This window comes from Acinetobacter sp. V116_7, assembly GCF_056735735.1.
In genome coordinates this window covers 57,672-115,342 of record NZ_JBWZIF010000027.1, presented here as the reverse complement: position 1 = coordinate 115,342, position 57,671 = coordinate 57,672, and the positions used below count along the sequence as shown (strand labels likewise).

The window sequence follows — 57,671 nt, the reverse complement described above, 5'->3', positions numbered from 1 at the left end:
GGTAGATTCATTAAATGCCGCGTGGTCGTTATAGGACTGTCCAAATGCCAGCGCACGTAAAGCCACACCATGATGCCCCTTAATCGCATAGCGTTTTATAAGACTGGCTTCGTAATCTAACCCCGTTGCTGACTCAGCTTTAGGCGTCCCACGAGTAACTTGCTCAATTGGGATAATATTACCTTTACTATCTTTGCCATAAAGCGTCCATGTTTTGCTTTGTTCAGAAGAACTATTTAAATTACTTACATAGGTATAACCCGCTGAAACCGAGCCTTGCCAAGAGTCTCGTTTTTTTAGTGCTTGAACAAAGGTATTTACTGTTGTTAAAACCCCAGAAGGAATGACAGCAGGATCACTTTGTTTCAGTTGGTCTTGAATGGAAATAAAAAGGCGTGCTGCTTCCTTATTCTTCTGTTGTTCAAACAGCACGCGCGCTAACTCAAGTTCACAAATTAAATTATGAGGTTGTTGTTTTAGGCTGCTTTGAAATTTTTGTTCAGCCAATTTCAGTTGACCCTGAGAACGTGCAACTGCCCCTTCGGCAAAGTCGGTTAAAGCCCGATCATAGCCAACATATTTCTTATAATGTTCTAAATAAACCGTGGTTTTGAGCCACTGTTTTTGCATGACAGCCAAATATAACGCCTTGGCAAGATCATTCGGGTTTTGCTCAACACTGTATTCTTGTCCATTAATTTGAAGTTTAGGTAATTGCTCGGTACTACGAATGGTTCCCTGCTCGTGAAACTGGCGCTGTTCTTGTAAAAGCGTTTGATCCAAGCTTTGATTGAGACGAAGCTGTGTGTCTTCGTCGGCATATAAAAATGGACAACTCAACAATGTCAGACAGCACAAAAGCGTTCGTTTCATAAAACAATAAACCTGAAGCAACCAAGCAAAAGCTCAAAAAACAAAAGGAATCTACGTGTGTAGATTCCTTTTGTATTCATTAATTTTTAGCACCGCCAAAAGCAGTGTTGTAAGACACGTTATCAAACTGCGCAATACCCGCTAAAGCCGACGCATTTGCACCAAAGAATTGACCTTGAACCACACCAGAGTTGTCGACACCAGCCGTACCGTTAGCCGTTGCCAAACCTGCAAACGCAGCAGTACCCGGGTTAAATGCCACACCATCTAGGCTTAATGATGAAACAGCCGTACCTGTTCCGGTAAGCGTTCCTTCAAGTGTACCCGCGCCATAATTTGCCGTGAACGTACCACTTAACAGATTGCTTCCAGAACCATTAATCCCTGCAACGGTATAAGTTGCAGTACCCGCGGTTGGAACCGTGGTATTGGTGTTATCACCCGCGTAGTAAACGGTATGGCTCGCGCTTGCAGGTGTGTCGCCCGCTTTCCACCATTCACCAAAATAGACTTCCTGTGTGCCCACCTGACCAAAGTTAAAATTACCTAATGCACTGTGTGACGGTGGCATTGCAGACACTGGAATATGCGAAATATTAAAGGTTTTGCTGCCAACCGGTACATTGGTATTACTCGTTCCCTGAGCAGCAAAAGCCTGAGCCAAACCTTTTAACGAACTAAAACCTGTAAAAGCGTTATATGGTGCACCCGCAGCTTGAACCGACACCGCTGCTACACCACCCGGATGGCTTGCATTGGCAGCAGCACCGATTTTGATGTTACTTTCATTACTCGAAATACCATCAATACCTGCATAAGCAAATGCAGTTGAACAAGCAACGAGACCCAAGAACAATTGAGAGATTTTCATTTGTTGTTACTCCATCTTTTTTAAAACTAAGTTATTGTTTAATTTAAAATAACGATTTCGCTATTTTTAGTTTATTGAGTAGGCCCAGCTGCAAACCTACTCAGTTTTTTTTGTAAATAATAATCATTCAATATTATTATTTACCGTTACCTGACTCCCCTTTTATGTATGTGTAGAGGGAATCAAATTCTGTTTAAAATTTAGTGGTCCAACTAATTTTCATCGTTCGGCCGGGTGCGGCCATGGCACTACGAGTTAAAGGATCGATATAAAACTGGTTAGAAAGATTACTGCCGACAAATTCAACCGTGTTGTAGTTATCGACCTGATAACGCGCATAGGCATCAAAAATCCACGTGTCATCCCAAGCCAAAGGCACATTGAGGTAATAGCCTTTATTGACGCTAGCATCATTGTTTTTGCGTAGCGGGCTTTCATAAGCTTTATAGAATGTTGCACGTGCACCGAGCTCTAACTTTTCATCAAAAAAGCGTGCGCCAAGCAAACCGTGGAAACTCAGTTCAGGAGTGGCCATAGTCACCAAGTAGCCATTTGGGAAACCGTCATCGACGCAGCGCTGATACGGTTCGCGGAACTCCAGGCCCTGCTCGGTTTGAACCGTACCGCCTAAAATCATTTTGTTAATGGCACTATTGGTGTCACACACTTCATTTTTTAAGTTATAAGCCACGCTCAAGTCTGTGAAGAAACCACCATTATCAAAACGGCTTTGTAACTCTAGACCTGATAATTTTTGCTCATCCATATTGGTAAAAATAAGGTTCTGGTCACGCTCAATCACATTTTTGGTTTTGTTGTAGTAATAGGCGAGCTTAATGTCAGCATTGCGTACTGTGCTGAACCAATCACGCATGTCATAGACATAACCCACTTCGTAGTTAAAAGCGTGTTCAGGTTTGATTGCTTGATATGGCAACATCGCAGAAAAACCGACAGTGCTTTCAAACAAACTTGGTAAGCGATATTCCTCTGCATAGCGTGCATAGATTCTACTGTTTGGTGTGAGATGAATTGAGGCGCCTAACTGCGGTGCCCAGCCGCTATCTTTAACTTTATCGGCAGACTCAACCGGAACTTGGTCTACCACCGACATAAAGTTCCCACCAGTTACGACGTACTTTTGTCCAGAGGCATTGAGCTGATTTAAAGGATTATCGGTAAGCGACAATTGCCCATTCGCATCTGCTTTCCAGCTCAGTATATTTTTCTGCGACCAGATCATGTTATACAACGTGCTCTCTGATGCAGGCACAGTGTCGAGCTGCCCATCCCACTCAGGATTTTTTGTGGCATAGCGCTGTTTTAAAACATTGATTAAACGCTGCTGAGTCGAGGTGTAACTCTCAGGCATGGTCTGATATTCAAAGGTATATTCTTTAAGCCTACTTTTTTTGGTAAACAGCGGATTTAAACTCGGGTCAATCTCGCTCTGCAAAGACTTATTTAAAAAGTCATCAACTGCCCAATACGAGCGATAACGCATACCCGCATCAAAACTTAGCCAAGACAGCGGTCTATAATTAAAGTTAAAGTCGAACGTTTTTTCCTCACGGCGCCCTGCTCGTGGCAGTGCCTGATAGAGCGAATAACTTGGGCCAAATTCGCCATATATATCGTCGGACGTTAGTTTTTCTTTTAAAAAACTTCCACCGAGCGTCAAATCAAGCTGGTCTAACAAACGGGTTTTATTACTGACCGTAATGCCTTTACGCGTATTGTCAGAATGGCTTATCGCCGTGTTAATAATCGTGTTATCTCGAAAATCGATTGTGGTTGGCCACCCACCACGTGTGTATGTCTGGCTTTCGGTGTCGGTTTGCCAAATGTTGGCATAAAAATCAATCCAACGATTATTCTCAGGCTTAAATTTATATTCGAGGCTATAGGCTGTAGAGTGAATATTACTTAAAGGCCACTGCGGAACACCCAAGTCAGGCGTAATGCCCCAAACAATCCGAGACGGCATAATTTCACCAAAAATATTTTTGGTATCTCGGTAAGTCAGTTTAAGAGTCTGGCTATCAGTTGGGCGATAGGTCCCTTTTAATAACCATGACTCCATATGACTTGAAGTGTTGGGAACTTCATCGCCCGGTTGATAGGCATAGGCAAAGTAAGGAATAAAATCGAGGCTGCTGTCCGGTGTCGCTCGTTTATAGTAGCCCGCGCCATGTGTGCCAGAAAAATAATTGCCGCGCTCACGTACTGCATACACTGCCAGTAAATCGAATTTGTCTTGCTTGGTGGCAATTGCCAGCCGGCCCGCCAAGTCATCGCCCGAAAAATTAGAATTATCACTTCTGGTCCGGTTCTTTTTATAAATATCGGGGTCATATTTTGACCCGTTCATGTCGATCCAAGGCGTTGTGTCATCGTAGTTTTGGCCTACTTTACTCATGTCTGGCAAAGACGGATCAATTGAGTTGGTTGAGCCTTCTACTTTTAACTCGGCACCAAAAGACTTACCCGGACGAACAATGTCATCGACCTCTAGCGTTTTAACGACTACACCGCCGCCAACAGAAGTTGTGGTATTACGCTCTAAAGATGGGCCTTTAATGACTTCAATGCCCGCAATAAGATTGGGGTCGATATAGTTGCGGTTATTTACCCCGTTGTAACCACGCCACACGGCAATCGACTGTTCGGTGCCATCAATGGTTAAAGGCACACGACCAACGCCCTGCACACCACGCACACTTGGATCGAGTGCGCCACTGTTGCGGGCATCGCCACTATAGACGCCCACCATACCTTGTAAAACATCGGCTGGGTTGGTTCCTTTAAAGCGTTCGACATAGTCTTTGCCTGCATAAACCGAAGAGCGGTTTGCGTCATAAACTTTGTTATAGCCTTCGGTGTCACGGTCTTCTTTGCCGTACACCACAATTGGCGTGAGTCGTACCGATGCGTCTTCTTCAATTACGGCACTACTTGGCGGCAGGCTAGCGGCCTGAACCTTAGCGGGAGTGACGCGTGGTGTAGATTTTTTGCTGAGTGTGTAGCCCTGCCCAACTTTTACAGCATTAAATTCAGTTGATTTTAAAAGCTGCTCAAAACCTTGCTCGACAGCAAAATTGCCTTTTAAGCCCAGACTGTGTAACCCTTGGAGTTGCTGGGCATCCATTGCAATTGAAGTACCCGATTGTTCGGCAAACTGGTTGAGTACGTTAGCGAGGCGACCCGCAGGAATGTTATAGCTTTTCACTCCGGCTGTTTCTGCATAGGCCTGCTGCATAGGAAGCACAACAAGCCCACCCATCGACACAGCATGTATGGCAAACGCCAGTGTTGAAAATCGAAAAATCGATCGATTCTGCTTTTGCCCCGTTCCCGCTTTTTTCATTTGCCCCGCCCCAGTAAATCGTAATAAGAATCATTCAATACAACTAATTAAAATGATCCATATTTATTGCTTCTACTTACTATGACGAACGACTTTCAAAAAAGTGGAACCTAAAATCGAAAATAAATTTAATTTTTTATTATTTTAAAGAAACCATGACCACAAACGGCGTGATTTGCTTAATTTTCAGGTCTGGAAAAACCGTAGCCAAAAGCTTAAGCGATTCTGTTGTTTGGTCTAAAGGCAATACCGCATTGACCCGTACATGTTGCAACGCCGCATCATTAAAAATAATTTTGCCTTTGTAGTTGCGGTCTAGCTCTTGTAGCACTTGATTCAGCGGCAGGTTTTCGACCATAAGCTGATGCTTTTGCCATTTTTGTTGTTCGTTATAAACATTCAGTGCAGGCAGTTTTTGTACGCCATTTTGGTCTATTTTAATAGCTTGCCCTGCTTCAACAATGGCTTGACGAGTCGCATGCAATTGGGTGATTTTAACCTGTGTTGCTTCTACTTTTACCTTTGAGTGCAACATGTTGAGTTCGGTTGCTGAGGGGTCATAACTGACACTAAAAGCTGTGCCGAGTGCCTGAATTTGCCCATGACTGGTTTTGACTAAAAACGGTCTGGTCTTATCTTTAACAACATCGACATAAATTTGACCTTGCACCAACTCAACCACTCGCTGGTTAGTTTTAAAATCAAGATTGACTGCGCTTTTACCACGTAAAATTAAACGTGAACCATCTGGTAAGGTTTGCGTGGTCCACTGCCCCGATTGCCCTTGAATATCGGCAGTCACATAGGCCACTGTGGTGTCAGTTAAATAAAATAACGCCCCACTCATGGCAACAAACACAACGGCAAAAGCTGTTCCTGCACGTAAATGTTTATAGGCTTTGCCTGAGTTTAGGCCAGCTTTAAGGGCAACTTTAGTGACTTTTTTATGTCCGCTCGTTTGGGAAAGTTTTTGAATTGATCCAATACACTGTTCAATATCGGCAGCCACTTGGCGGTGTTGCTCACTAGTTTTTTTCCACTCTTCAAATTTTTGCTTGGCGGTTTTTCGTGAGCTTTCATCATCCGAACTCAGTTGAACAATCCAATGCGCGGCTTCTTCAACCAGTTGGTGATGTTTGCTTTTATCCATGGCCATTTAAATGCAAGCGTCCATGTCTTGTCGGTTTTGGTAGCACTGAATTAAACAGCTCGCCAAATATTTTTGAATCATTTTGGTCGACACATTTAAACGCTCGGCAATTTCTTTATGGGTATAGCCTTCGAGGTAATGCAAAATAAAAGCTTGCTGTGCTTTTTCAGAAACCCCTTCGAGTGCTTTGCAAAGCTGGTTAATCGCTTGAATAATTTGCATCTGATCTTCGGGTGAAGCCACCGCATCAAGCATATATTCCATTTGACTCAAGCCATCTAAATAGGCCTGTTCAATGCGTTTACGGCGCACTTGATCAATCAGCAGGTTTTTAGCAATCGAGGTTAAATAAGCACGCGGTTCCTTAATGCCGAATAGCTCGTCACGCGTTTGTAGCAGTTTAATAAATGTGTCCTGAACCAGATCTGCGGCCTGATCAGTATTACCTAATTTTTGTCTCAACCATTGGTGAAGCCAGCTTTGGTGACTTCTATATAACTGATCTACAAGCAAAGAAGTTTTGTTCACAGCAATTGGACTCAAAACAAGGAACCTATAAATGATAATAATTATCATTTAAACAAGTCAAGCAATAATTCAAGTAAAACTTAAATCACTGTTTAATAAATTGAATTAATTACCCGCTTGCTTTGCTGCACTTCTCTTAAAGCAAATCGGCAAGATTTCTAATTTCTTCCATCACCGCCTTACACGCAGGCGTTAAATAGCCATGTTTAGAAATAGACAAAGAAATATAGCGCTTGAGTGCGGGGTTAATAATTTTTGCGGCTTGAATTGAGGTGTATTGGCTGGCCTTTTTTAAAGCTTGCGGCCCCAGCATGGTATACATGCGAGATTCGGAAACCAAATGGGTTTGCAAACTAATCGAGTCGGCTTCAAAAACAATATTCAGCTCTACCCCATTTTCATAAGCCATGTGGTCTAAAAAATTGCGCCAGTTACTTGGCCTGCAAAAGGTGACCAGTGGTAACTGACTTACCTCTTTAAAGTCGACTTCATTTGCCTGAGTGAGCGCGTCTCCTTCACAGCCCACCAAGTAAGTATCGGCTTCGATAAGGTAAACATCGCCTTGTTTCGGTGTTGGGTTAAACCGATAAAGTATGGCTAAATCGACACTGCCATCTTCAAGCCATTTTTCTAAATGTACCCCTTGCCCTTCACGCACCGACAGTTTAATTAAGGGATATTTCTCTTGAAGCACTTTGTACAAAGTCGATAACAACGGATGTGCAGTAGACGGCAAACTGGCAATACGAACTGTACCAATTGGGGTATCGGTCGAGTGCAAAATTTCATTATTGAGCTGATCGGTTACGTTTAGCCATGAACGAATTTTAGGAAGTAAATGCTGACCTAAATCGGTGAGTTCGACGCCGCGTCCGGTTCGGTTAAACAAACGACCACCACATTGCACTTCAAGCTCGTTCATTTGCCGACTGATTTGCGGTTGGTTGGTGTTATGCAGCATGGCGACTTTGCTTAAGCTACCAAGTTCCACCGCGTCTAAAAATATTTTCCATAATTCATAATTCATCGATTCTTCCTAAATCGTCATAGGCAACATTTTGAGCTATACATTTTCAGTATAACTGAAATTCAAGAATTGGTAATTCCTACATAGCTCACCTATTTCTATACTCCAATCATGTTCTCTACAACACGATTTAAGTCAGATTAAGAACCAGAGAATATTTAATTACACTGTATAGGAAGTACGATTATGAGTTTAGATTTACGTGGATTAACCCCAGCACCTGTGACTCCTTTTACCCGTGACGGACAAGTAGACCATGATGCAATTCAACGTTTAGGTTCATGGTTAGGCAGTATTGATGGTGTGAAAGGCTTAGTTGTTCTTGGGCATGCAGGTGAAGGAACATTCTTGTCGCAAAAAGAACAAATGCAGGTCATCGAAAGCTTTGTTAAATCGGTAGATGACAAAATTCCGGTAATCGCAGGGATTACGCTCGAAGGTACTTCGGTTGCAGCAGAAGAAGCAAAACGTGCAGTCAGCGCAGGTGCTTCGGCAGGTTTGATTTATCCTTCACATGGCTGGTTGCGTTTTGGCTATCAAAAAGGCGCACCACAAGACCGCTATAAAGCAATTTATGAAGAAAGTGGTTTGCCATCTATTTTATTCCAATATCCAGATGCAACGAAGGCCACTTACGACCTAGAGACTCTACTCGATATTTCTGCACAGCCAGGTGTATTTGCCATGAAAAATGGTGTGCGTAATATGCGTCGCTGGGATGTCGAAATTCCGATTATTCGCCGTGAACGCCCAGACTTACAGGTGTTGACTTGCCACGATGAATATTTGCTTCACACCATGTTTGATGTAGACGGCGCTTTGGTTGGCTATGGCAACATTGCCCCTGAACTGTTAATTGAAATGATTAAAGCAGGTAAAGCCAAAGATTACGCTAAAGCACGTGCTATTCACGACCAATTATTACCAGTGACTCGCAATGTTTATCACCGCGGTTCACACATGGAAGGTACGGTCGCGCTTAAACATGCATTGGTTGCTCGCGGAATTTTGGACCATGCCACTGTGCGTTCGCCTCTGCTTCCACTGGCAGATGGTGCTGAGCAAGAAATTCATGATGCAATGCGTCAAGCCGGAATTGGCAAGGTCGATTTAACCCAAGCCGTTGCTTAAATTCTATTCGGGCTAGCATGTACGCTAGCCTTTTTTTCCTGTACGCTGCCTGAGGCCAAACATCGGGCATGTCTCTTAAAAACAATAATAAAAAGCATGCAAACTGTGGTGAACAGGTAGTGCGAAATAGAACAAAAAAACTACGAGGAATGTAGTAATAAGGAGATAGAAGATGACAAATCTAGCGGATGTAGAACAAATTAGTCATCATCAAAAAAATGCGGAAATTATTGCAAGACTCGAACGGCTACCCGTCACTGGTCGATTGCAATTTATGCGAATTACCATCGGTATCGCGACCTTTTTTGACGCCTATACTGTTCTTGCGATTGCCTTTGCTTTACCCCAACTCATTACCGAATGGCATCTCACCCCTGCCTATGTCGGTGCGATCATTGCTGCGGGCTATGTCGGGCAACTGGTCGGTGCCATCTTTTTTGGTTCTCTTGCCGAAAAAGTCGGTCGTTTAAAAGTACTGTCTTTTACCATTTTACTGTTTGTGGCAATGGACATTTCTTGTCTGTTTGCGTGGAGCGGAATGTCACTGTTAATTTTCCGTTTCTTACAAGGTATTGGAACAGGTGGCGAAGTACCTGTTGCAAGTGCCTATATTAACGAGTTTATTGGTGCAGAAAAGCGCGGTAAGTTTTTCTTGCTCTATGAAGTTTTATTCCCGATGGGCCTTATGTTTGCAGGCATGGCAGCGTTTTTCCTGATGCCAATTTATGGCTGGAAAGTCATGTTTATTGTGGGCCTCGTTCCATCTTTACTGGTGATTCCTTTACGGTTTTTCTTGCCTGAGTCACCACGTTGGCTTGCCTCAAAAGGCCGTTTTAAAGAAGCCGATCAAGTGGTTAAAAGTTTTGAAGACGGTGCCATCAAAAGCGGTAAAACTTTGCCTGAACCTGTGGTTAAAGACATTAACCCGCAAGGTATGGCAAAAACCGACTGGCGTGAGCTGTTCCAAGGCATTTACCGCAAACGTACCTTTACCCTGTGGGGCATGTGGTTCTGCGTCTATATGATTAACAATGCCATGGTGACTTGGCTGCCATCTCTTTACAAACAACACTTTGGTCTGTCGCTTCAAACCAGTTTAGGTTATGGCTGGATTACCTCGGGCGTGGGTGTGATTGCTTCTATTATCTGTGCGTTAATGATTGATAAAGTCGGCCGCCGTCCTTGGTACAGTGCAGCGTTTTTCTTAGCGATCATTCCACTCATGAGCCTATCGATTTTAGGTGCAAAATCGGCGATGGAAGTTGTGATTTTAGCTACGCTGAGCTATGCCATTTTGCAGACCATTTCATTCTCTTTGTACCTTTACGCTGCCGAACTTTACCCTACTCGCCTACGTGCGATGGGCATTGGTTTTAGTACTGCTTGGCTCCGTGCCGGCTCTGCGATTGGCCCTGTGATGGTCGGTCTGGTGGTTGGTGGCTACGGCATTCAATATGTGTTTAGTGTGCTGGCGGTTGTGGCGCTCATTGGTGGCCTAGTGACCTTCTTGTTTGCCATTGAAACCAAAGGCCAAGTGCTCGAAAAACTTTCTCCTTAATTCATCTATTTCATAAAAAGCTTGCCTAACCTCAGCGTTAGGCAAAGGGCTTATTCATGCTTAAAAAAGGAATTTAAAATGAATAAATATTTGCTATGGGGCTGTATTGGTTTAGGTAGTGTGAGCAACGCTTATGCAGAACTTCCTCAAGAATTTGGCAAGTTAGAATTAAAACTTAACACCCGTTACTGGAACGATGAAGGCACTGCCCACCCCACGCTTGCCAACCCTTCGCCTTCGTCGAGTGAATATGAACAAAGTGCCTTAGGGCTTGAGTTAAATTATCAGTCACCTTACTTGTGGGACTGGCTTGGGGTAGATGGCTCACTCTATGCAGTCACCAAATTGTTTGACTCTGGCAAGCCTAGCGCTCAGCTTTTAGAGGTTGAAAATAACGGCAAGCTCGATCAAAACTTTGCAACTTTAGGACAGCTCTACATTAAGGCAAAACTCGGCGACAAAGGCGAAATTAAATTAGGCCGTCAGTTGCAAGATTCGCTGTTGCTTAAAAGCACCAATAACCGCGCAGTGCCAGACACTTTTTCGGGTGCAAGTAGTCAGTTTCAATTGAATGATCAGCTACAGACTTACATTGCTTACTATGACCGCTGGAAACCGCGCAGCATGGACTCTTTTGAAAAACTGGTCACTGAAAATGACGAGCGCATTGACTATGTCGCTTTGCTTGGAGCCAAATATCAGTACAAAAACTGGAGCGTGAATGCCGAATATTTAAATAGCAAAGATTATTTAAAAAAGTACGGAGCGATTGCTCAATATAAATTGCCCTTGCATGGCCTTGTATGGACATTTAACACAGGTGCTTTTTTCTCGCGTGATGATGGCAAGCTATTTAAATGCGGTGCCGAGACCGAGCTGGACTGTGTCAAAGGCCAAGACGTTAACAACCGTGGGAATGGTTATTTTGTCGATGTAAATGTAGCCAAGAATAATATTGAAGGTGGCATTGCCGTTTCAAAATTTGATGGTTTTTGGATAGAAGATAACTTTGCTGTGCACTCGGCCCGCAACTCTGTTTTAACGCAAGACCACGGCACCAACCCGTTTCCGACCTCTGCGACCATTGGCCCCGACTTTACCAATAACGATGAAACCGCCGTTGCCCTTCGCTTGAAATATAACTGGAAAGACTACGTGAAAGGCTTAAAAACTGAAGCGAAGTATATTTATGGTTTTGGCGCGCACCAAAGTAACATCAGCAGTGATATTGAAGGTAAAGAGCGTTACTTTGATTTTACGGTGAGTTATGCCTTGCCGTGGGTGAAAAACTTAGATGTGCGCTATTCATTTTTACATTATGAGTCAAAGTTTGAAAATGCAAACCTAGGTGAAAAAATAAATGGAATGACACGTAAAGATTGGGACCAGCACCGAGTATTTATTAATTACCGTTATACATTTTAAGAACAAGTTAAACGTTTAGTTTAGCTTTATTATCCTTATTAATTAACCGATTTAAATAGACAAACTTTTGAGTTTAATTAAAATATAAATTTATATTTTAATTTTTTATAATATTTTATTTAAATTGAATTGACCTGTTAAAAACTTATGATTATTATGGTCTCGCTGGCCTACATTGCCAGTCGGTTTTGACAGACCGAGTATACAGCGTATCAGGTAAATACTCCCTGAGTATGAGACTTGTGCGCAACTTGCACCTCCCCCTTACCGTTGCGGTAGGACGGGAGGGGGACGCGCTTGCGCGTGCTGGCTTGTATGCCCAGTCTGTCAACCCCTTCTCGTTCTACCACCCAAATCAATTGACGGTGATCTTTGGTGGTAGAGCTCCATAAATTCTAGGAGTTGACCATGACCTTTTTTATATTAATCCCCTATCCTCTCTCGTAATTTTATTTATTTAAAATTTAGGCTTTCTCTCACCTAAAATATTTTAAATTTATAAATAATTTTATTTTAAAATTTTAATCATTTTATTTTCCTGTATTTCAGGCGGGTTAACTATTCCCTTTTTAAATGATTTTAATACTTTAAATATATGCGGCTTATTTTTTATTAATAACTTAGTGAAAATTATCACGAGAATAATATGAAACTTTATAAACCTATTTTGGCTTTAAGCCTTTTAATAGGCGATTACGGTGTTTCTGGTTGCGACATTCACACTCAGCAGGATTTTGAAGAAATTTGCCTGTCTGGTGGGCACACCCAAGCCAGTTGCGACTGTATTTACCAACGGCTTGAACAAGTGTATTCGCATAAGCTCATGCAACGTCTAGAACATGTCAGTTTGCAAAGTCCTGCTCTCCCACAGGACTTTGCTCCTACTTTTTTTAGTGTGATGCGGCGATGCGATAAAGAAGACATGGGCTAAGCGTTTGGCTTAGCTCCCTTATCTCTGTGTCGCAATGGTAGATGACTTTAAATCAGCGCAAAAAATTAAAGTTCTGTTGTGGCATGGGGGCCTGAGCCAATATACCTAATCTATTTCAATCGTATAATTTCTATATAACCTACAAAAGTTTTTTGGTACCCGTAAATAACTTTTGATAAGAATAAACTTATATTTTTAAAATATAATCCCCACTCTCCTTAGCATTACTATGCACAAAACGACTTCTCTCCCAAAATGCCTCTTTATCAACAGAATGTAATGTACAAAAAAATTTATAATGCCAATATGCCCAAGGTTTTGATTTAAGAGTTCTTTCATTTACAACTCTTGTACGGCGTAAAATATGCTGCTGAAAATCATTAAAGTCTACAGGATCAATTTCATTTTCGATAATCTGCTCTAAATTACGAAACTCACCTTCAACTCTATTTTTTATTTCGTAAATATCATCCCAAGTATCTAATTTATTAATCAAACTACTATCTCTAGTATTCCAGCGCACCTTAACAATAGGGCTAGGATCTCTTAAATTTTCAATTTCTAATGATACATAGCTATAAGCTTCTTCTATAAAAGGGTAGAAACTGTATCTAAGACTTTCATCTTCCGCTACAAATAGGTTTTTTGCTTTTTTTGCATCTTGATTACATACATCACATAGCGGGATTAAATTGTCTGGATGAACAGCGAATAATGGATATTTGGATTTACATAACTGGTGGTCGTAATCTGATCGCCATTGATTTTCTACACCAATATTTGCTCTAAATGGTGCAAGCTTTTCCATACCACAGGCCTTACAAATATTGCCGTTTAAAGTATCTGTACGAAAAGTGTCAAAATGTCTATGTATATTTACTCCACCAGCTGCATCAATTATTGGCTGTAGATCTTTAGTTGATCCATATAAATGCGCAGCCAGCACCTTAAACGCTTCAAAAGTCTTCGGAAGAAGAAAGTCTAACAAAGCGGGATTAGGTTTTAGAAAAAATGGTGATAAATCTTGATTATCAACTGCTATCTGATGCAATTGTCCACGAGCAGCCTCTGTTTCATTTTTTAAATTTTCAAATAGCTTTTGAAATTTATCTCGAGTTAAATCATTTTTTTCTGGAGAACTTTTAACATTGCTCCAACAGGCAAGACCTACAGGCTTACGACTAAATAATCCTTTACCAAAAGTCTTTTGCTTAATAGATTTGTGTAAGAAATAAATTAATTCATGATTTAGAAGTACAAAAACCTGAAATTTAGGGGTTCGTGAATGTAATTTAAAAAGCATTAATCACTCAACTTTTTAATCAAATATGCACGTTCAGCTGAAAGACCTAAATTATCTTTAATCCACTGTTTTGCATGAGCATCACCATGTTCCAATTGCTCACGTATTGCATCAATAACGCTATGAGAAATCAAAGATCTTAGTCCAAAGTATCTTTTAATAATCACATCAAAAGAAGCCCCATAAGTTTCTTCATTAACTGGTTTTAAATCAATCAAATCATCATGGTTTCGTTCAAATAAAAAGACATTCTCTTTTTTAAGTGAAGAAATCATAAAAGGTGAATGTGTTGATAAAAATATTTGGGAATCTTCCGCTCCCCCATCATTTACATTCAATGCTTTTTCAAGATAGGTATTAAAGTAAGTTCGCCATGACGGATTAAGGTGTGTTTCTGGTTCATCAAACAAAAAAAGAGATTGTCCAGCACCAAAGATGCTTGATGCTGCCAATATCTGCATAAGCTGAGCTTCACCATCAGAGAGATCATCGAAACACACTTCTTGATATTTATTATTTAGAAAACTGAGCTCTATCACACTTAAAGGTAGTTGAGTTTTTAACGGTGTTTTAACTGTTCCAATAAAATTATCTTTGGCTAATTTTCTTCTATTAGTCATAGGCCACTTTTTGTTTCCTAATTGCTGTAGCTTCAACAGCCTTAAGAAAAATGATCTTGGATCATAATAATTAACTTCGCGTAAACTATTTAGGATATTTGGATTACTAAAATCAAGTTCAATTATTCCAGCTAAATAATCAAGTTCAAACTGTTCATCATTATTTATATTGCCAATTGGAGTAAAATTATCTTTCTCAATAAAACGCCTTAACATTTGAATATCACGAATCGAATCACTATCAATTACACCCGACCTCAAATCATAATAAATCTTAGCTTTAATAGGATGTTTGAATCCTAAATCACCTAATATTTGTTCAACTTTTTCTGTTGGTAATATCACTAAGCTGAGTAACAAAAGCCCTGCACTGTCATAATCAATGTAAATATGATTACTTGGCTTAGGATTAACTTCTCGAAGACTTAAATAATTATTCTCATCATATTCATCAGAATACATATTCTTAAATATATGAGGATATTTTTTAAGATATTGTTGATTAATTTCAGCAATTTTTTCTTCATCAACATCTTTAGTCAACAACTTTTGACGCTGTGCACTGATTCTTTTAATCTCAAAGTACTGCAAGGAGTTTTTCATGAAAGCGCGCTGAAGATTCTCATTCAGCCCAGAAGCATATCCTACAATAAAACTAGGTAATGGAATTTCATCAAGCAATAAATTTCTTTGGCCATCATGTGTAATTTGATATGACTTAAAATTCCCCTGCCTATCAATTTTAACCATAATTAAATATTCATTTTCATTATGGTATTTAATTGAATATTCCACAGTAACTTCAAATGATAACGGAGTACGAGTGATGAAATCTTCACGTTGCTTTCGTTCTAAATAAGCAAAAGTTTCTGCAATTAGTTCAAGAAGCTGTGATTTTCCAGAACCATTCAGACCAATCAAAGCAAGAATATTCCCCTCAGTATTTCGAAAATCAAAATACTGATCTTTTAAGCCCTTATATTGCCCAATAAGCTCTAAAGAAAGTAAACGCATTATGCCTTACCTCGACCACGCTTTATAGCCGATTTAGCTGATTCACGCTGTGCATTTATTCGTTTTAATAACGCTTCAGCACTGTTCTCACCACTGATTAAATCTGGATTTTCTTTACGCCATTCAGCAGTGAGCTCACCTCGAAATGCTTTAGCTAAGATGGATTGAGTAAGGTTATTGATACGCTCTAAAGCATTACAAACAACGTCTTCGATGTATTCAACCTGTTCAAGCTTCTGCTTTATCTGCTTAATGATTTCTGTTTGTTCTTCATCAGTTGGCACTTTGATTTCAAACTTCAATACGTCTTTAACATTCAAATGTTTGATTAATGTCCCTGTATCAAGGGTATCAACATATTCCCTAAATTCAGGTGATTTAAAAAAGTAATACAAGTATGGCGTTATATCATTTTCTGTTTTACTCACCAATGAGCAAATACGCTGATTCAACATAACGCGCTCTTCACTCTCATAGATACAGACACGACCTAGAAAATCATCCTTTAGAGACTGAGCTGTCAAGTTCATTAACAACGCCCATTTCTCAATAATCAACTCAGGTCTTTTTTCTATCCAATCACTTGGAATATAAGTGGTATTTTTAGTATTCCAAATGACACTACCTGAAACATTGAGATTTCCTGGCCTAAGCAGCTTTACGCCACTATCAGTATAATCAGAGCTTGGAAATGCTTTTCCATTTACAACTGAAACTAAATTACCAATTTTCTGCTTTTTCCAATCATCAATAGAAACTCCATTATTTCGCCGCCACTCTTGCGTCAACTTCCCACTTACAGCCGCAGCGAGCACAGACTGTCGGAATTGTTTAAGTATTTCAGGGATACGTTCTAAACGAGCTTTAATGCTTTCTACTTGAGCCAGTAAGATATCAAGCTTATCTGCAATGATTTGTTGTTCAGCTAATGGAGGCCAATTGATTGAAAGCTGCTCAATATCACCCTTTCTAACTGAAGGAACTGTCGTTGACCTTGATACATCTGTTAGATCTACAGTTTTCAAAAAATAGTAAATAAACCTTTTACTCTGCTCAATAACTGAAACAACTGACATCACGTTATTATCAGCCAAACCCTCAACTTCTACATAAGCACGTCTATTTAGCTTTACTGCCTCTCCAATTTTTGCAAATAATGTACTACCTCTCGGAAACACTTCTCCCTTCAATTGAGGAATCTCATCAGCATTCACATAATTTCCTGCACGATATAGATAGCCATCGTTTTCTAAAACAGCCTTGGACAAATCACCTACTTTATAAACAGGAAAGTCACCAGTTAACTTCCCTTGAAATTTATGAGGAAATCCTACTCCACTCTTAACAGTTACAGCCTGCTCCAAAAGCCCCTTAACCCAATCTTCAGGTAATTCAAATCGACTCATGAGTAACACCTTCTAATGCTGCTAACAGCGAATCCAGCTCAGCTAAGGCCGCTACAAGTTCTCCTTTAGCCTCACGTGCTAAAACCTCAGGGTCAGGTAAATTTGCAGCATCAACACTATCTTTATCTTTTAGCCAACTAATATCTAATGAATCCCCTTTTTTGTCAGCAATCCATTCACGGCTAAAACAACGCCAACGGCTATGGGCTAACTCTTTATCTACATTTCGGTTTGCATCATCATTTGTCAACTCTACTGATAAAGCATCAAAACTGTACTCACCTTCTTGTCGTGAGCTAGTACCTTTAGGGTCATCGCCATATACCACTTCAAATGGCTTTAAATGTTGCTCTGTAAATGGAGTACGTTTACCAAAACTTGGCATATTTGTGCGCAAATCATAAACCCAAACTTGCTTAGTACAATTCTCTTCTTGGTGTTTATCTTCAACACTACCCTTAGTAAAAAACAGCACATTCGTTTTCACACCTTGTGCGTAAAAAATTCCTGTTGGTAACCGCAAAATCGTATGAAGATTACACTTATTCATTAAATCACGACGAATATCAGTGCCTGCACCAGACTCAAACAATACATTATCAGGCAATACAACAGCCGCACGCCCACCTGGCCTCAAGCCACGATAAATATGCTGTAAGAATGCTAATTGTTTATTACTGGTTGGGTAGGTTAAATCACCACGGGTAATGCTTGCCTCACCACCTTTAGATGTACCAAATGGTGGATTTGCCAAAATCACATCTACTGGTTTTAAATTTTCTCCAACTTGACCTAATGAATTACCAAGATGAATTACACCTTCATTATCACCTTCCATGCCGTGTAATAAGCAGTTCATGAGTGCTAAGCGACGAGTACTTGGAACAAGCTCAACACCAATAAAAGCTTTATTCTTTTGGAATGTTTGTTGCTCTGCTGTTAGATCATATAGATCATCTGTCTGTTCTTTAATATATTGGTCAGCAGCAATTAAGAATCCAGCAGTACCCGCAGCAGGGTCCTGAATTACTTCTCCAGCTTGTGGTTTTAAACAACGTACCATGCTGTTAATTAAGGGACGTGGTGTAAAATATTGGCCTGCGCCAGATTTTGTTTCAGATGCATTCTTTTCTAACAAACCTTCGTATAAATCACCTAGACCATCTTTCGTAGCACTAAACCAATCAATCTGATCTAGTGTCTTAATCATTTGTTCTAAATGTCGTGGCTCTCGCAAACGTGTCTGCGCATCTGCATAGATTGCAGAAATTAGAGGGTCTTCATGAATCTGTTTTCCATCGTGGTCTTTACCAGTTGATAGGCTCAATAGAATGCGCTTGTAGTCATTCAGTAGATTTAAACCAGATTTACCTTTTAAATCTTCCCAACGGCATCCTTCAGGTAAAGGATGACTCTTTAAAGTGCCAGCTTCAGTATTTTCATGAACCATTTTAATAAATAATAATAAAACCAGTTCAGTCACATAATCTGAGTAATTAATGCCGTCATCGCGCAATACATCACACAGATTCCAAAGTTTTTGAACAATATCATTATTTGTCATGGTCTTTCCAATTCACTTACGCACTTTGTTGAAGCCAAATAGCTTCACTCAATTCTATTAATACGGTATCAAGCTGATTACCTAATACCTTGTCTAATTGCTTAGCTCCACCAGTATCAGCAAAGCGATTATTCACAAATTCATGATCAATAATCACTTCATGAACCAACTGTTTTGCTAAACGATCCAACCATCTACGCTGAGCTGGTGTCCAAGTATGTTTTGTATAGATTGATTGCATTGCTTTCGATACACGCTCATCAAATGGTATCAATGCTTCTCCAATAGCAGCTCGTCTAATATGACCAACAATACTCGCTGCAATGTCCTGATTAGTTTGGTTACGCACAGCACTTTGCAACTTGGCCTCATTATACCCATTGCCATCTAACAATAACTTAACTTCTTTTAACTGTTCTCTAGTTAAATCTTTAGGTCTATTTACCACTACACCTAAAGCAACAGACTGGTTCAACTGTTCTTTAATAAAGTGATTAAATTGATCTAGATAATCTTCAGGTTTTTGATTTGCACCATAAGTCTGCTCTCGATTAACCAACTCATCTTTATGCTCTGAAATAATTGGCTTTCTCTCAGAACCAAGAAGTTCATCAACTTTAGCTAACTGATTGACTAAGCCTGAATGCTGTATCATAAATTCAGCAGCCTTTTTAGGGCCTAGATCATGTAAATGTTTATGAAGTGTCTTAGGCTCAACACCCCACTGTTCGTGCAATTCATTTAACTTTTGCTTTAATAACGGCTTATTTTCTGCTTTTTTCTCAGCTTTACGCAAAACTCTCATTAATTTTTGGCTTAGCTGACTAAGGACAACATGCGCATGTGTTTCCCCTAATTGCTCACCAGGGCAGTTTAATGCTCTGTCCAACATTTCAGGATCTGTTAACTCTTCAACGAGTTGTTCTAGAGTTACATTCGGGTCTTTTACTAACGGCTTCATGGTATTTACATCTTGCAAAGCAGCATAAATATCCACAGGGTCATAGATACGAAAAACAGTTTTGCCAATCTCATCACAACGACGGGTCGCACGGCCAATCATTTGTTCATATAAAATACGAGACTTCACTCGGCGCATGAACACAAGATTACAAATCTTAGGAACATCAATCCCTGTAGTAAGTAAGTCAACAGTAACCGCAATACTCGGGTATCTCTCATTTTTGTATTGACGAATTAGTTGATCAACCTTGTCACTTTTACCTGTAATCTTGGCGACCGCGGCCTGATTATACCCACCATTGTAAATATCTTTAAAAGCATCTCCCAACAGACGCACTACCATATCAGCATGAGCATCGGTCGCACAGAAGATCATGGTCTTCTCATCACCAAATGGATCAATTTCTTGAGCTAATTGTTCACAGATCACTCTATTAAAATCTTTAGTAATTACTTGACGGTTAAAAGCATCAACTTCGAAATTAAGCTCATCATCTAGTTCAGCACTTTCGATTGAGCCTGTTTGTGTATTGATCGCATTAACCTTTTCCCCTTTGGAAAATTTAATCCCATTTTGAGAAAGTAAAGTTTCATAACGAATCGGTGGCTCATGATCTATAAGCCAATCATCTGCGACTGCTTCTCGGTAAGAATAGGTATAGACGGGTTTAGCAAATATATCACTTGTATGCTTTGCAGGAGTTGCTGTTAAACCTACTTTGACTGCGTCAAAATAGTCTAATACTTTCCGATAACTAGATAGATATTGCCCTACATCACGAGTTGCTATTTCCCCTTCTGTCATTTCCTGATCAAGTGTATAACCCCGATGGGCTTCGTCCACAATAATACAATCGAATTGGTCAACTGAAGGTGGGTTATCACTCATAAATATGCGCTTTACCATTGCCTGTACTGTTGCCACTTGCACACGTGTCTCTGCCTCAGCAGTCATATCGCCAAGATCTGCAATGTTATATATTCTAGTTAATGGAAGATTCTGCTCTAAAATAACTTCATTAAATGAATCTGTAGCCTGTTCCCCTAAAGCTCTTCGATCTACTAAAAATAAGATACGTTTAAATCTTTCTGTTTTTAAAAAGCGGTACATTAAACCAATAATTGTTCTTGTTTTACCAGTTCCTGTTGCCATTGCTAACAGCGCAGAACGAACACCTTGAGACAAAGCATTTTCAACTGCAATAATTGCTTTTTGTTGATAATCACGAACTTTTAGATATCCAAATGGCTCATCTTTTAATTTTTGCTGTGCCTCTTCTTTACTTCGTTTAAGAATATCTAATAAACCTTCTGGACTATGGAAGGATTGTAAAGGACGGCTAGTATTACTCACACTGCGTACATCTCTAAACCAAGTTCCAGACTGTTCTGCCGATTGTTTAAAATACTCGCGGCCATTACCAGAATATGCAAATGGAATATGATAGAAGCTATCAACACCGTCAGACCAAGGTCGTGATAGTCCTTCAAGCAACCAAGCTCCTTGTAGTGGATCTTCAATAGTTATTCCACGACTGTACCGTTCAGCTTGAGTGATAGCGCCAGCAACATTCAGATTTTCTTTTTTTGCCTCAACTACAGCAATTGGCGTTAATCCTACAAACAGCACATAATCAGCACGTTGACCTTTAAAATTTCCTTTCATCGGCCATTCAGCAATTGCCATATTCCGCCCTTTTTCAGGACGAGTACCTTTACGATAATCCAGTTCTTGTGTATCTGCTTCCCAACCCGCCTCTTGTAATTGCTGATCAATTAAAATACGAGTTAGCTTTTCGTCTAATACAATAGATTGACTCGCAGCCCGTGCATTACGACCAATTTGTTGACGTTTAACAGAAACTTCTTTTTCATTTTGATTTGAAAGTTGTTGCTGTAACTCCTTAACTTTCTCTTCATATTCTTGTTGTTGCTTTGAAAGCGCATCTTCATGTGCTTTAGCTTGAGCAGCAAATTTCTGAGCAGCTTTATCCATTGCTAAAGCTAATGCTTCATACTCTGATTTTTCCTTAGCAATTAAATCATTTAACTGCTGGCTAGAATCTAGCTGAACATTGGCTTTTTGCAGATCATTTCGTAATTCCGATATTTCAGCCTGTAAATCTCGCAATTGTTGACTAGGGTCAACAGGAGGCACAAAAGGCTCAGGCTTAAAGTCTGGCCCAGCTTTGCCAAAAGAACGATGGAACCAAATTGCTAAATTACGGGCTACAATTAAGCCGCTAATAGCTTCTTTGTGTTTTGTTTTAAACTGATGAGTAGCCTTATTTCCTTCAATTCTTAAAGTATGAAATAAATCACGTACAACTTTATCTAGTTTTAATTCATTACTTAATTTATATATTAAATCAGCTTGTGTGGTTTGCTCATTAAACTCAATACCAAGTGTTACCGCCATATGTTGAGCGATAGCTTCACCTAATTGGCGCAGCTTAATTAAAGTGGTATTAGGATCACTATAAAAAACTCTTTCAGCAGCCTCACCCAATTCTACGAATAATGGGTCATATTCAGCTAAAAAACTAAAATTTGTCGATTCAAGTGCCACGCTAAGTCTCTCAGTCTTATTTTTTATTAAAAGTAATAACCAGATGAAAATTCAATTACGTATATTCAGGAATGGAACTAAGTAATTGTTATCTATGATAACCTAACAATTACTTATATATCTCTACAAATTATAAATAATTCTAAACAATCAACAAGTATCTCTACGACATTAAATGTCGCACTAGAGCTTTGATCAACTTTTATGAACATTGAGCTAGTTAAAAAAACTCCTATAAATACTCAACTATTTTTTCATTTCTATAAGTTGATTATTATGCAATTAAAATATATTAATCACTTCAAAATTTTCGTCTATTTTATAATCTTAGAATATTAAGATAATACCTTAGGTACCAAATTTTAAAACCCTTATACAAGGATTTTAAAATTTAAATGCCTTAATAATTTTCAGAACTACCAGTATCTGACGTTGTATCTTCAGTAGCTAATTCCTCAACAGCTACTTCTTCTTTTTGATGTCTACTAACTGATCGTGTTTCATTTTCCAAAGCTTCTTCGGTTGCCGCATCAGCAGAAGCCACCGCTGATATTTTATCTGTAGGAACCGAATCAATTGCTATCTCATCACTTGTTTCCACTGGAAACTTTGCTAAATAATCTTTATGACAAGACATCTTTACCATGAAATCAAAATAGGCGTTATCAGGATCCTCAAAAACAACATCCTTATCGGACTGAACTATAAATCTAGTAAAACCTGCATAAGCACCCCATGAGTTTTTGGCATTTACCTCACCACAATTTTTAATAACATTTCTAAATTTTGCAGAATCACCATCTTTAAGATAATAGCGAACAGTATCCTCAACTTTTTTAAGTTCAGCTTGTTCTTTTAATTTTCTCTCTTGTTCTTGTTTAATTTTAAGTGCCTGTTCTTGAGCTTGCTTTTCTTTAGCAATATCTTCTGCCGATTTACCACAACCAACTAATATCAAGGAAAATAAAAATATTCCTATTATTTTTTTCACAATTTAACCCCTCTATATTAGAAGCTAGACTATAACGAGATTACAAAACTTTACGCAAGTAAGACTTTATAAAGAATAAATAAAATTCTACTTCTGCTGTGTTTGTTCTCTAGTAATTGCTTCTTCTTTCTGACTCATTCAAGCTTAATAAAATGAAAATTTAAATACTTCTTTACCCATTAGATTCAAGTTGGTTATATAGCTGAAATGATATTTAATTTCAGCCATATTAAAACTAAGCTTTTGAAAATATTATTTTTTATATTTAATACAATTTGGGGTTAGCTTGTTAATTTTGTTGTAGTGAAATTTCAGCATTATCGTGTCACTAGCAGCTTCTTCTAAAACTAGTTGATTATCGGTGATACTTATAATTCTTAATGCTTGCTCGAACTCCCCCTGTTCATTATACAACTCAATTTGATTTTGCTTATTAACTTTAAAGTTCGATTTTTCAATGCTATCTACGGTATAAAGACCCGTTTCAAAATCACATTGCACAGGATGTAAAGTAGCTGTATTTCCTGAAAACTCAACTAAGTTGGCAATTCCATTATTAAGCGGATGCATTGCCCATATACCTTGTAAATCTTTGGGAGTGTAGCCAAAGCTATTAGCACTAAACATTGACATGCTGACTAAAAGAATTGAAGTAAGGGATTTTTTTAATAAAGTTAATTTCATATTGATATGACCTGATTTAATCATTTTTGCCTAGAAATTTGAGATATTACAAGATGTTTATATAATCTTTATTTCGTTAGCTTTTTAAAGTACTAGCTTTTTAAAGTACTAGCTTTTTAAAGTACTGCACTATTCTAACTTCTATAGATCTGTTCTAAAAATAATAGTTTTTGATTTTGCTCTATTTTTTACACAAAACCTTTTCCTAGTTTTAGGAGAAGTTAAAAATTATCTTCTTATATTGTTTATAACTTGAATAATTTAAATCTTAAAAAGAAAAAACCCCGAAACTTACGTTTCAGGGCTTTTCACGAATTTTGGTGGAGATGGCGGGAGTTGAACACAAGTTTTAAATTATTGATTTCATAGTTAGTTTTTCAATGTATAACATGCTGGTATAACTCATGTATAACATTTAATTTTGATTAAGTATGATTAACAACAGTTTCTTTTTTGTTCAAGTCAGACTTTAGGAGTTGAACTCATTTTGTATTTTATCCATATTTATCAAAATTAAAATTTTGGGCATCCACCCACTCTTTTATGTTAAACCACTTTTTTGCAATATTTTCTACCTTCTCTTCATGCATTACATCATACATAAATTTACTCTTAGAAATATATCTGATGCACTTTAAACCAGTTTCATCATAAGTTTCTAACTTAGCTAAGCAGGATCCACCAAAATCAATATACACTGGACACTTCGCCTCTAGCCAAGTACTTCTTGGTCTTATCCAATCAAATTGATAATGTCCAACATGATTGTCTTGTACTTCTTTAAAAATTTTGCTTATAGAATGACCCTCAACTAACCCCGGTATAGCTTCAAGATTGTTTTTACTTATCTCTGGTATTTCGGGATATGATTCTTTTGTCTCAGAAATTCTATAGAACATCCCGTCTTTAACAACGGGTATCGACTCATCATATTTTGCTTTATACCAAACTAAATCTTTAGCTAGTTCAGATTTAGGATCTGGAAGTATATGGCAGAACTTGAAGTTTTGTTTAAATTCTTCCCCATCAATTACCCATACTAAATTCTTATAAAACTCTTCCCTCGATATCCTTTCTTTATCGGACATAGGTGAATGCTGTAATTCAACTACTATACCTGTTGGTGTTTTTACATCAGCCCTATGTATTTCGCCATCTGGAGCAACATGACTGACCTCCCGACATTCCAATGGAAAATTATTCTTCCAATCTCTATGCCACTGAGTTTCATTCTCCCACCATGGATCACAATCTTTTAATCTGAAATGTGCCCAATGATTTATGATTTTAGGACCACACTTAGCAATTGTCACAGCCCCACAAATAGGACAAATTCCTCTTCCACCTTCAAACGCTTCTACTCGTTCATTATTTACTAAAGCTAATTGCATTTATTCACCGTAATGTTTAATTATTTTAGGATATTCTTAAAACAATATATCAATTCTTATAAGTAAAACTTATCCACAATGGAAAAATAATTAAAAGGCAATAGGAGTTAAAATTATGTGTGCAAACTATGAACCTATATCTAAAGACAGGGTGCATCTGCTAGATCTCTTCGAGCCTACCTTCGACTATAAAGCTGATATTTATCCTGGCTATGACTGCCCTCTTATATTTTCTAAAGATGGCTATATCGAATGGAGACAAGTTAAATTCGGTATAATTCCACCATGGAATCATGACTTAAAGTTTTCGAAATACACTTATAACGCTAGAACTGAGACGGTAGATAAAAAGCCGAGCTTCCGACATGCATGGGCTAAAAGCCAATTCGCTCTAATACCTGTAGAAAAAATTTATGAGCCTAGGTATGTGAATGGTAAAGCGGAAAGATGGGGTATTTATCGAGAGGATGGCTTACCTTTTACAGTAGCTGCTATTTATGATTCGACTGTGATTGATGGGCAGCAAGTAAGATCTATGTCTATGCTGACTATTAATGCAGATAACCACCCTTTTATGTCTCAATTTCACAAACCAGAAGATGAGAAACGATCAATTATTGTTATTCCTGATAAATACAGAAATGACTGGTTGAATTGTAAAAAAGAAGAAGCGCACCAATTTTTCTTTGAAATGCCAATCTGTGAATTTACTGCTGATTACTTTCCCAAAAAAATTAAATAAAATAATAGAAATAATAACAACTGCACTCGGCAGTTGTTATTATTTCTATTATTATCAATAATCGGTATCAAATAATTGTTGAATCACTACTGCAATAGCTGCAAATAAAGCTGTGATTGCAAGCTTGCCGTACCAAATTCCGAACCAAAGTTGTTGTTGTAAGCCAAGTCTGTAATTCTTCTCTCGCAAACCAGCCCAATCCAAAATATCATAACTCTCTGGTTTTAATGAATAAAATTCCAGTAATGGATACAAACAAAAGCTAAGAAATATACCAAAGATCAGATAGAACCAGATTTTAGAATAGTCAGTATTCACATAGAATCTATATAAAAAATAAGCGCTTATCGTCCAGATAATTATATAAATTAAAGTATAAATTGCAGTCTTTAAATCAAAACCAAATTTTATACTAAAATAAAATATAATTGCTGCTGTTATGATTAATAAATATGAAAAAATTTTCATTTAAACTATATCCATCGTCCGGATTAAAATAGAAAAATCAATACTACTCAACTTTTTTATAATGTGAAAACCACCTGTTTGTAACTAGATATTTCACAATAATAAACTTTTTTTTAAACATTATCGGTCTATACACAAAAGACTAATCTGTCTAACATTATAATAATTATTATCTTTAATAAAATATAATAGATTAAGAATACCATTATAAAATTCCATTTTACTTTAAATAAAATTGAATAAAAACAACATTTTAAAAATACAAACAAAATCATTTATTAATTATTTTACTATTATTTAGTGTTACAATAATTAAACTTTCAAGAAATTTTAAAGAAAAAAATCATTAATAAAAAATGCATTATATACCGCATATTAACAATAGTTTTTTTATAATAATTTTTTTAGTGATACAAAAGCGAAATATTTTTCAATTTCATATGTTCACTTTCTGACCAATGGTATGATTAAGCACGTCAGTTTCTGACTTCTCTTTGTTTATCCACGATTTTTTTAATTTGAATTTAAACCTAGCTCTAGCATATCATCTTGATTACGTAACAAAATCAAGTTAGGGAATGCTATGAGCGAAATTGTACCGTCCATTATTAAGATAAAACCATACTTACAAGGTGTTGTTTTATCTGATGTTATATCTATTAATTTTGTCTTACGCTCTACACAAATGCTTATCCCCTATGCATTAGAAAAAATTAACGCAGGTTTCCCGTCTCCAGCGCAGGACTACATTGATAAAGCGCTCGACATGAATGAGCACTTAATAAAAAATGAAACTGCAACTTTCATTGTCAAAGTTGCTTCGCTATCGATGCTAAATGCAGGTATTGATATTGACGACGAGCTGATTGTCGATCGTAGCTTAGATGCCAAACACGGCGATATTGTCGTGGCACTAATCGATAATGATTTTACTGTTAAGCGTCTGATGATTGATGAATCGGGTCAGTGGCTTAAAGCAGAAAACCCTGAGTATAAAAATATTTATCTGGTAGATGGTCAGGAACTAATTATCTGGGGCGTTGTCACTCATATCATTAAAATGACAAGAAAAAGATCATGAAACATGAGAATAAAGTCTTTTTTCTCATAGATGTAAACAATATGTATGTCTCATGTGAGAGAGTCTTTGACCCAAGTTTGAACGATAAACCTGTCATAGTTCTCAGCAATAATGATGGGTGCGCCGTTGCGCGCAGCAATGAGTCGAAATCCTTAAATATAAAAATGGGGGTGCCGTTATTCCAAATTAAAGACATAGTTCAAAAACATAACGTAATCGTACTTTCAAGCAACTATGCAATGTACGCAGAAATGTCGAGACGTTTTCATAAGATCCTTGGTTCATACGTTACTGAAGAAGAAGTTGAACCTTATTCTATTGATGAGTGCTTTGTTGATTTTTCTGCTTATGAAAAGAATTTCGATCTTGAAAAGGTCGGGCAACAAATGCGACAGCAAATATGGAAATGGCTCGGTTTACCAGTATGTGTTGGAATCGGCAGAAGTAAAACAGAATCTAAGATTGCTAATCACATTGCTAAAAAGAATCCCGGTTTTAATAGTGTGTGCGATCTGGTGTCCATGGATCCATGCAATAAAGAATACTATTTTTCATTGATTGATGTTTCAGAGGTTTGGGGTGTTGGTCGTAAACATGCAAAGAAGTTGCATTCAATGGGAGTTAAATCAGTATTGGACCTAGCTTGTACGGAAGCACGCGAAATGCAGAGACAATTTTCTATCGTCATGGCTCGTACAATTAATGAACTACAAGGCATCTCCTGTATTGAGATTGAAGACACACCGCCATCAAAAAAACAAATTATTAAATCGTGTTCCTTTGGAGCTAAAGTAACTGAACTAGAGGATTTAAAAGAAGCTATAGCAATGCATGCACAAGAAGCATGTAAGCGGTTACGTGATGAAGAGTCACTATGTGGTTGTCTACTTGTATTTGTTCAATCAAGCCCATTTGATGAAAGTGCGCCGTTCTATAATAAGTCTATTACTGGCGCATTTTCTGAACCCACAGATTGCTCAACAGATTTCGTAAGAGCAGCTGTAAGGATGGTGTCAGATATCTTTAAAGAAGGCATCAAGTATAAAAAATGCGGTGTCATATTAACAGGGTTAGAACCTAAGGATGGCCATACCTATGATCTACTAACTGACTATGAACAGATTGAGAAAAAAGAACAATTAATGAAAACACTTGATAATGTGCACAACAAATTTGGGAAGAAAAAGCTCGGTGTTGGTCCTTGTTATATACCTGGTCGAACTTGGTCGATGTCGAGAGATAAACTTAGTAGAAATCCGTTTAGATGGGATCAACTAACAGTCGTTAAATAATTTATTAAAAGAAATAAAAATGAATTTTACCAGAATTACAGATGAGCAATTAATGTAAACACATCTAACTATGCATTTTGTACCCTCCAGAACCTCTGAACACAAAGAAAAATATGGTGTATGTATTTGATAGTGAAGATTCTTTTAGTTTAACTTATGATGTACTTATTGAGATTATTAGTAAGGCTCGAATGCAGCACCAAATTTGATATCAATATTAAGGTCAATTGGAGATTAGTTTTGAAAATAAGTAAACTTTCATCTACTGTGTTTTTAATTACAGTTTGCATATCTATTTATCTTTTTGGTCTTATATTTTTTATATATTCAAATGCAGACTCTAACTCATTGACGATATTAAAAGATGCTTTATCAACGACTTCTGGTTTTTTTGGGGGAATAACTACATTAGTTGCCGCATATATTGCATCTAGACTATTTAATGATTGGAAAGAACAACATAATTTACAAATAATTGCTCAAGAAGCTAAAGAAGCTTTCCACTTATTCCATATTCAAAGGAATTCTATTCATTTGTTTCTATATCAATTAGAGGATATTTCAGAAAATAAGACTAAAATTCATATTAGTGAAAAAAATATTTGGGATAACTTCCAAAATATAATAGTTAGTGCATACAACAAAGATAAGGATATTATGAGTTCATTTTGCTTTTTAACAATGGAACAAAATATCTATAACATTACAATGGAGTACTACGAAACTATTCAGAGCATGGATAATCATCTAGCAAAAAGGGGAAATCAAAGCTTTAGTGATACTAGTTTTTTAAACAAGAAATTATCTGAAGAATATTTAGTACTATTCAATATATTAGAAGAAAAAAATAAAAATATTTTGAATGAATTAAAAAAATTTATCTTTGTAAATTAACAAACTTAATATCATTTATAGATAAGTCCTCTTCAGAGGACTTTCATAAAAATATCACTATTTACATTACTACTAATCGTATGAGCTATTGATCTAATTTATATTCCTTGTGAACTATATATTATTAAGATTAATATAAATCTCATTCGTACTGCTTTCAATATTGATAATACACTTTCTAAGAAATGGAATAAGATCAATAGCTTCATTACCTACTATTATTTTTCTATCTTTAGTAATCTGAAAATTTGGTGAGACTTCACCTCTTTTGTGTATTTCCACATTACCATTGGTAATAGTAAAATCATCAATTGACTTATTTCCAATTTTACAACCAGTCATTTTAAATGTTCCATTTCCTGAACCATGGAATAAATGAAAATTACCAATAATAACATCAGCTGAATGAACGATTACTTCATCTTTTTTAATATCTAAAGCACCATTATGTTTTACATGATTAGTTAAAGAACATAAATCGAGCAACCAGTTATCATTAATTTTGTAACCCTGTATATTTTCAATAATGGTATAAATATGTGGACGCTCTACAGGTAGCAATTTAAGATTTTTTTTCACAGAATCATCAAAAGATAATTTATCTTTCCCATATGGGAAGTAAACCCTATCTTTAGATTTACTTAGAGAGCTGTTAATGTCTTGAGCAGCATATTCCAATGCACTTCTGAGATTTTCTAAAATATTCTTAACTCTGGGTTTGGAAATATTCTGATGTTTTTCAACTCTTGTTGTCTCTTCTTTAGCGTATTCAATCAATTCCTTGATTTCATGATGTTTCAATTTTCGTCCCCTAATACTATTTAAACTAATTTTATAAATACTATAGTTTTTAATTCAAAACACCAACTCAAATATTCTTAATTATCATAGCTGCTGTATATCTATTTCCCAAAAATATACAGCAAAATAAGAACTTTTAAATTGATACTCTATTAGCAATCCAGCCATAGAAAAACTGTTCTTGGCTTGGATTTCGCTCACAGATTTCAATGTAGCGTTGACCTTGCATAATATTCAGCACACGAAGTAAAACGGTCTCCCCGTCTTTGCCACGTTTGGTCAAATAGGTTTTTAGAGCTCTCAGCGTTTCCGCGCCATAAACCCCATCAACCACAAGATCAGGAAAACCAGCTTTACATTGGTTGTTAAGCAAGTTCAAAGCACGTTGTAAAAGTGGTTTTGCAAAGCCGGTACCACAATTTACTCCTGTATCTAATAACTCCTCGGCTACTGCTGAAGAAACGGCGTTCACCTGGTCAAAACGCGGCGAGATCCAGTATTGTTTCCGATAAATAGACTTAGCGACATCAAGCGACAAGTCCTTCATGTTTCCTTTAAATCCGTTTGCTCGAGCAACTGCTTCAGTAATGCCGTACTTTGTTGCACCTCCTCGATCCGCTGGATTATTTACATACCCACCTTCGCGCTTAATCAGATCTTCAAGATATTGTTCAATGTTCATTTCACTTTCCTCTTGGCGTAAAAAAACCACCCGAAGGTGGTCAAAAATATATAGAAAATTAATAATTTGAATTCAATTTATAAATTTTCAACTAAGCTAAGTTCTTCAATTATCTTCTCACAAAGCGCAATAGACTCTCTAGCAGATTTTTCTGTAATCAATAAATCAAGCTTATAGTCTGAATTTACTCTCAAGATATGAAAATTATTTAATCTAAAAGCTATTCCTTTAAGTTTTGAATTTGCTGGTCTTAGGTTTAAAAGGGTTTGCCTTAAAGAGGTATGTGTTCCACCTTTATAAGCATCAACCGGAATTCCTAAGGCTGTAGATTTAGTTTTAACTTGATGAAATGCACAATAATAACTTCGACTAACAACTTGTCTGAAATCGATTTCACTAATAGGTGCGAGAGATATTATTTTTTTTGAAAAATTTAGAAACTCAATACTATCCACGATTAATCCTTATTAATTGCGCTTAGAATAATCTTCTGCTGTAAAAAGTATAGGATATTTTAAAAGTTCTTCATAATCATATTTATCTAACAAAGTAACTAATGCCTCATTCATCTTATCATTTAAAAATTCAACAGTTGAGATATCTAGTTCTTCATTAAATAGAATAGTGGAAATATTTGAATCACTAATTAAAGGAAAACGATTAATCTGTCTACTACAGTGAGAAAAAAATATGACATAAGCATGATTCATTATTTCACGATAAATTTCAATATTAAGATTATGCTGATTTATATCATTAATCTCTTCTTGCAAACCATTCAACTTTTTTTGAACTTCTTGCTTTGTACTAGAATTAAGAGTGCTCATATCTTCTAACCTTGAATCATACAAATCAAAATTTGTAGCAACTAAAAGGCAGCTTTGAAAATAACTCTCATCATGAGTTAATTCATAAGCCTCCCAGTAAAGATCTCTAGATTTAAGATAACCTCCAAGTTGAAGAAAATTAATATTCCCCATTGTTCTTAAAACCATTGCCCTTTTATTAGGCGAAGTAGTAATCAGCAGTAAAGATTCGGCCATCTTAAGAGCTTCTGAAAAATTATTTTCATAGGAAAGCAATATAGATATCAATAACTTATATTCAAATATATCAACTTCTTTAAGTTTTTCAGCTCTTCTTTTCCAAGAATGAATTTTAAATTCACTTGTAGTTTTTACAATATTTGCGAACATCTCATCAAATATTTCAGAAAAAACTGTTTTAGGAGAAGGGTTCATTTCTATTAAGTATTAGAGAATTTTGAAATTAATATATCCGTAATGGAAGACTAAAGTCAACTTTTCAAATATAAAAAAATCTTTAAAAAAATAAAATACCTATGTAAAAACAAAAACTTAACCTACAACCTTGTACAAGTAATATATGTAATCTTTAATTCAAAATATATTTCTACTTTTCCTTAAAAGTTAACTATTTTGAATATCATCTTTGGCTTTTTTAACTTCTCTGATAACTTCAACAATCGTTTTACCTTCCTGTTTATCAATAAAGTTAAAAATCCAACGGACTAATGCCCAACCGGGAATACCACATATAAAGAAGAAGCCACCTAATGCAATCATCCCCCAAATATCCGTAATCCATTCATGAAGGCCCCACTTCACAATAATAAATGAACCACCTGCAAGACTTGATACAACCGTACAAATCAATCCTACGGCCCACTCTTGTGGTGACCTTGGCATACGTGTCATTAATACAACTGCTGCAACTAATGCGACAGCTAAAGTCACCATAATTGCAGCACCGTAAAACTTTAAAAGAGCTGTTAAACCACTAGTGGAAACTGGTTCCATTGATATCTCCAGAAAATTTAGGTAATAAAAAAGCCCTAAGCTTTTAAGCAAAGGGCTCGTAATAAAAATTTATATATTTTTAACGATGATAAATGTGCATTAATTCATCAATCCATTTCTGGTCAAATTTATCAATTTGATCAGGTGGAATTAAAATATCATATTGATCGAATTTGATATTATAAAGACGATCTGCATCTACAAAACAAGGAGTACACAAATATATTGTGTCACCATTAAGCTGAACGGTCTTATCATCAATCGCAGTAGCGCCGTTAGCTAATAACGCCTGATACTCAGCTTCTTGATGGTTATAGTCTTTACAGATTTTCATTATATTCATAATGCTGTTCCTACGTTATCTATTCAATGAGTGTTGTTATATTGAATTGGTTTTTTAAAAGTGGCTAAAGTTGAATCCATATAATGTCAGATTTAACCAAATTTTTGAGAATTTTTTTAAACTAATTGAAGCTATAGCATTATTTTTGCCACTTCAATCACATTATTTATTTAACTGTACATGCATATACTCCTCCACAATATGAAAGATAAAAAAAGCACCCAAATTGGATGCTATGTAAGAATTTCAAATTAACCTTCAGAAGTACTTTGAGTAATCTGATTTGTATAGTTCCAGACTGTGTTTTCCCATACATCACGTACAGCGACACGAATGTAATATGGGGTTGTTGGTTGTAAGCCTCCAAAAGTAGTTGTTAAATCTGTGCCGGTCCATATAGGCAGCAACTGTGTCGGATCAAAATTAGAAGTGCTGCTGAGCCATACCGCATAATCTTTAAGGTCTGGTACTTCGCTAGGTACCCAATTCACTGTAATAGAATCAACCGTAGCAGCTGTATAAACATTTAGGAGCACTGGCGGTACTGGATTACTAATACTTAATTCAGCATAGGTACTGAACTGGTCGCCGTTCTTACTGGCTACACGTATTGTATAAGCTCGGCCTACTCCATCCGTTTTAGCATCTTCAATCGAATAGCTATATTCCGTATTGGTTGTATCTACTTCCCGAATCATTGCACCATTCGACCAGATCTGAACACGATAGCCATCTGCACCAGTTGAGCTTTGCCACTGAACTTTGAACGTGGTACCCACAAACGACGATTGAAGTGATAGGCCTTTAACACCCGCAGGACGTCCACCAGATAATGTATAGCTATAAGCCGTAACCTCATCTAATGTTTGTTCTTTACGCTCAAGACCATTAAAGCTAGTGAATTTTAAGAAGATCTGTTTACCCACCAGATTTTCATTGTATGGATATTCAAAGATAGCCCGATCAAGGCGTATAAATGGCTCACCAGCATTATGAATCTGACCATCATCAAAACGTCCACGCAGAACATCACTTAAGGTATATAGACCAGATCCGTTTAAGGTAGCTACTTGGTAATTAAAGTACTCGTCACCAACTTTACAAAGAGTTTGGTCAGCTTGAGCATCTTCTAAAGTGCCACTAAATATTTGGCTAACTGTATTAAGTTCTACCTGTAGAGATGTGTCATCTGCATCAATTGCCGTAACCAATTGGCCATAACGTGCAGAACCGTAAATAGTGCCGATCATTTCATAAGTCGTATTATCTAGACTGGCCCACACGTTGCAACCACCCCAGTTAATCCCACCCGAAACAGCAACCCATACTTGATTCTTACCATCTGTCAAATCTAGTGGGGGTTCAAATATAGCTGGCGCGTTCACATTACCTGGTTCTTCATTACCACCTTGATAGCCATTTGATGCTTGAGAGTCATATTCAATAGCGGATCTTGAGCCTATAGCTAACTCTTCAGCTGTAACAGTTAAACGCCCCTCTTCATCTTCTTCGATCCTTTTAATACGTACCGGGAATTTATCAAGGCCCAATCCAGCTTCAGTTAAAGTAAGAATATCCATCGGCTCAAGTCGGCAGTACTTCCATCCCAAATCAAATTCATATTCATTACGCACATAAAGCAATCGTTGTAAGCGAAGCTGTGCAGCATGACGGGCTATTTTGGGCTCACAGAAATAATGACATTCCTCAGGATCTTCAGTTCGCAAGCCGAACATTTCAATGTTTGCTTGATCCTTGGCCTCAGTAGTTTCTGTGTTGTACTGGTTATATCGATTGATGTATTCAATCTGCACATGATTATAAGCATCTGTGTCACGGCTACGGCGTACTCGTACCGGCTCATCATCACCAATGAAGTCATCATCAGTTAAGTGATAAACCGGTGTGAGATCTGGATTAAAAGTAACTCCGTTTCCAGTAATTGCAGAATCACCAAATGAACGGATCTTTAAACCATCTGGACTTGGCACCACAGCACAATTTACAGCCTCAACAATCTCATTAATTGTTTCATAAGCTGGTCGTTGTTCCGTGAATGCTGGGCTAATTAAGAGATTTGCAGCACGGCAATAAGTGCGGAACTCTCCTAAATCGGCCATGTTTAAATTGGGTGCAGCTCCGTGTCGCGGATGTGTAATAAAGTCTTCAATCACATCAGCGGGATTAGCATCATCAATCGTGTCTGACAGTGTAATAGTGCTAATCACTTCAAAGTTATGATTTGAGAGGCTGGCGCTATTTCCCATTTCATAATTAGCAGCTGCAACATACCCTAAATACGGATAGTTAATTGCCTGATCTGGATGTTTTGAAACCAACCAACCCCAAGGCGGATTGTTATTCCCATCAAATAACTCAAACTTAAGTTGATCGATTGGATCTAGAGTAATAGATCCTTCCTGCTTTGAAATGTACTGATCTTTATCTACCCAGATCAGCCCAATCTTCTTAATTTGGTTCTCACACAACCCAAGCATGAGCGAAGCACTGTAACTAAATGTCGTGTTACTGGTTTTAGTACTTCCCCCTTTACCACCAGATTTAGTTACCGTGGTGTGAGGTGTTGCTAAAAAGTCACCGTACCAAAACATATTAGCTGCAACACGGGTTTTACCATACACAAGAGGCTGACAAAGCCCGTATGCTGACTGCTGGATTCGCATTGAGTTAATACGGGTATCCGTTGTACTGATTGTAGTACCGCCAAATAATCCACCCATTATTTCAGCCTCTTCATACGAAAAAACCCGGCAATTCGCCGGGCTAAACTTCCTTTAGTTCCATCTTGGATAATGACTCCCTGATGGAGATAACTGTGAATGACCTGCGGCCATTCAATGACAATTGCACCATGACTAATGCACTTGCCAAATTGATATAAAACGATGTCACCCGGTTGCGGTGGTCCTTCTACTGGATCACATACACCTAAGATGTGCTCTAAATATCGCTGTCCCATCTGGTGCATGTGCCAGTCTGGTGGATATGGTCTTGGATCTAAATGATCCATGAGCCCTACTCTCTCAAAAACCTCACAGATCAAAGTTCCACAATCAACTCCCACCCCCTTAACACGTCCTTGGTGGTGGTAAGGTGTTCCGAGCCAAGTCAAAGCCTCTTGAACAGCTTCTAAATTCTTCATATTCCCTCAATAAAAAAACCGCAGAAAAGCGGTTTTTTACATTGCTGTAATCGCGAGTAATTCTTGATCGGTTAATTGTCGATTAAAGAATTGGATTTCTTGAATTATTTGAGTACCGTTAATTGTGTAAGTTGATCCAGAAGAACATAGATAAAGCCTAGTTAGATCTAACGCTGAACTGAAACTTAAAGTCTCGCCAATTATTCCATTGATTGCTGCTTTCGCTGAAGACTTACTAAAATTTATAGCGATAGTGCTATTTTCTGATGGTTCTGAAATATTCCAGTACTTTTCCCCACCATTGTCTTTTAAGCGTAAAAAGTTAGGTCTAGAACCGTTCTCCATTCGACTTAAGAAAATACCATTGTCTCCAGTAGCTTCAAGAAATTGAAAGAATGGAATGATGTTAGAAGCAGTCAATCGACGGTCAAATACAGCCTTGGGGAAGCTTTGTTTAATAACAACGCAGCCAACTCCGCTATTAAACAAATTAGCAAGTTGGTTTTCATTTACTTTAATTAAGTCACTTGAATATGCTACAGAAGAAACACCTGTTTCGATTTTGGTCACGCGTTTACGGTTGCCAGATCCAGAATATAGGCAGTAGTAATTTAAAGTTCCATTAACTACCAAACTTAGGCTCAAGTTTTGGGTTGCAGCTGTTGAATTCACATAAACTAAAGGTGAATCTTGTGTGGCAGTTCCTAACGATACCCCACTAGAAAAGAGTTCTACTGAACCATCGCCAAGGCATTCAAGTACTAAAGCAATTTTAGTCCCTAATGAAAAAGATAAAGATCTATTCACAGGGGTGAAACTATTTTGCAATGAGTTAGTAAAACCTGCCTCAATTATGAGTCCCTTTCGCATTGTAGATGGGTCTGTGCTTAATCTAGGCAAGTTAGCTGATACAGTTGTGTATTCCAGCAACCCATTATATGAACCTGCAACATTATTTCTTGTGCAACTGATTAAATCTGTTAAAAGAACATTAGATGGTCCAAGCTTGTAAGTTTTATCTCTAAAATCTAAATACGCAGTTTGTCCTGCCAGATTTAAGTCTGTTAATTTCTTAAAACGGATCTTCTCAGATGATTTAACTAGAGTTCCCATAAATTAATCCTCAATTGATACGGTCGTTGTGTCAGCTACTTTTAATTGCCATCTCGGCGAACTTGCTTGGTCCGTAGTGAAAATACATCGCATCTTGAGGCCAGAACCCTCAAGCATTGGTAAAAAGGTAGGTTTATAAAGATTTGGATTGCTGTTTGTCACAATTGATGTTTGGCTTGAGACAAAGTTATGCATGTCTTCACTTACTGCAAAATGATAAGCATCGGGGGCATCGACATGAATCATCGCAACCAGCTTGTTACCGACAAAACGCATATCAAAATGCCAAATTGCAGTACCTACAGGAAAACCTGACAATACAACTTCAATTTTTGCTGACCATTGGCAACTTCTTATGTCACTTGTAGTTCTGTAGTACATCTTCCCATTGCTGATTGAATACATGTAAAACAAATCATTAGTCGGGTTGTACACAATATTTGGGCTAAGCATCTGGTCCAGCTCAATACCATCATTAACTGTGTAGGCATTTCTGAGCCATACATAATCAGACCAAGTTTTTCCATCTGAAGTATATTTAGCAACAATTTCATTTGTAATTTGATCTTCTGTTGTCTGGCCGTTATAGCGCAAAGTTCGACGCCAGAAGAAAATTAAATCACCACGCTTAACGTCATAAACAAAACCAGAATCTGAGCAAAAGCCACTCGTAATTTGTCCAATTTGTTGAGGATCCCTATCAAATGGAGTCGGGAAGTCAGAAATTAGTTCCCACGTTTTTAATTCTGGATCGTTTGAACCATAGATAAATGGTAATTCAATATTTTCATTGGTATTTGTATAGGGATTTAAACCAAGCCAATATTTATAGCCCGCCATTTTTTGTTCAAACACAATCAATTGCGGATGTACAACCCCAATATCTAAATTCCAGCTCGGGTCATAACCAGCGATTACAACTCGCTCGGCTGGAACTGTTAACTTGATAGAGTCAACCCAATTCCTCCCTAAAGTAAAACGCTGTTTGCTCATAAACTTTGGAACGGGACAAATATATGAACATGCTGATCTTATGTAATTGAGTCGATCTAAATAATCACCAACATAAATGTCTCGCTGCCCTAAAGTCTCAATACGTTTTAATTTATAACCGTCATCAACTTCACTCATTTTTGAGTTCAGAAGTTGAAACATTTCCTGAACAGATTCATCCTGACCATGAATATATAAATGGCCATTTTTCTTTGTATAAATTAATGGTTCAAAATCTGTATCAACTAGTGTTAAGGGATTTTGGAGTGTACTTTCATTTTTGATTGAACTTGTTCTTTCATTTAGGTTGTCAATCAACTGATTGATGGAGAGATCCGAATTAATACTAAATAACTGTCCGTTTTTATCGATCCAAAAGATAGATACATCATTTAGCATATCCATTAATTGAAATGGCATCCCTCCCTTTACTACTTTAATGGACTGATCAAAGTAATTTTTAGCTTCTTTTAAAGCTGTCCCTCCTGGATCATAGTCATTCTTCTTAAGAATTGTTCCATTCCACGTATAAGAACCATTCTTTGCTGTATCTGGATCACTTCCAACTTCAATGATTGTCCCTGCTGGTAAAGATGATTTAATCGTATCCGCTGTAGCATACGTATCAACCCCGTAATGCCCTGCTCCAATAGCTGAGACCTTTCCATCTAGTGCACCAATGAAATCGATGAGTTGCGTTTGAGCTGCCTTAAATCCACTTTCTGTAACACCTGAGCCCACAAAGGCTTCCGCATTTGGTAATTCTGCCATTTCTGATTTTCCCAATAAAAAAGCCCTGCATAAAACAGGGCTAAAGGTAAATATTTTGATTAAATTGATGTTTCAGGAACCGGTACAAATGGTGCACCACGGAAACGAGCGCGGTTATTAAATCGATTTGTACATGTATCAAGCCGCTTATCACAACCCGGAAAAACCCGAATTGCTTCATCGATAGCAGGCATTTCAAGAAGTGGTAAAGTTAGTAGTAATGCACCCGATTCATGCAATCGAACAGTACGCTTAATACCAATATTTGCTCCCTCTAGAAACTCCACTACTCCTTGAGTAAACCAGCCCTGAGGCTGACTTAAATTGCAAAGGACCCGATTAGGTGTACTATTTGCTCCAATATTCGTCTTTACGGCGAAATCTGCGCTTAGTAAGCCACACGCATTATCAAATAAGGTATTTAAGCAACCGGGTGTATATAAGTTCCTAGGCATCTGAAGCTTTAAATTATCAACATCAGAAACCACGCTTGCGTTTATTACATATCGATCTAACTCAGGCTCAACAATTCTGCCATCAAACAAAATCAAAGTACCGGCGCTAGTGTCTGTTGGAGTATCTATATCCATAAAAATACGTTCCAACTTAAACCGGGCACCATCTAAAATTCCATTATGGAATGCTTGTGCGACTGGAACATCACCAAATTTAGTGGATTCATTTGTTTCAATAGTGATAGACAAATTGTCAACTTCAATACCTAAAGAAAGGCTAATACCATCTCGACTGATAACCGGTCCATCAGAGCGAAACTCCTTACCATTTACTGTCAGGTTGAAGTCATAACTTGTATAACGATATTCAACCCCTTGAATGGTGGTAATCGTATATAGATCCGCCATGATGAACTGGTCTGCATCCAGTAAGGCGATAAGTTTAGGTGAAGCTTGTCTCATAACTTATTCCCCAAAGTTCCGATTAATTCAACTTTTTGCGCCTTCCAAAGCTTATGCATAAAGTTAACGTATTGCTGAGTATCATCTTTAAAGCGGCAACGATAATAAAAAGTTCCTTTAACAGTAACTTTTTGTCCCAAACTTAAAGGTTGAGAAAATATAACTCGACCATCGGATTGCAGACCAAAACTTGTCACCCACATTAGTTCAGTGTTTGAAGACCACATAGGCTTCCCGCTTTCGGGCTTCCACATTAAGGGATCAATACTTTCTGAAGAATCAGGTTCCGTATTACTAAGAAGTAATTTAGTATTTCCAAGTGCTTTGTAAACTTGAAAAATCCTAGTAACACCATCTCCTTCAAGCGTACAGCTAAACTCATTATCACCCGGCATCTTATATAGAAAAGAATCAAAAGAACCTCGACGATCTAAGTAAAAACCTTCTAAAGTCTGTAATTCTTTTTTCCCATTATTTTCACGTAAAAAAGCATAAGATAATGAGATTTCATATTTAGGAACTGCCTGAAAACTTGCTCTAAGTTCCCGACCATTAACGGATGTCATGATTTTGGTATTGAAAACCGGAGTCTTCGAAAGATCCCATTCAAGCCCGGGCAATTCTGGAAATAATACGTTTGACACTTATACCCCCTTATTTACCATTCTTACCGAACCCACGAGCGTAACTATTCAAACCATTAGCGACCGCACGGCCATTTTTCTTTAACAAACGCTCAATACTTTTTGCATCAATTGCGTTGATATGAATACTCGGTCCAGCTCCTCCGCCTTCGGCAGCTGCAGCCGCTCCAAAACTTGCACCACTACGCATAGCTTTACCCATTTCACGAATAGTATTTGCATGTTGAGAAGGTAAAACCATTTCGTCTTCATGTAGCTGGGTGACTGGATTAACACCTGATGGAATGTCATAACCGCCTCGAGCAGATTTGATTTTGCCAGCTAGGCCTGCTACTAAACCGAACGCAGCAGCACCGGCACCCACGGCGAGAACTGGACCAATGTAAGGAATAGAAACCATGGCTTTAAATGCACCCGCCATCGCCTCCCAAGCTGACATCATGATGCCTTTGACCGCTTCAGCAGCTTTTAAACCTAAACGAGTTAAACCACCTGCAGCTGTAACACCAGTTCTTGTTGCTTCACCTGCGATCGTTGCCCCCGTTTGAGCCGCTTGACCGGAAGCTTCGGCCGCCGTTTCAGCACCTACGAAACCAAGCTTTCGAGCTAACTTAATCGCTTGGATTCTGAGCCAGCCTTGTAGCTCTTTAGTAGCCGATTGCAATGCAAATGCGCCCATATCAGCTAATACCGCTTTAGTTGCGTTACTCCATGTCAAAGTACCATTCATAAGTGACTGAATACCCTGTTCCCAAAGGTTAGAAAGTCGAGAAGTGAACCCACCGAACTTAGCCTCAAAGTCTTTCATTTCCGCATCACTGATTAAGCCCATAGACTTGGTGTCAGCAACTTTCTGATCTGTCTCTAAATCAGAAATATTGTTTGTGATTTGGTTTTGATTACCTTGCTTGCCACTAATACCGGTTTGCTCGTTCTCAAGTGCTAAACGCTCTAAAAGACCTTGCCGTTTAATTTCACGTAATTGATCTTCGAGCTGTTTCTCTAATTGAACTTTGCGAACGTTTGAAATTTTCTTGGCATCATATTCAGCTTGAATCCGTGCCGCCTCGATTTCATAAAGGCGCTGTGCTTGCTGTTGATAATTGTCGATCTGTTCTTCACGAGCTTTTTTGTACTCCTCAAACTCTTTTAAACGGATAGCAATGATCTTGTCTGAAGCATCCTTTTCGGCTTTGACTTTTGCTGCGGCTTTTTCATCGGCAGTCATCTTAGATTTTTCAATCTCATCTAATGCCTTTTGTAGATCTAAAGCGACTTTCTTTTCTTCAGATGCATATTTATACCGAATATCAGCTAGTGCTTTAGCTGCCTGCTCAGCTTGTCGTTGTCGCTCTTTAGCCTCTTGCTCAGCTTTAGATTTTGCTGATGATTTAGATCCGCCTTTGTCATCTTTAACACCTGTACCAATGCCCTTATTGGTACTTGGTGGTGGAGCCCCAATACCCAGCTTTGGAACACTTGGTGTTTCTATTGATTTTGTAGGATCCTTATACACATAGTTGGTAATTTTTTTACCACCTGCTGATGTTACATCTAGGATTTTTTTACCAGCAGTAACCAGTGAATTTGCCGCAGTGGTTGCTCCATTATTCCAAGAATTTTTCAGGTCGTTCATTCGACCTTTCATTTGGTTTGTATAGCGCTCAGTTATACCGCCAAGTTGAGATAATCCTCCTTCCCATGCAGCCTTCGCACCAGAAAAGTTAAAATGCAGAATGTTGTTGACCACACTACCGAAAGTTTGAAACTTAACTTGAAGAACATCTAAACCGAATTGAATGGTATTTCTCACCATGTCAAAGCCAGCCATTAGACCATTAAATGCAATAATAAGGGCTTGGCAAACTGTCACAACAACGGCGCGGATAATTGCAAATGCTGATTGAATTACTACCTGTAGACCAGTTGCTACAACTCCCAAAGCTCTTAAAGCTACAGACACTGCATCCATAAAACTAATTTGTGAAACTGAACCGTCTCCAATGTCACTAGTTAAATCTTTCCAAATCCCCCCAATGGTATTGAAGATTTCACCTACAACACTAAAGAGGCTTTCAAGTATTCCAATGATTGACTTTATTGAATCATCAATTCCTTCTTTTGATTCAACGGCAAAACCCAAAAATCTATTTGCCAGATCATTTAATGCTGGCGCAGCTTGGGCCGCTAAACGTGTTAAAACACCTTGTAAGGTTGATTGGATAGTCTCAAGCGATGTATTAAATTCTTTAGTTGCAGCTATAGCATCATCACTCATGATCACGCCTAGATCATGTGCTTGTTTTGCATATTCCTTTAATTTTTGACCATTGTTATCTAATAAGGGAGCTAATAAGGTCGCATCGTTTGCAATTGCTTCCATATAAAAAGTCATTTCAGCTTGTGAGACATTAGCCTTCTGTAAAGTCTGATAATACTTTTCAAGGATCTGAGGACCTGATAAACCCTGAAACTCTTTTGCAGTTACATTAACTTTTGGAGCAATCTTTTCAAAAAAGTCGGCCATTTCTCCGCCGCCAGTTTGCATAAAATCGCCAAATTTATCGTTTACATCCTTCATGATGTCCGATAACTTATCTTGCTCTACATTTACTTTTTTTGCTGCAAATGCCCACTCTTGAAATTCTGTAGTATTTGCATTAGCTAAACGAGCTTGGATTTCTAATTCTTTTGAAGCTTTACCCACAGCAGATACAAGATCTGGAATTGCCGCCACACCATCAGCCACACTTCTAGCAATTTCCTGACCTATCCCAAGAAAGAACCCACCTTTAATTAGTGAGAATCCGCCAGTTAAAGAATCTTTAATATCATTGCCAACATTCTTAAACTTATCTGAAATATTATTGGCAAATTTATTAAGCTCCGATCGCACACTAGTTAGATCAATCTTAAGATCAATACCTTGACTAGCATTTTCAATTTTCTTTGAAGAATCTGATACTATTTTTTCTGCATCTTTCATCCCCTCTTTTAGTTCAGAGGTCTTGGCACCGACATGAACTTCAACACGGTTATTGTTTGCCATAACTTCCTCACAGGCATAAAAAAGCCCCTTTGAAGGGGCTACGGAGAAACAAAAAAGCCTTACAACTACAAGGCTTTAAAAAGTTAATTATGGCGAATTAATTAGCCATATTTTTTTGCGAAATCTTCATCAGAACTACAAAGATAGAGGATACCTTCGATAAACGCGATAAGTGCTGGAATAAAGGTCCAGCAGAATATGAGATATAAAATACCTTGGCCAACTCTACCCAAATAGAATTTATGAGCCCCAAATCCACCTAGGAGCAAAGCAAAAACGCCAGCAGCCACCTTACTTTTTCGCCCAGTAGTTCTAACATCTTGCTGTCTTACACCACATTTAGGGCAAATTTCTGCACGAACATCAATTTGTTGGCCACAGGCATAACAAAATTTTGTTTGAGTCATAATTTCACCAATTATTATAAAGTCCGTACAATTTAACAAACTGGTTACTTAATGTCACATTAATATTTATAAGGGCGGCCTTAACCACCCTGAGAGAAACTTTCTAAAACTTCTAGCATATCATCCTCTTCATCATCTGAAACAGTGATAGCTTGCGGAGTTTCTTCGATACCCATGAAAGCTTCTAAAATACGACATAGACGTTGTATTCCTATATGTGCGGGAGGGTTACTTTGCTGATACGCACTTAATGCTCTTAATCTGGGTAGATCCATTTCATCACGTACATAGTCGTAATCTTTACCCATTGTCAGCACTAAATGCGTGTACAACTCCTCCCAATCTATTCCCCCGAGCCACCTGCTGCGCTGTCATCATTCCCTTTAAGACCAGACACAGACATTACAGCTTCCATAACTTCAGTGAGTTGATCCATATAAATCATTTCAGCAACATCATCCCGTGTAATATCCGGGTAATTTCGTTTAAGAGACTTAAACGCAACATCTATCACAGTGCCAACATCATCGGGCTTAAATGCTTGAAGAGCCGGCAATAACTTTTCAACCGCGCCAAGTGACAATGGAGCAAATACAAATGGCTGCCCATCAATAATAATTGTAGATCCACGTGGGTTTTCAACTTGCTTAAATTCCATTTGGTATTACTCCGATAAATCGATTTTGAAAACACGGTTTAGATCATCAGCCATAGGCTGGAATTCAAACTCAGGGATGTCGTAATCGTCCTGTTTTGAACTGAATCCAAGCTTGTTACTGGTACAGCGGTAGAAATTCATGTGCATGAACTTGCCCTTGTAATCCCTCTGAAGATCTAGGGCAAACTCAGGTGTATAGCCCATATCCAAGTTAGATACGGTGATTGACTTGCCCCCTGCGACCGTAGCGGAATATCGGAAGCTAATAAAAACCACTTTCCCCACATCCGCCGTTGCAAATGTATATGCCCCTGTTGCAGCATCTACGCTGTATTGCCCCGCCGTTGGAGCTGAAGCAACACGTTTAAGTGGAATAGCTTTTCCATCGGTTACGCCTAGATCTTTTACAAAGGTTCCACTATTGGGAACGACTGGAGTAACTAAACCACCTGCTGGAACGATTTCACCATTAATGGTTTGAGATACTGTCTCGATTCCACCTTCCGCAACAACTCCACCGAAGAAAATAGAATTTAGTAAGGTTCCGTTAATTCGCCCAAATGAAGCTTTGCCTTTAATTGAGCCTTTACCACGTGCAGCATCTACGGCGAACTGCCCACGGCCAAAGAGTTCTTTTAAATCGAAACTAATATCGACACCTACCGACTGTAATACCCCTACTTCTACAGGTGTAGGATTGCTAATCGGCTGCCCGAAAACGTCTTGAATCGGTGTAGCAAAGATCTTGCCGGCACCAAATAAATATTGAGCCATTTATTTTGACCTCTCTAAAATGACAAAACCGCCATAGAGGCGGTCATTAAATGAATGTTTTGTTAATTGGTTGTGAGGATCCGGATAGGAATAATGGCAATCGCCTGATCATCCAGCATGTTTTCTACTGCTTCATATACTTCAACCGTGCCTTCGATCCAGCAATGTTCCACCAAACCACCTAAGGTTTGATATTCGCTAAATTCTGGATGGTCTGGCTGAATAGCTTCACGTACACGATCGATAAAAACATTCATCTGTGATGATGGAGGTTTATCTCTATCAGCCTCATGGATATAGAGATATACCTCGGCGGCAAGTTCAACTTTTGCATCTAAACCATGTACTGGTACTTCTTGCTGATTGCCTTGTGTAATAAACATGGCAGGTCGTTCATGAGGCAATACATTATTAAAGTGACGTAAACGGCGACTTACCGTAATTAGCCCTTCTACCCGTGTGCTTAACTGATCAAACAATGCTTGATAGATTGCTTCACTATCCACCTGCTATACCCCTCTGAACTGCTGCATCAATATTTTTCGGTACAATCTTGGCTACCATATCCAGTGAATCACGCATGAACCGTAATTCCCTAAAACGAACATTCCTTGAATGGGCTTTAATATTGACTTGAACTGGAGATATAGGGCGACCAAAAGCCTGTTTGATTGTTCTAAGGTGAGCTTTCACCCCCATAGATCCATTTAAACCAAACTCATGAGCAAAGGCATAAGGTACCAATGCGCCACCAGCCCCAACCGTTCCCTCTATCGAATCTTTATCCTCATCAACTTTAGATGAAACGGAACCACGTAAACGACCTGACTGAACCTTCAGCCTTTGGCCACTCAACATATCTTCCTGAATAGTTCGCTGTAATCGTAAAGTAAGAGCAGTAATCGTGCGTCTTACTTCAAATCTAATGCGATCATTCATCTCATCAAAGTTGACTCGAGTCTCAACACGATTATCACTCATTGCCTATTTACTCTTTTGCGGAGGCTACAGATTTCTTTGGTTCAACCACTTCGACAAAACGCTCAAAACCTAAGGGCTTTAAAATATGGATAATGTCATTATCAGATTCTAAAACGCCGTTTTTGATATCTAGGCTTTGACCAGCAATATCGATTTTTGTTGGCTTATAGCCTTCGGGTGCCTGATATTTAAAAGGCATGTGATTCTCCTATACAACAAAAACACCAACGCCTAGACGATTAGGGTTTGTGCCTTCATCATCAATTGGAATTGAATTTTTTAAAGCAAGATAGCGCTGACCATACATACTTAGATCATAGAAAGCTTCTTTCGATGAGCGGGAATAACTCACGCTTTGGCCCGCAATAGTCATGCTCGAAGCGGTACCAAAAGCAGCACCATTGCCGCTAACAGTACCAACTTTAAGGATATGTGCTGCATATAGACCTACAGCACGTTCCTTTAATGCCCCAAACTCAATTTGAGATACAACCAGATCTGCTTCTTCTAATGCATCCTGAATTCTCTCATCTGGCAAAGACAATAAACTCGAGTCAGTCGAGAACTTCTGGCGAAACGTTTGTACGTCCATATGTCTACCTTATTCCTTAGCCTGAGCTAACTTAGCTTGTAGCTGCTCAATTGTTTCATCATCACTGAACGTTACTTCAAGCGCTGTTAATTCAGCTTTCACGGCGGTCAAAGCAGCTTCATCTGCTGCCTTAGCGGCGTCACTGGCTGCATCCGTTTGTTTGCCGCCTTTACCACCACGGCCGCCTGTTCTACCTGCTACTTTAGGCTCTTCGTCTGGGGTTTCCTGAACTTCAAGCTCACCTTTTTCAACGAGTGATTTAAAGGCTTTACCTTTAGAAATACGTGTAAGATCCACAGAACTAACTTTCACAGTTTGTCCCAGACCAACTTGAATCCCATCAAAAGAAAAAGCGGCCTGAGAGCCGCTGTAAGTAATTTTAGGCATATTTAGTTTTCCTTATTCAACATCGTAGTAGCGTAGAGAATCGACACGTTTCAAATAGACACCTTCATACATATAGTGTCCTGGTGTACGCATCACATAATTGATAGGTTGAGCTGCCAAGAATTCCAGTTCATTACAACGGAAAGTAATACAGCTTGGATCACGACGGTAAATAATGCTTCGGTCAGTACCACCCTCACCTTTACCCTCAAGCATACTTTCAGAGGTGAATGTCAGTGTTTTACCTTGCATTGCAAAAGTGTTCTTTTCCTTAATGTACTCAAGGAAGGTTTTCCCTGCTGAATCGGGAACGATACGGCTAGAGAGAATAGTGAACTTATTCTCAGGCATTACGAAAGTATCTGGTTGAATACTGCCATCGAACTTTGAAGCGTTTGAAGCGCCTTTAATGGCTTTGTTAATGTCTGCAAGAACAACTTCAATAGTCGCCGTTGCATAATCAACCGTAGAGGAAATAACTTCTACACCTGTCTGATTATAGAAACCAAGTAAACCCGTTTCAGGCTCTCCAAACCATGCAACGTCACTCATATGGTTTTCATAAGCTAATCGAGCAGCTTCAACTTTATCAGTCGTTAACTGAATTCCAGCTTTTAGAGCTATTGCAGCTTCAAAAATACTGATTTCATAGCCAATTACACCCGGCTGTACAGTAAGTTTTACTTCGTCATAAACTACTTCTGCTAAGGGCACATCGTTGCCAAGACCAGAGAAACGCTTACCACGGCCGATACCTTTCTTACGCTGTAAGACACTTGCGGATCCCATTACTGCGCCGTCTAATGACTCAATAGGCAAATATTTTGCATAAGCTTGAGCTTCAGCAAGTTGCGGTGTCATTTCATCAATTGATTCAAGCTTCAACAATAACTTAGCAAAGTTATCTAAATTGAATGCATCACCTACAGCAGCTTGAACACCATGGGCTACAGCAGTTAAGCGAATTTTCATCCGTTCTAATTGTTTTGACATTGTTTACGCTCCACGTAATCGAAGAATTGCTAAGCCATCTGGACCAGAGATGGTTTCCCATGAGGCATTCGGTAGTTCCGTAGAATCTAACGCTGCAGAAGAAAGTGAACCTAGCGGCGTTTGAGTAGTTGGGTTCGCGGTACGCACATAAACCTTTGCTTTGATATCAATAACAGGTGCAGTAGGCTTCACCCAAATTGAACCGATTTGCATGACAGGTGCACAGTCCTTAGCTTGATAGGCCTCTTTACCTAACGCATTTTTTCCTGTTTTACCGACGTGCTGAAAAACGACTACACCAAACTTTGTATTGGTTGCTCCAGTTACTGCGCTAACTGTTTTTCCATCGGTAGACTGCACGACCACTTCACCGTCATTTACTATGCCTGTACCAGTAACTGGTAAAGACAGAATTTCTTCAGGCATGTGCAGGCGTGCACGCATACCCGGAATAGCTTGAGGGGTTAAAGACATTGTCATCTCTCCAGTTTCTTAGAAGCTTTTCTTCCAAGCTTCTTTCTTGTTGTTAGATTTAGGCTCCCCATCATCTGGTTTACCATCACCTGATTGAATGTTCTGTTGCTTATGAAGTGCATCACCTACAGGATTTGATGGGTGTGTTCCCTTCACAGCAGACAAAGCGCGGAAAGTTGTGTCGATCTGATCAGGCTTAGCATCGCCTACTGATACGCTGCCCAATAAAGCAGTTACCAACGCATCACCCGCTTTAGCCGCAATTACATCGCGCTTGATTTGCTCACATGTGCAGCCTTCGGTTTTAACTGTTGGCACCAATGCTTTAGCATCAGCAATCACTGCAGCACGCTCGGTAGCAGCTTGTTCAAGTTTTTCAGGCGTCATCTGGTTCTTTTCCAGATCACCGACTTTCTGCTCAAGCGTGGTTTTATCGGTATGCAATTGATCTACAACCGCTTGAACGGCGTTTAGTTCATCACCGATTGAAAATTGCTTATCACCAACTTTTAGCTTTGCAGCTTTTAAATTTTCGAGCTGCTCTTGCTGGATCTTCAATGCATCCGCAAAAGGCTTGTTATCGCCAATGTCAAAACGCATACCGTTTACAATTACTTCCATTGTTTTCCCCTCTGGTGGAGTTTGCTTTTGGTCACCGATGCGGCAATCACCACCACAGCGCCCGTATTTAACAAGTGCTACGTGATTGCCAATAAAATTGATAAATTTTGCTTGGTACACCGTGCCATCTGGCGCCGTGCCCTGCTCTAAAACTAATGTGGCTCCATAACCCAGCGACATTTCTAATCGCTCGTTGTTCTGGATTAAATCAATGCTGTCCTTATCTTTAATGAGCAAATCGCCCAATAGATATTCGCCTTCTTGGCGGACATTCGCACAATAGCCAATGTGATAGTCCTTCCAGTTGGCTGCATTAATTTCATTCTTGGGTGGGTGATAATCTGTAGCATCAGCACCATCCCAACTTTTAATCGCTGCCGACTTAAAAAGCTCTTCTGCAGGTGTGTAGACGTTAATCGTCTGATCTGCTGAAAAGCCTTCTAAGTTTGGGAACTCATACGCATAGTACTGACGTACCTGAGGTGCTTTACCTAAGCGAACGTTTACGCATTTCAAATAACCTTCTGGTGTATATGAACGTGTGGATTCGCTTGGCGCAAAGTCACCTACCTTGAAGCGGTAAATGTTTTTCATAAATTGCGCTCAATAAAAAACCCACCATTTGGTGGGTTTTATGGATAAATATCATTAAGTTGCATGTTTCTTTTTAATGCATTCAATGTAATCTACATGTACTGTTCTAAGTTTTTCTATGATCTTTCCTAAATCTAAATTTGAAAACTTACATATAAATTTTTCATCTGTTCTTGGGTTTTCATCTTTAAAAACCACATAATCAACTTCAGTTGTCATTTCAAAATTCATATGACTTATAGCATTTCTTACATGACGCAAGTAGTCAATTCTAACTCTATCGGAATTATATGTTGTTTCTACTTCAGGATTTAATTCTTCAGCTATATATAGATTAATTTCCTCATATTTATCTTTATATAGATCGAAAATAGTTTCTCTTGGGATCACAAGCATTATATAAAAAGCAACTGGAATAGTTCCTTGATTAATTACACCTCTCTCAGCAATCATATTTTGAGTAAATTTATCAATAAAATTAAGCTTCTTATACTCATGAGATTTTACAAATTCAAGATTATGCATTTCCCAAAGCCAAATAAAATTCATATAGGTTTGGATAATTAGATTTTCATGCTCACTAAAATTTTGTGCCATTTAAAAATACTTTTTAACTTAAATTCATCCCATATTAACAATAATAAACCCACAATATAGTGGGTTTATTAAAAATATTAAAAGCTTAAAGTACTATATCTCCAATCTTTACTATCTTATCAACTTTATTCAAAGCGAAAACTTCACTACTGCCATTAAGGAAAATTTTATTTCTCACTTGAATGTTGTGATTTCCAGTTATGTCAAATCCGTTTGTGATGCTATATGCGGTATATCCAATATATTGCACTTCAACACCCAAAGGCTCACATGAAATATTACGTTGATATCCGCTTATATCATTAAATACTATGTTCATAAATTTCTTCCAATTTTTTTCAGTTATAAATGATTTCAATATAACTAATCAATCAAAATATCCTCATAATTTGGCAATGCTGTACACCGACATCGGATAGGCTGACCCGGATGCCCTCCAGCAGGTGGTGAATCCCATCTAAATGTCTTTCCTTGCTTATGTTGATGATCTGGGCGTACACGCTCATCTTTCGCCGTTTGCCATGTGTATGTCTCAACACCCATAGAAAGCTGTCGGGCTTGGTTAAGCTGGCCGTTAATTTTGCCCATCTGATCACTAGAAATAAGCCGTGCACGATAATCAGTAGATAACCCTAATTGCTTAATAGCTTTGGCCAGCTCTTCATTAGTTTGGCCAGTTTGCAAAGCATTAGTAATTAATACTTCAAGCTTATCTGCGTATTGCTGCGGAATAGACTTAATCAAACTGACATTTGCCGTGATGTTTAGATCTACCTCGTCTTGGATATCAGCGGCCCGATAGAACGGCGTTAGATCCACACCAATAATTGTTTTGGTGTGCTCTGCAATTTGCTTGTCCACTTCCTTTTGGGTGTCAGTCACAATTTTTGTGGCCAACGGTCGCGAAACCTCAACAACATACTTTGTGAGCTTTTCCCTAAACGCCGTCATCATGTCCGAGAACCATGCATCACCGATATTCTGGCCAACTGTAGGAATAACTAATTCCTTAGTTTGTTCCTGACAGTATTTTGAAATAGCCAGTAATTGCCGAGTGTAATAAAGCTCTACACGGCGATTTACATGCACAGCTCTAGGCTTGGAAGCTTTACGCCCTTTCTTACGTTTCTTTGCTTGCTGGAGGTGTGGTTTCAGGATCTGAATTATCGTCGTCATTTGGCTTCACCATTATTTCCAGTTCTTTGATGTGCTTTTCATCAATCACTGAATAAACACCGTCAATAACAAGCTGCTTTGCTATCTGTGGCTCAGTAATGACACCCATTTGAAGATATTTATCGTCACGTTCTGCGTTAGCTTTCTCAACCTCGGCACGAACCTTGGCATCTAACTGCCATAGCGGATTGAACACAACGTCCAGAGTTGGAATCTGACGACCAAATGTAGTCTGAACAATCACTCCTAGAAGCCTTAACATGAAAGGTTTTAATGACCATGTTTGCTTAGTTGCGATACTGTCATAATAGTTACGTGTGTCATGTTCGCCTGTAGCATTCATTCCCGCTGGTGATTGACCGAATAAAACCGTATATGGCATTTCAGCAGCTCCAGAAGTTTGTATCGAATATTCACGCATAAGGTCAGGTAAGCCACCAAAGCTATAAGATTTAGAGTCGTACTCTTCCTCTTTATCTAAAACGATCATGCCGTTTAGACCTTTAAGCAACCCAACACTAAGAAAACGTTCTGCTACACCTTTTAGATCTTCTTTGATCTTATCAACCAAATGCGGAGTTCTAATCACATCAATTTTAGATTCATGGACTAGACTAGCAGTGGCTTTCTTTACGGCAGCATGATCAAGTAGATCCTCATAGACTTCCTGCAAAATACTTTGAGGCTCTTCATTCACCACATCAGCATGGGCAAATTTAATTAAGCGTGTGTGGTGGATCCGTTGGTTAGACTTTCCATCAAGTTTTAGCTTGTAAAATTCAGGTTGCTTTAAAAGCCCCCCTGCTTCACTTGGTGGCAAGTATTTTGAAGTATCGGCTTCAATCTGCTTTTTCTTAAGTACAGTGAAAAACTCTAAACGGCCAACACCTAATTTGTTTAATTCAAACGGTTGATCTAAGTTGCCGCCGTCCACAGTCCCTAGAAGCACATAGCAAACGCCATATAAGCGAGAAAGTACCAAACTAGATAAGAGCACCCCGTCTAGGTTAAAAGCCTTACACGCCTCTTTAAGCTTCAATAAATCGTTATCTTGAATCCCCTCATAGAACCAACCCGCTCGGAGCATGTCACTTGCTGGGCGGTTGACGATTCGCTTAGCCAACCAGTGTTGATACACGGCTTCTAATTGCTCATCAGGAATTATCTTCTTAACGAAAGAACCGTGTGATGCCTTGTCACGTTCGGTACCAAGATTTGAGACAAAGTTTGTATACGCCCCTGCATCGCCAATTGCATCGGACTTTTTATCTTCAGCCATAATTTCCTCTAATCAAATACAGTTGGCTTGCTTGCTAATGAATCGTTAATTGCATCAATGGTTGGGTCCCATTGGTCGTCATGGTCATGTGTCCAATCGGCCGTGAGCCCTTCAATTTCTTCAATGTAGTTCAAAAGCCATGGTGCTTCTGATGGCAGCCAGACACGGCGCTCTTCAACATAGAACACCACATCCATAGTTCGTGTAAGTTTGTCTGTACTTCGCTGAATCGCTCGTATTGGTAAAGTGGTCTGCTTAGATATGGATTGAATTAATCCGGTACCACTCGCCTTATCTTCTACGGCCATATAGCGAAGTTTGCCGATCTTAGTATTGCCATCTTTATGCTTATTAATAAAAGCTTTAGCCTCTTTTAAAAGCTCTGGTGCTTCCCATTTCCCGCGCTTCACGTCAATGATGTAAAGATTATTGTCATATCCAAGACCAGCACATAAAAACACAGAAAAATCGTTATGCTCTTTTGTCTTTTGCGCCGTATCTGCCCAAATCGCCCGCCACTTAAGAACTGGTAGATCTACATAACGTGGGAACCAGTCAGCCTTAACCAGATCACCACCCAGCTTTTTAGGGGCTTGCTGGTATTGGCTTGCAAACGTGTAACGCGATACCGTAGCGCCGTCTTTATCCTGTCCGCCTTGTTCGAGTTGCAATAGCGATTGCAATGATTCTTTTAATGGCCAATAGCTTTGACGGCCTTTCGCATCTCGCTCAACATCACGTGGAATTTTACTTTGAATTTTTTCAGGCAACTTACTGATGTACTCATCATCGATAAGCGCGGGAATACTGATCTGTTCCCATTCACCAGGTACATTACCCGTCATAACAAAGTTAGTCGGATCTTCAACGTGCAATCGCTGCATGATCAGAATAATTGGCGTGTCAGATTTAGCTTTACGCGAGTTGACCGTATTTAAGATCTTACGGTTAGCTTTACGTCTAGCTGTCTGGCTAAATGCATCCTCAGGCTTTAATGGGTCATCCAGAATAATCGCACCGGTAAAGCCTTCATCCGCTAATGTACCTGCACGGCGACCCGTCACCTGCCCGCCCATTGAAGCAGAATAAACATGACCAGCATCGTAACCATCGACTGTAGTTTTCCAACTAGACTTAGCGTCCGTACTGGTAGAAATCTTTACAGGCCATAGATCCTGAAAGTCTTCCGACTTAACAATGTTTCTTGCTGTTGCCGATACATCCTCTACAAGTGATTGCGAGAAAGACAAATACAAAAAGCGTGATCGAGCATTACGCGCTATGCCACGGGCAATAAGGTTTGTAAGTAATTCAGTTTTACCGCTTCCGGGTGGAACGTTAATCACTAGGTTTTTAACTTTGCCAGCAATTACCTCGTCAATCTTGTCGGCAATATATTCATGATGCCAATTGACCGAAAACTTAAAGCCCATACGTGGTAAGAAAAAAGCACGTGTGAAAAATAAATGTTCTTTCTCACATTTAATCCGCTTAGCTTTGGTTTTAACAGGATCAATATTCGTTCTCGAGTTCATCTATCGCCTGCCTTACCTGCTCATCGGTAGCAGTCACATAGGTAATATTTTCGCTTTGTAATGGCCCACCGCCAGCGCCTGTAATTTCAGTCTTATTCGTGTACTTGCCGCCCATGTCCTCAGCAGCTTGCTTAAGAATGCTTAGAGCTGCTACACGGTTTCTACTGTGCTTTTGATATTGGCTTTCATATCGCTGTAAACGCACCGCTAAGTTTGCAATTGGGATTGCCTCAGGCTTACCTAAAAACATTTCGCGAGTCTTTTCAAAATCTTTTCTTAACTCTTCGCTTAGGTTCTCACCTGCCCGTTTAGTTGGGTCGTATTTCTCGCACTGCTGTTTAGTAACTTTTATCCCGTATTCTTGGTTGACGAGCTCAGCAGTTTCTGTGGGTGTATTAAATACGGCAAGTGAGCGAACTATAAAGACTTTTACCTCCTTTTTTAGAGCCGCCATATCCTCAATCCTGTCAACCTACGTCAACCTAAATAGCCAAAAAAAAGAGCCTCAAGGCTCAGGTAATTACACAGTTTCCACAGCATTTAGAAATATCTAAATCAGAAACAAACGGCGGATTTTTAGCGACTTCAATTAATCGCTTAACGTTTTCATTTGCACCCCATCGCTTCACAACACCGATAAACTCTTCCACATCGTGACCAGTTAAATAGTGCTTAGGTAGGCCAGTATGATCGCTGTAAATAATCTCACCGTCCGAGTCTCGCTCTACACCAATGTGATATAGCTCATGTTCAAGCAAAGCACAAAACTCGCTATCGTTTGCCTTTTCACAAAAGCTTGCATCGATAGTGATTAAGTAAACAGGAACAAATCCAAACCAATCACGCATTTGTTGCTCTTGGCGGGCTTTCTTCCAGCCGCCTTGTTGAAACATAACCTTTTCACATTGGCCGAGCACCATACGCTTAGCTCTCGTATAAGCAGTAGAAGCCCATGCAAAAGCCAAGAATCCCTCATTGTCATGAAGCATCTCAGCGATATGGTCGTGATCTGGATTATGTAAAGGGCCTCCAAGCGTTAGAAAATTAGCAACTACCCAGTTTTGTAAATCGGGCGCAGGTACTATACGAATCGCTTCCTCTTCATCTGCTTGGTCTATAAAATCAGTTGGAGGAAATGGTCTGATCTGATCCATCTTCAATTCTCGCTAATTCGCTTTTAATCCAGTTAATTGCATAACCTGATTCAATTTGATGAGGTTCAAGACGCTCAAATACATAACCTCGATCAAGAGCTAGATCATATTTATTAAATGAATTTGCTATCTTTGTGCCACCGCGACCAACTGCCCAAGGACTGCCAGCAATTTCTATAAGAAGATTCAACTTAACAATATAAAAATCGAACCGCCAATTCTTGGTTGATTCAAATTGAAATTTTCGTCGATAACCAATTCGATGTTCTTCTAATTCTTGAAATAACATTTCTTCAGCTTCAAGATATTTTTCTTTAGCCTTAGGCAATGGTCTGCTTTTAGGTTTAGTTTTAGCTTCTTTTTTCCGTGTAAACCAAAAATATTCTTTAACGTCCATATTTCACCTATAAAAAAACCTCCAATTGGAGGTTAAGTAATAAGTTCAAGTTATCTATAGGCCTTTAATAATAAGACATCTATGTATTCAGAGAATTCATTCAAAAAGTTATGAATTTTTACTTTAGAAAATTCCTCTAAAATCTTCATTACATCGCCACTACAATTTGTCTTAATATGTTGGCAATTGGGATCTAGTAAATATAAGTTTTTATATTTTTGTAAATTATCATTAGTGTCTACGCAAGATCTCGGAATTTTTAAATCAATTGATTCAACAATTAAGTCAGCCTTATTTAAATTACTATAAATTATATAAAGATTATTTAAATAGGTCTCAAATTTATCAATTTCATTTTCAAGAAAATAAATTTTTTTGTTCATAACTTCATGAAAAAAAGTAATGATTATTTTATTAGTTTTATCTCTAAATTCTTCCAAATTATTCTTATTAACTTGGTTAGATCGATATTGAAAATTAAACCAATATTTTGACATTTGAAAAGAAATTAATTCTTTATTATAGTCAGATAAATATTTTTTATAATTTTCTAATGCATCAATACGCGCTACTAATTTCTTTTCCCTTTTCCATTGATGAAAACCAATAATTACAGCGATTGGTGCAAGAAAAACACCCACAGCAGAAAAAATTGAAATTATATCTGCTCTTACCCATTTTACTGCATTAGGTTGACCAAGGCCTAATTCACTACCATAACTTGCACCTAGATAAAAATATCCAATCACACAAAATAAAGTGATAAAAAAGTAAATACTGCAAAAATATAATATTTGTTTAACCATATCTGAATCAACCAGTCCACGTATAAGCCAAGTTAAATAAATGATGTCAGCAGACATACAAATAAAATAATAAAAAAAATCATTAAATTCCATAATTTATTTGAATC

57 protein-coding genes (1 of these 57 only partly in view) are annotated in these 57,671 nt (G+C 38.4%); 8 read left to right on the top strand and 49 right to left on the bottom strand.

The window, feature by feature from the left end; translation table 11 throughout:
- The 6 genes from hsmA to AC1PJP_RS13115 form a co-directional block, all read right to left on the bottom strand.
- Positions 1-873, bottom strand: the 5' portion of a protein-coding gene (hsmA, locus tag AC1PJP_RS13140; protein ID WP_465223388.1) for a hemophilin secretion modulator. The gene continues 618 nt to the left of window position 1, outside the view; only the first 873 of its 1,491 coding nucleotides appear in the window; it begins with the start codon at positions 871-873; the stop codon falls past the left edge of the window.
- Between the two features lie 79 nt (positions 874-952).
- Positions 953-1,744: a Slam-dependent surface lipoprotein gene (locus AC1PJP_RS13135; RefSeq protein ID WP_416697013.1), complete on the bottom strand. Its 792-nt coding sequence runs from the start codon at positions 1,742-1,744 to the stop codon at positions 953-955.
- Between the two features lie 193 nt (positions 1,745-1,937).
- On the bottom strand, positions 1,938-5,111 hold the full coding sequence (gene hphR / locus AC1PJP_RS13130) for a hemophilin receptor HphR (RefSeq protein WP_479767197.1): 3,174 nt from the start codon (positions 5,109-5,111) through the stop codon (positions 1,938-1,940).
- Between the two features lie 139 nt (positions 5,112-5,250).
- Positions 5,251-6,267 (bottom strand): FecR family protein, encoded by a 1,017-nt coding sequence (locus AC1PJP_RS13125; RefSeq protein WP_416697015.1) that lies wholly within the window; start codon positions 6,265-6,267, stop codon positions 5,251-5,253.
- The gene (locus tag AC1PJP_RS13120; protein WP_003653184.1) at positions 6,268-6,789 is read right to left on the bottom strand and encodes a sigma-70 family RNA polymerase sigma factor; all 522 of its coding nucleotides are present in this window, start codon (positions 6,787-6,789) and stop codon (positions 6,268-6,270) included.
- 136 nt (positions 6,790-6,925) lie between these two features.
- Entirely contained in the window at positions 6,926-7,816 is an 891-nt protein-coding gene (locus AC1PJP_RS13115) for a LysR family transcriptional regulator (RefSeq protein WP_416697016.1), read from the bottom strand.
- Positions 7,817-8,002: 186 nt separating this feature from the next.
- Here AC1PJP_RS13115 and AC1PJP_RS13110 point away from each other — a divergent pair, with 186 nt between their 5' ends.
- The 4 genes from AC1PJP_RS13110 to AC1PJP_RS13095 all read left to right on the top strand — a co-directional run bounded on the left by AC1PJP_RS13110 (position 8,003) and on the right by AC1PJP_RS13095 (position 12,861).
- Positions 8,003-8,947 carry a dihydrodipicolinate synthase family protein gene (locus tag AC1PJP_RS13110; RefSeq protein WP_000050874.1) on the top strand — a complete coding sequence of 315 codons (945 nt, stop codon included), beginning with the start codon at positions 8,003-8,005 and terminating at the stop codon, positions 8,945-8,947.
- Between the two features lie 172 nt (positions 8,948-9,119).
- On the top strand, positions 9,120-10,505 hold the full coding sequence (locus AC1PJP_RS13105) for an MFS transporter (RefSeq protein WP_416697017.1): 1,386 nt from the start codon (positions 9,120-9,122) through the stop codon (positions 10,503-10,505).
- Between the two features lie 78 nt (positions 10,506-10,583).
- Positions 10,584-11,930 (top strand): OprD family outer membrane porin, encoded by a 1,347-nt coding sequence (locus AC1PJP_RS13100; RefSeq protein WP_479767194.1) that lies wholly within the window; start codon positions 10,584-10,586, stop codon positions 11,928-11,930.
- Positions 11,931-12,576: 646 nt separating this feature from the next.
- Positions 12,577-12,861 (top strand): hypothetical protein, encoded by a 285-nt coding sequence (locus AC1PJP_RS13095; RefSeq protein ID WP_004794079.1) that lies wholly within the window; start codon positions 12,577-12,579, stop codon positions 12,859-12,861.
- A 187-nt stretch (positions 12,862-13,048) separates the two neighbouring features.
- On the opposite strand, the gene AC1PJP_RS13090 is transcribed toward AC1PJP_RS13095, so the two are convergent.
- The 8 genes from AC1PJP_RS13090 to AC1PJP_RS13055 all read right to left on the bottom strand — a co-directional run bounded on the left by AC1PJP_RS13090 (position 13,049) and on the right by AC1PJP_RS13055 (position 25,366).
- Entirely contained in the window at positions 13,049-14,164 is a 1,116-nt protein-coding gene (locus AC1PJP_RS13090; protein ID WP_479767192.1) for a hypothetical protein, read from the bottom strand.
- On the bottom strand, positions 14,164-15,798 hold the full coding sequence (locus tag AC1PJP_RS13085) for an AAA family ATPase (protein ID WP_479767190.1): 1,635 nt from the start codon (positions 15,796-15,798) through the stop codon (positions 14,164-14,166). The genes AC1PJP_RS13090 and AC1PJP_RS13085 overlap by 1 nt, the downstream gene beginning before the upstream one ends.
- Positions 15,798-17,204: a restriction endonuclease subunit S gene (locus AC1PJP_RS13080; RefSeq protein WP_479767189.1), complete on the bottom strand. Its 1,407-nt coding sequence runs from the start codon at positions 17,202-17,204 to the stop codon at positions 15,798-15,800. Before AC1PJP_RS13080 ends, AC1PJP_RS13085 begins: the two co-directional genes overlap by 1 nt.
- The gene (locus tag AC1PJP_RS13075) at positions 17,191-18,768 is read right to left on the bottom strand and encodes a class I SAM-dependent DNA methyltransferase (RefSeq protein WP_479767187.1); all 1,578 of its coding nucleotides are present in this window, start codon (positions 18,766-18,768) and stop codon (positions 17,191-17,193) included. Before AC1PJP_RS13075 ends, AC1PJP_RS13080 begins: the two co-directional genes overlap by 14 nt.
- A gap of 16 nt (positions 18,769-18,784) precedes the next feature.
- Entirely contained in the window at positions 18,785-22,300 is a 3,516-nt protein-coding gene (gene hsdR, locus AC1PJP_RS13070; RefSeq protein WP_479767185.1) for a type I restriction-modification system endonuclease, read from the bottom strand.
- A gap of 400 nt (positions 22,301-22,700) precedes the next feature.
- Positions 22,701-23,291 (bottom strand): hypothetical protein, encoded by a 591-nt coding sequence (locus AC1PJP_RS13065; protein ID WP_479767183.1) that lies wholly within the window; start codon positions 23,289-23,291, stop codon positions 22,701-22,703.
- 252 nt (positions 23,292-23,543) lie between these two features.
- Positions 23,544-23,975 carry a hypothetical protein gene (locus AC1PJP_RS13060; protein WP_225545811.1) on the bottom strand — a complete coding sequence of 144 codons (432 nt, stop codon included), beginning with the start codon at positions 23,973-23,975 and terminating at the stop codon, positions 23,544-23,546.
- Positions 23,976-24,469: 494 nt separating this feature from the next.
- Positions 24,470-25,366, bottom strand: a complete 897-nt coding sequence (locus AC1PJP_RS13055) for a competence protein CoiA (protein WP_479767181.1) — start codon at positions 25,364-25,366, stop codon at positions 24,470-24,472.
- A 115-nt stretch (positions 25,367-25,481) separates the two neighbouring features.
- Between AC1PJP_RS13055 and AC1PJP_RS13050 the strand changes: the two genes are divergently transcribed.
- Positions 25,482-26,108 carry an SOS response-associated peptidase family protein gene (locus tag AC1PJP_RS13050; RefSeq protein ID WP_479767179.1) on the top strand — a complete coding sequence of 209 codons (627 nt, stop codon included), beginning with the start codon at positions 25,482-25,484 and terminating at the stop codon, positions 26,106-26,108.
- Between the two features lie 54 nt (positions 26,109-26,162).
- Here AC1PJP_RS13050 and AC1PJP_RS13045 read toward each other — a convergent pair whose 3' ends face one another.
- On the bottom strand, positions 26,163-26,426 hold the full coding sequence (locus AC1PJP_RS13045; RefSeq protein ID WP_479767177.1) for a hypothetical protein: 264 nt from the start codon (positions 26,424-26,426) through the stop codon (positions 26,163-26,165).
- Between the two features lie 733 nt (positions 26,427-27,159).
- Here AC1PJP_RS13045 and AC1PJP_RS13040 point away from each other — a divergent pair.
- The 3 genes from AC1PJP_RS13040 (at position 27,160) to AC1PJP_RS13030 (ending at position 29,843) form a co-directional block, all read left to right on the top strand.
- The gene (locus AC1PJP_RS13040; RefSeq protein ID WP_479767175.1) at positions 27,160-27,657 is read left to right on the top strand and encodes a LexA family protein; all 498 of its coding nucleotides are present in this window, start codon (positions 27,160-27,162) and stop codon (positions 27,655-27,657) included.
- Positions 27,654-28,949: a Y-family DNA polymerase gene (locus AC1PJP_RS13035; RefSeq protein WP_479767173.1), complete on the top strand. Its 1,296-nt coding sequence runs from the start codon at positions 27,654-27,656 to the stop codon at positions 28,947-28,949. Before AC1PJP_RS13040 ends, AC1PJP_RS13035 begins: the two co-directional genes overlap by 4 nt.
- 240 nt (positions 28,950-29,189) lie before the next feature.
- Positions 29,190-29,843 carry a hypothetical protein gene (locus AC1PJP_RS13030; protein ID WP_479767171.1) on the top strand — a complete coding sequence of 218 codons (654 nt, stop codon included), beginning with the start codon at positions 29,190-29,192 and terminating at the stop codon, positions 29,841-29,843.
- Positions 29,844-29,957: 114 nt separating this feature from the next.
- Here AC1PJP_RS13030 and AC1PJP_RS13025 read toward each other — a convergent pair whose 3' ends face one another.
- The 34 genes from AC1PJP_RS13025 to AC1PJP_RS12860 all read right to left on the bottom strand — a co-directional run bounded on the left by AC1PJP_RS13025 (position 29,958) and on the right by AC1PJP_RS12860 (position 57,657).
- Positions 29,958-30,644, bottom strand: a complete 687-nt coding sequence (locus AC1PJP_RS13025) for a hypothetical protein (RefSeq protein ID WP_479767170.1) — start codon at positions 30,642-30,644, stop codon at positions 29,958-29,960.
- Positions 30,645-30,780: 136 nt separating this feature from the next.
- Positions 30,781-31,326, bottom strand: coding sequence for a glycoside hydrolase family 108 protein (locus AC1PJP_RS13020; protein ID WP_479767168.1), 546 nt, complete (start codon positions 31,324-31,326; stop codon positions 30,781-30,783).
- A 77-nt stretch (positions 31,327-31,403) separates the two neighbouring features.
- Positions 31,404-31,781: a HEPN domain-containing protein gene (locus tag AC1PJP_RS13015; RefSeq protein WP_479767166.1), complete on the bottom strand. Its 378-nt coding sequence runs from the start codon at positions 31,779-31,781 to the stop codon at positions 31,404-31,406.
- Between the two features lie 12 nt (positions 31,782-31,793).
- Positions 31,794-32,567: a hypothetical protein gene (locus AC1PJP_RS13010; protein WP_479767164.1), complete on the bottom strand. Its 774-nt coding sequence runs from the start codon at positions 32,565-32,567 to the stop codon at positions 31,794-31,796.
- Between the two features lie 189 nt (positions 32,568-32,756).
- Positions 32,757-33,146: a hypothetical protein gene (locus tag AC1PJP_RS13005; protein WP_479767162.1), complete on the bottom strand. Its 390-nt coding sequence runs from the start codon at positions 33,144-33,146 to the stop codon at positions 32,757-32,759.
- Between the two features lie 79 nt (positions 33,147-33,225).
- On the bottom strand, positions 33,226-33,489 hold the full coding sequence (locus AC1PJP_RS13000; protein ID WP_479767160.1) for a hypothetical protein: 264 nt from the start codon (positions 33,487-33,489) through the stop codon (positions 33,226-33,228).
- A gap of 251 nt (positions 33,490-33,740) precedes the next feature.
- A complete protein-coding gene (locus tag AC1PJP_RS12995) occupies positions 33,741-36,230 on the bottom strand; it encodes a phage tail protein (protein ID WP_479767158.1) in 2,490 nt (829 codons plus the stop codon).
- Positions 36,230-36,652 carry a C40 family peptidase gene (locus AC1PJP_RS12990; protein WP_479767156.1) on the bottom strand — a complete coding sequence of 141 codons (423 nt, stop codon included), beginning with the start codon at positions 36,650-36,652 and terminating at the stop codon, positions 36,230-36,232. Before AC1PJP_RS12990 ends, AC1PJP_RS12995 begins: the two co-directional genes overlap by 1 nt.
- A 36-nt stretch (positions 36,653-36,688) precedes the next feature.
- Positions 36,689-37,765 carry a hypothetical protein gene (locus tag AC1PJP_RS12985; protein ID WP_479767144.1) on the bottom strand — a complete coding sequence of 359 codons (1,077 nt, stop codon included), beginning with the start codon at positions 37,763-37,765 and terminating at the stop codon, positions 36,689-36,691.
- Positions 37,766-37,768: 3 nt separating this feature from the next.
- A complete protein-coding gene (locus AC1PJP_RS12980) occupies positions 37,769-39,529 on the bottom strand; it encodes a hypothetical protein (protein WP_479767126.1) in 1,761 nt (586 codons plus the stop codon).
- Positions 39,530-39,588: 59 nt separating this feature from the next.
- Complete coding sequence (locus AC1PJP_RS12975; protein ID WP_479767124.1) at positions 39,589-40,446, bottom strand: DUF2163 domain-containing protein; 858 nt, start codon at positions 40,444-40,446, stop codon at positions 39,589-39,591.
- Complete coding sequence (locus tag AC1PJP_RS12970) at positions 40,443-41,090, bottom strand: DUF2460 domain-containing protein (RefSeq protein WP_479767122.1); 648 nt, start codon at positions 41,088-41,090, stop codon at positions 40,443-40,445. The genes AC1PJP_RS12975 and AC1PJP_RS12970 overlap by 4 nt, the downstream gene beginning before the upstream one ends.
- A 10-nt stretch (positions 41,091-41,100) precedes the next feature.
- Complete coding sequence (locus tag AC1PJP_RS12965) at positions 41,101-44,139, bottom strand: phage tail tape measure protein (protein WP_479767120.1); 3,039 nt, start codon at positions 44,137-44,139, stop codon at positions 41,101-41,103.
- A gap of 101 nt (positions 44,140-44,240) precedes the next feature.
- Positions 44,241-44,546, bottom strand: coding sequence for a TM2 domain-containing protein (locus AC1PJP_RS12960; RefSeq protein ID WP_045126645.1), 306 nt, complete (start codon positions 44,544-44,546; stop codon positions 44,241-44,243).
- 80 nt (positions 44,547-44,626) lie between these two features.
- Positions 44,627-44,854: a hypothetical protein gene (locus tag AC1PJP_RS12955; RefSeq protein ID WP_479767118.1), complete on the bottom strand. Its 228-nt coding sequence runs from the start codon at positions 44,852-44,854 to the stop codon at positions 44,627-44,629.
- A 35-nt stretch (positions 44,855-44,889) separates the two neighbouring features.
- Positions 44,890-45,204: a hypothetical protein gene (locus tag AC1PJP_RS12950; RefSeq protein ID WP_479767116.1), complete on the bottom strand. Its 315-nt coding sequence runs from the start codon at positions 45,202-45,204 to the stop codon at positions 44,890-44,892.
- 6 nt (positions 45,205-45,210) lie between these two features.
- Positions 45,211-45,978 carry a hypothetical protein gene (locus AC1PJP_RS12945; protein ID WP_272273265.1) on the bottom strand — a complete coding sequence of 256 codons (768 nt, stop codon included), beginning with the start codon at positions 45,976-45,978 and terminating at the stop codon, positions 45,211-45,213.
- A 62-nt stretch (positions 45,979-46,040) separates the two neighbouring features.
- On the bottom strand, positions 46,041-46,484 hold the full coding sequence (locus AC1PJP_RS12940) for a hypothetical protein (protein ID WP_479767114.1): 444 nt from the start codon (positions 46,482-46,484) through the stop codon (positions 46,041-46,043).
- On the bottom strand, positions 46,477-46,959 hold the full coding sequence (locus AC1PJP_RS12935; protein ID WP_151799082.1) for a hypothetical protein: 483 nt from the start codon (positions 46,957-46,959) through the stop codon (positions 46,477-46,479). Before AC1PJP_RS12935 ends, AC1PJP_RS12940 begins: the two co-directional genes overlap by 8 nt.
- A 7-nt stretch (positions 46,960-46,966) precedes the next feature.
- A complete protein-coding gene (locus AC1PJP_RS12930; RefSeq protein WP_151799083.1) occupies positions 46,967-47,158 on the bottom strand; it encodes a hypothetical protein in 192 nt (63 codons plus the stop codon).
- A gap of 9 nt (positions 47,159-47,167) precedes the next feature.
- A complete protein-coding gene (locus tag AC1PJP_RS12925) occupies positions 47,168-47,551 on the bottom strand; it encodes a DUF4054 domain-containing protein (RefSeq protein ID WP_479767112.1) in 384 nt (127 codons plus the stop codon).
- Between the two features lie 9 nt (positions 47,552-47,560).
- Positions 47,561-47,938, bottom strand: coding sequence for a hypothetical protein (locus AC1PJP_RS12920; protein WP_479767110.1), 378 nt, complete (start codon positions 47,936-47,938; stop codon positions 47,561-47,563).
- Positions 47,939-47,950: 12 nt separating this feature from the next.
- Positions 47,951-48,931 (bottom strand): major capsid family protein, encoded by a 981-nt coding sequence (locus AC1PJP_RS12915; protein WP_479767108.1) that lies wholly within the window; start codon positions 48,929-48,931, stop codon positions 47,951-47,953.
- 3 nt (positions 48,932-48,934) lie between these two features.
- A complete protein-coding gene (locus tag AC1PJP_RS12910; protein WP_479767106.1) occupies positions 48,935-49,405 on the bottom strand; it encodes a structural cement protein Gp24 in 471 nt (156 codons plus the stop codon).
- An 18-nt stretch (positions 49,406-49,423) separates the two neighbouring features.
- Positions 49,424-50,620 carry a DUF2213 domain-containing protein gene (locus AC1PJP_RS12905; protein WP_479767104.1) on the bottom strand — a complete coding sequence of 399 codons (1,197 nt, stop codon included), beginning with the start codon at positions 50,618-50,620 and terminating at the stop codon, positions 49,424-49,426.
- Between the two features lie 54 nt (positions 50,621-50,674).
- Entirely contained in the window at positions 50,675-51,217 is a 543-nt protein-coding gene (locus tag AC1PJP_RS12900) for a hypothetical protein (protein WP_479767103.1), read from the bottom strand.
- Positions 51,218-51,302: 85 nt separating this feature from the next.
- On the bottom strand, positions 51,303-51,536 hold the full coding sequence (locus tag AC1PJP_RS12895; protein WP_479767101.1) for a hypothetical protein: 234 nt from the start codon (positions 51,534-51,536) through the stop codon (positions 51,303-51,305).
- A gap of 44 nt (positions 51,537-51,580) precedes the next feature.
- On the bottom strand, positions 51,581-52,393 hold the full coding sequence (locus AC1PJP_RS12890) for a phage head morphogenesis protein (protein ID WP_479767099.1): 813 nt from the start codon (positions 52,391-52,393) through the stop codon (positions 51,581-51,583).
- Complete coding sequence (locus AC1PJP_RS12885) at positions 52,338-53,672, bottom strand: DUF1073 domain-containing protein (protein WP_479767097.1); 1,335 nt, start codon at positions 53,670-53,672, stop codon at positions 52,338-52,340. The genes AC1PJP_RS12890 and AC1PJP_RS12885 overlap by 56 nt, the downstream gene beginning before the upstream one ends.
- 8 nt (positions 53,673-53,680) lie before the next feature.
- Positions 53,681-55,207 (bottom strand): phage terminase large subunit, encoded by a 1,527-nt coding sequence (gene terL / locus AC1PJP_RS12880; RefSeq protein ID WP_479767095.1) that lies wholly within the window; start codon positions 55,205-55,207, stop codon positions 53,681-53,683.
- Positions 55,185-55,661 (bottom strand): DUF2280 domain-containing protein, encoded by a 477-nt coding sequence (locus AC1PJP_RS12875; RefSeq protein ID WP_479767093.1) that lies wholly within the window; start codon positions 55,659-55,661, stop codon positions 55,185-55,187. The genes terL and AC1PJP_RS12875 overlap by 23 nt, the downstream gene beginning before the upstream one ends.
- A 58-nt stretch (positions 55,662-55,719) precedes the next feature.
- The gene (locus AC1PJP_RS12870) at positions 55,720-56,361 is read right to left on the bottom strand and encodes a putative metallopeptidase (protein ID WP_479767091.1); all 642 of its coding nucleotides are present in this window, start codon (positions 56,359-56,361) and stop codon (positions 55,720-55,722) included.
- On the bottom strand, positions 56,330-56,758 hold the full coding sequence (locus tag AC1PJP_RS12865) for a hypothetical protein (RefSeq protein ID WP_479767089.1): 429 nt from the start codon (positions 56,756-56,758) through the stop codon (positions 56,330-56,332). Before AC1PJP_RS12865 ends, AC1PJP_RS12870 begins: the two co-directional genes overlap by 32 nt.
- Before the next feature lie 50 nt (positions 56,759-56,808).
- Positions 56,809-57,657: a hypothetical protein gene (locus AC1PJP_RS12860; protein ID WP_479767087.1), complete on the bottom strand. Its 849-nt coding sequence runs from the start codon at positions 57,655-57,657 to the stop codon at positions 56,809-56,811.
- Between the last annotated feature and the right edge of the window lie 14 nt (positions 57,658-57,671).

What these genes read in the sequence shown, in the direction of transcription:
- AC1PJP_RS12950 (WP_479767116.1), bottom strand. Translation starts at nt 45,204, where the DNA reads ATGGAATTTAAGCAAGTTGAAAACCCACGTGGATCTACAATTATTATT.
- AC1PJP_RS13020 (WP_479767168.1), bottom strand. Translation starts at nt 31,326, where the DNA reads ATGAACATTGAACAATATCTTGAAGATCTGATTAAGCGCGAAGGTGGG.
- AC1PJP_RS13080 (WP_479767189.1), bottom strand. Translation starts at nt 17,204, where the DNA reads ATGAGTCGATTTGAATTACCTGAAGATTGGGTTAAGGGGCTTTTGGAG.
- AC1PJP_RS12935 (WP_151799082.1), bottom strand. Translation starts at nt 46,959, where the DNA reads ATGAGTGATAATCGTGTTGAGACTCGAGTCAACTTTGATGAGATGAAT.
- AC1PJP_RS12890 (WP_479767099.1), bottom strand. Translation starts at nt 52,393, where the DNA reads ATGACGACGATAATTCAGATCCTGAAACCACACCTCCAGCAAGCAAAG.
- AC1PJP_RS13010 (WP_479767164.1), bottom strand. Translation starts at nt 32,567, where the DNA reads ATGAACCCTTCTCCTAAAACAGTTTTTTCTGAAATATTTGATGAGATG.
- AC1PJP_RS13035 (WP_479767173.1), top strand. Translation starts at nt 27,654, where the DNA reads ATGAAACATGAGAATAAAGTCTTTTTTCTCATAGATGTAAACAATATG.
- AC1PJP_RS13115 (WP_416697016.1), bottom strand. Translation starts at nt 7,816, where the DNA reads ATGAATTATGAATTATGGAAAATATTTTTAGACGCGGTGGAACTTGGT.
- AC1PJP_RS12965 (WP_479767120.1), bottom strand. Translation starts at nt 44,139, where the DNA reads ATGGCAAACAATAACCGTGTTGAAGTTCATGTCGGTGCCAAGACCTCT.
- AC1PJP_RS13075 (WP_479767187.1), bottom strand. Translation starts at nt 18,768, where the DNA reads ATGACAAATAATGATATTGTTCAAAAACTTTGGAATCTGTGTGATGTA.
- AC1PJP_RS13000 (WP_479767160.1), bottom strand. Translation starts at nt 33,489, where the DNA reads ATGAATATAATGAAAATCTGTAAAGACTATAACCATCAAGAAGCTGAG.
- AC1PJP_RS13110 (WP_000050874.1), top strand. Translation starts at nt 8,003, where the DNA reads ATGAGTTTAGATTTACGTGGATTAACCCCAGCACCTGTGACTCCTTTT.
- AC1PJP_RS13105 (WP_416697017.1), top strand. Translation starts at nt 9,120, where the DNA reads ATGACAAATCTAGCGGATGTAGAACAAATTAGTCATCATCAAAAAAAT.
- AC1PJP_RS12930 (WP_151799083.1), bottom strand. Translation starts at nt 47,158, where the DNA reads ATGCCTTTTAAATATCAGGCACCCGAAGGCTATAAGCCAACAAAAATC.
- AC1PJP_RS13050 (WP_479767179.1), top strand. Translation starts at nt 25,482, where the DNA reads ATGTGTGCAAACTATGAACCTATATCTAAAGACAGGGTGCATCTGCTA.
- AC1PJP_RS12865 (WP_479767089.1), bottom strand. Translation starts at nt 56,758, where the DNA reads ATGGACGTTAAAGAATATTTTTGGTTTACACGGAAAAAAGAAGCTAAA.
- AC1PJP_RS12955 (WP_479767118.1), bottom strand. Translation starts at nt 44,854, where the DNA reads ATGGGTAAAGATTACGACTATGTACGTGATGAAATGGATCTACCCAGA.
- AC1PJP_RS12975 (WP_479767124.1), bottom strand. Translation starts at nt 40,446, where the DNA reads ATGAGACAAGCTTCACCTAAACTTATCGCCTTACTGGATGCAGACCAG.
- AC1PJP_RS12995 (WP_479767158.1), bottom strand. Translation starts at nt 36,230, where the DNA reads ATGGGTGGATTATTTGGCGGTACTACAATCAGTACAACGGATACCCGT.
- AC1PJP_RS12960 (WP_045126645.1), bottom strand. Translation starts at nt 44,546, where the DNA reads ATGACTCAAACAAAATTTTGTTATGCCTGTGGCCAACAAATTGATGTT.
- AC1PJP_RS12990 (WP_479767156.1), bottom strand. Translation starts at nt 36,652, where the DNA reads ATGAAGAATTTAGAAGCTGTTCAAGAGGCTTTGACTTGGCTCGGAACA.
- AC1PJP_RS13100 (WP_479767194.1), top strand. Translation starts at nt 10,584, where the DNA reads ATGAATAAATATTTGCTATGGGGCTGTATTGGTTTAGGTAGTGTGAGC.
- AC1PJP_RS13135 (WP_416697013.1), bottom strand. Translation starts at nt 1,744, where the DNA reads ATGAAAATCTCTCAATTGTTCTTGGGTCTCGTTGCTTGTTCAACTGCA.
- AC1PJP_RS13125 (WP_416697015.1), bottom strand. Translation starts at nt 6,267, where the DNA reads ATGGCCATGGATAAAAGCAAACATCACCAACTGGTTGAAGAAGCCGCG.
- AC1PJP_RS12910 (WP_479767106.1), bottom strand. Translation starts at nt 49,405, where the DNA reads ATGTCTTTAACCCCTCAAGCTATTCCGGGTATGCGTGCACGCCTGCAC.
- AC1PJP_RS13005 (WP_479767162.1), bottom strand. Translation starts at nt 33,146, where the DNA reads ATGGAACCAGTTTCCACTAGTGGTTTAACAGCTCTTTTAAAGTTTTAC.
- AC1PJP_RS12895 (WP_479767101.1), bottom strand. Translation starts at nt 51,536, where the DNA reads ATGAACATAGTATTTAATGATATAAGCGGATATCAACGTAATATTTCA.
- AC1PJP_RS13090 (WP_479767192.1), bottom strand. Translation starts at nt 14,164, where the DNA reads ATGCTTTTTAAATTACATTCACGAACCCCTAAATTTCAGGTTTTTGTA.
- AC1PJP_RS13055 (WP_479767181.1), bottom strand. Translation starts at nt 25,366, where the DNA reads ATGCAATTAGCTTTAGTAAATAATGAACGAGTAGAAGCGTTTGAAGGT.
- hphR (WP_479767197.1), bottom strand. Translation starts at nt 5,111, where the DNA reads ATGAAAAAAGCGGGAACGGGGCAAAAGCAGAATCGATCGATTTTTCGA.
- AC1PJP_RS12900 (WP_479767103.1), bottom strand. Translation starts at nt 51,217, where the DNA reads ATGGCACAAAATTTTAGTGAGCATGAAAATCTAATTATCCAAACCTAT.
- AC1PJP_RS12885 (WP_479767097.1), bottom strand. Translation starts at nt 53,672, where the DNA reads ATGGCTGAAGATAAAAAGTCCGATGCAATTGGCGATGCAGGGGCGTAT.
- AC1PJP_RS13040 (WP_479767175.1), top strand. Translation starts at nt 27,160, where the DNA reads ATGAGCGAAATTGTACCGTCCATTATTAAGATAAAACCATACTTACAA.
- AC1PJP_RS12985 (WP_479767144.1), bottom strand. Translation starts at nt 37,765, where the DNA reads ATGGGAACTCTAGTTAAATCATCTGAGAAGATCCGTTTTAAGAAATTA.
- AC1PJP_RS12860 (WP_479767087.1), bottom strand. Translation starts at nt 57,657, where the DNA reads ATGGAATTTAATGATTTTTTTTATTATTTTATTTGTATGTCTGCTGAC.
- AC1PJP_RS12875 (WP_479767093.1), bottom strand. Translation starts at nt 55,661, where the DNA reads ATGGCGGCTCTAAAAAAGGAGGTAAAAGTCTTTATAGTTCGCTCACTT.
- AC1PJP_RS12905 (WP_479767104.1), bottom strand. Translation starts at nt 50,620, where the DNA reads ATGAAAAACATTTACCGCTTCAAGGTAGGTGACTTTGCGCCAAGCGAA.
- AC1PJP_RS12925 (WP_479767112.1), bottom strand. Translation starts at nt 47,551, where the DNA reads ATGGACGTACAAACGTTTCGCCAGAAGTTCTCGACTGACTCGAGTTTA.
- AC1PJP_RS12915 (WP_479767108.1), bottom strand. Translation starts at nt 48,931, where the DNA reads ATGTCAAAACAATTAGAACGGATGAAAATTCGCTTAACTGCTGTAGCC.
- AC1PJP_RS12980 (WP_479767126.1), bottom strand. Translation starts at nt 39,529, where the DNA reads ATGGCAGAATTACCAAATGCGGAAGCCTTTGTGGGCTCAGGTGTTACA.
- AC1PJP_RS12920 (WP_479767110.1), bottom strand. Translation starts at nt 47,938, where the DNA reads ATGCCTAAAATTACTTACAGCGGCTCTCAGGCCGCTTTTTCTTTTGAT.
- terL (WP_479767095.1), bottom strand. Translation starts at nt 55,207, where the DNA reads ATGAACTCGAGAACGAATATTGATCCTGTTAAAACCAAAGCTAAGCGG.
- AC1PJP_RS13085 (WP_479767190.1), bottom strand. Translation starts at nt 15,798, where the DNA reads ATGCGTTTACTTTCTTTAGAGCTTATTGGGCAATATAAGGGCTTAAAA.
- AC1PJP_RS12945 (WP_272273265.1), bottom strand. Translation starts at nt 45,978, where the DNA reads ATGGCTCAATATTTATTTGGTGCCGGCAAGATCTTTGCTACACCGATT.
- AC1PJP_RS13095 (WP_004794079.1), top strand. Translation starts at nt 12,577, where the DNA reads ATGAAACTTTATAAACCTATTTTGGCTTTAAGCCTTTTAATAGGCGAT.
- AC1PJP_RS12870 (WP_479767091.1), bottom strand. Translation starts at nt 56,361, where the DNA reads ATGGATCAGATCAGACCATTTCCTCCAACTGATTTTATAGACCAAGCA.
- AC1PJP_RS13060 (WP_225545811.1), bottom strand. Translation starts at nt 23,975, where the DNA reads ATGAAATTAACTTTATTAAAAAAATCCCTTACTTCAATTCTTTTAGTC.